The 41544-nt window shown below is 73.0% G+C and carries 25 protein-coding genes (1 of these 25 cut by a window edge); 15 read left to right on the top strand and 10 right to left on the bottom strand.

What is annotated here, in order from left to right; genetic code table 11:
- The 7 genes from NYZ98_RS21265 to NYZ98_RS21235 all read right to left on the bottom strand — a co-directional run.
- On the bottom strand, positions 1 to 17566 hold a 17566-nt coding region (locus tag NYZ98_RS21265), incomplete at its 3' end, for a non-ribosomal peptide synthase/polyketide synthase (RefSeq protein WP_262844593.1).
- 20 nt (positions 17567 to 17586) lie between these two features.
- Positions 17587 to 19098 carry a tryptophan halogenase family protein gene (locus tag NYZ98_RS21260; protein WP_262844592.1) on the bottom strand — a complete coding sequence of 504 codons (1512 nt, stop codon included), beginning with the start codon at positions 19096 to 19098 and terminating at the stop codon, positions 17587 to 17589.
- Positions 19095 to 19634 carry a flavin reductase family protein gene (locus NYZ98_RS21255; protein WP_262844591.1) on the bottom strand — a complete coding sequence of 180 codons (540 nt, stop codon included), beginning with the start codon at positions 19632 to 19634 and terminating at the stop codon, positions 19095 to 19097. The genes NYZ98_RS21260 and NYZ98_RS21255 overlap by 4 nt, the downstream gene beginning before the upstream one ends.
- A 34-nt stretch (positions 19635 to 19668) precedes the next feature.
- Positions 19669 to 20913 (bottom strand): glutamate synthase-related protein, encoded by a 1245-nt coding sequence (locus NYZ98_RS21250; protein WP_262844590.1) that lies wholly within the window; start codon positions 20911 to 20913, stop codon positions 19669 to 19671.
- Positions 20910 to 21923 carry an asparagine synthetase A gene (locus NYZ98_RS21245; RefSeq protein WP_262844589.1) on the bottom strand — a complete coding sequence of 338 codons (1014 nt, stop codon included), beginning with the start codon at positions 21921 to 21923 and terminating at the stop codon, positions 20910 to 20912. Before NYZ98_RS21245 ends, NYZ98_RS21250 begins: the two co-directional genes overlap by 4 nt.
- Positions 21920 to 23203, bottom strand: a complete 1284-nt coding sequence (locus NYZ98_RS21240) for a methylaspartate mutase (protein WP_262844588.1) — start codon at positions 23201 to 23203, stop codon at positions 21920 to 21922. The genes NYZ98_RS21245 and NYZ98_RS21240 overlap by 4 nt, the downstream gene beginning before the upstream one ends.
- Entirely contained in the window at positions 23200 to 23622 is a 423-nt protein-coding gene (locus NYZ98_RS21235; RefSeq protein WP_262844587.1) for a cobalamin B12-binding domain-containing protein, read from the bottom strand. The genes NYZ98_RS21240 and NYZ98_RS21235 overlap by 4 nt, the downstream gene beginning before the upstream one ends.
- 198 nt (positions 23623 to 23820) lie before the next feature.
- On the opposite strand from NYZ98_RS21235, the gene NYZ98_RS21230 reads away from it, so the two are divergent.
- Positions 23821 to 25074 carry an MFS transporter gene (locus NYZ98_RS21230; protein ID WP_262844586.1) on the top strand — a complete coding sequence of 418 codons (1254 nt, stop codon included), beginning with the start codon at positions 23821 to 23823 and terminating at the stop codon, positions 25072 to 25074.
- A 46-nt stretch (positions 25075 to 25120) separates the two neighbouring features.
- On the opposite strand, the gene NYZ98_RS21225 is transcribed toward NYZ98_RS21230, so the two are convergent.
- Positions 25121 to 25798: a GntR family transcriptional regulator gene (locus NYZ98_RS21225; protein WP_262844585.1), complete on the bottom strand. Its 678-nt coding sequence runs from the start codon at positions 25796 to 25798 to the stop codon at positions 25121 to 25123.
- Positions 25799 to 25935: 137 nt separating this feature from the next.
- Here NYZ98_RS21225 and NYZ98_RS21220 point away from each other — a divergent pair, with 137 nt between their 5' ends.
- The 12 genes from NYZ98_RS21220 (at position 25936) to NYZ98_RS21170 (ending at position 37145) form a co-directional block, all read left to right on the top strand.
- Positions 25936 to 26739 carry an FAD binding domain-containing protein gene (locus tag NYZ98_RS21220; RefSeq protein WP_262844584.1) on the top strand — a complete coding sequence of 268 codons (804 nt, stop codon included), beginning with the start codon at positions 25936 to 25938 and terminating at the stop codon, positions 26737 to 26739.
- A gap of 39 nt (positions 26740 to 26778) precedes the next feature.
- A complete protein-coding gene (locus NYZ98_RS21215) occupies positions 26779 to 27267 on the top strand; it encodes a (2Fe-2S)-binding protein (RefSeq protein WP_262844583.1) in 489 nt (162 codons plus the stop codon).
- The gene (locus NYZ98_RS41395; RefSeq protein WP_316249586.1) at positions 27264 to 28649 is read left to right on the top strand and encodes a xanthine dehydrogenase family protein molybdopterin-binding subunit; all 1386 of its coding nucleotides are present in this window, start codon (positions 27264 to 27266) and stop codon (positions 28647 to 28649) included. Before NYZ98_RS21215 ends, NYZ98_RS41395 begins: the two co-directional genes overlap by 4 nt.
- A gap of 3 nt (positions 28650 to 28652) precedes the next feature.
- Positions 28653 to 29684, top strand: a complete 1032-nt coding sequence (locus tag NYZ98_RS41390; RefSeq protein ID WP_316249585.1) for a xanthine dehydrogenase family protein molybdopterin-binding subunit — start codon at positions 28653 to 28655, stop codon at positions 29682 to 29684.
- Between the two features lie 40 nt (positions 29685 to 29724).
- Positions 29725 to 30027 carry an EthD family reductase gene (locus NYZ98_RS21205; RefSeq protein WP_262844582.1) on the top strand — a complete coding sequence of 101 codons (303 nt, stop codon included), beginning with the start codon at positions 29725 to 29727 and terminating at the stop codon, positions 30025 to 30027.
- Complete coding sequence (locus NYZ98_RS21200; RefSeq protein WP_262844581.1) at positions 30024 to 30905, top strand: AAA family ATPase; 882 nt, start codon at positions 30024 to 30026, stop codon at positions 30903 to 30905. The genes NYZ98_RS21205 and NYZ98_RS21200 overlap by 4 nt, the downstream gene beginning before the upstream one ends.
- Positions 30906 to 31023: 118 nt before the next feature.
- Entirely contained in the window at positions 31024 to 32199 is a 1176-nt protein-coding gene (locus NYZ98_RS21195; protein ID WP_262844580.1) for a vWA domain-containing protein, read from the top strand.
- The gene (locus NYZ98_RS21190; RefSeq protein ID WP_262844579.1) at positions 32196 to 33143 is read left to right on the top strand and encodes an amidohydrolase family protein; all 948 of its coding nucleotides are present in this window, start codon (positions 32196 to 32198) and stop codon (positions 33141 to 33143) included. The genes NYZ98_RS21195 and NYZ98_RS21190 overlap by 4 nt, the downstream gene beginning before the upstream one ends.
- A 94-nt stretch (positions 33144 to 33237) precedes the next feature.
- Positions 33238 to 33867, top strand: coding sequence for a DUF899 domain-containing protein (locus NYZ98_RS21185; protein WP_262844578.1), 630 nt, complete (start codon positions 33238 to 33240; stop codon positions 33865 to 33867).
- Positions 33868 to 33962: 95 nt separating this feature from the next.
- Positions 33963 to 35033 carry a DUF418 domain-containing protein gene (locus tag NYZ98_RS21180; protein WP_262844577.1) on the top strand — a complete coding sequence of 357 codons (1071 nt, stop codon included), beginning with the start codon at positions 33963 to 33965 and terminating at the stop codon, positions 35031 to 35033.
- Between the two features lie 163 nt (positions 35034 to 35196).
- Positions 35197 to 36414, top strand: coding sequence for a class I SAM-dependent methyltransferase (locus tag NYZ98_RS21175; RefSeq protein ID WP_262844576.1), 1218 nt, complete (start codon positions 35197 to 35199; stop codon positions 36412 to 36414).
- A 2-nt stretch (positions 36415 to 36416) separates the two neighbouring features.
- On the top strand, positions 36417 to 37145 hold the full coding sequence (locus NYZ98_RS21170) for a class I SAM-dependent methyltransferase (protein WP_262844575.1): 729 nt from the start codon (positions 36417 to 36419) through the stop codon (positions 37143 to 37145).
- A gap of 165 nt (positions 37146 to 37310) precedes the next feature.
- Here the strand turns inward: NYZ98_RS21170 and NYZ98_RS21165 are convergent, their stop codons facing one another.
- Entirely contained in the window at positions 37311 to 38420 is a 1110-nt protein-coding gene (locus tag NYZ98_RS21165; protein WP_262844574.1) for a DegT/DnrJ/EryC1/StrS family aminotransferase, read from the bottom strand.
- Between the two features lie 34 nt (positions 38421 to 38454).
- Positions 38455 to 39858 (bottom strand): NDP-hexose 2,3-dehydratase family protein, encoded by a 1404-nt coding sequence (locus NYZ98_RS21160; RefSeq protein ID WP_262844573.1) that lies wholly within the window; start codon positions 39856 to 39858, stop codon positions 38455 to 38457.
- Positions 39859 to 40082: 224 nt separating this feature from the next.
- Between NYZ98_RS21160 and NYZ98_RS21155 the strand changes: the two genes are divergently transcribed.
- Positions 40083 to 41432, top strand: a complete 1350-nt coding sequence (locus NYZ98_RS21155) for a nucleotide sugar dehydrogenase (RefSeq protein ID WP_262844572.1) — start codon at positions 40083 to 40085, stop codon at positions 41430 to 41432.
- Between the two features lie 5 nt (positions 41433 to 41437).
- On the top strand, positions 41438 to 41544 hold the 5' end (the start) of the coding sequence (locus NYZ98_RS21150) for an NAD-dependent epimerase/dehydratase family protein (RefSeq protein ID WP_262844571.1). It continues 907 nt past the right edge of the window; the window shows 107 of its 1014 coding nt (coding positions 1-107); the start codon lies at positions 41438 to 41440; its stop codon lies beyond the right edge, outside the window.

Genomic DNA, 41544 nt, shown 5'->3' with positions numbered 1-41544 from the left:
CGGCGACCCCCGCCACCGTCGGCGCGCCGAACAACTCACGCACCCCCAGCTCCACACCCAGCGACGAACGAATACGCGAGATCAACCGCGTCGCCAGCAACGAATGCCCACCCAGATCGAAGAACCCGTCATCGATCCCGACCGACCCCACCCCCAGCACCTCGGCGAACAACCCGCACAAGATCTCCTCCGCCGGGGTACGCGGCCCCCGGCCGCCGGTCGTGCCCTCCGTCGAGGGTGCGGGCAGGGCGCGGCGGTCGAGCTTGCCGTTGGGCGTCAGCGGCAGCCCGGGAAGGACCACGAACGCCGAGGGGACCATGTACTCCGGCAGGACGGCGGCGGCGTGGGCGCGCAGCGCACGCGTGCCGGGGACGTCGTCCCCGTCGGCGGGCACCACGTAGGCGACCAGGCGCGGGTCCCCGGGCCGGTCCTCCCGCACGGTCACCACGGCCTGCCCGACCCGCGGGTGGGCCGCGACGGCCGCCTGAACCTCGCCGGGCTCGACGCGGAACCCGCGGATCTTCACCTGGTCGTCGGCGCGCCCGGCGAACTCCACGGCACCGTCCCTGGTCCACCGGACCAGGTCGCCGGTGCGGTACATCCGCTGCCCCGGCTCCCCGAACGGGCACGCGACGAACCGCTCGGCGGTCAGCCCCGGCCGGTCCCGGTAGCCCCTGGCCAGACCCGTCCCGGCCAGGTACAGCTCGGCGACCACGCCGGGCGGCACCGGCCGCAGCGCCGCGTCCAGGACGTACAGCCCGGTGTTGGCGATGGGCCGGCCGATGGGGACGTTCGTGGCGTCGCGGGCGGGGTCGTAGCGGTGGTGGGTGACGTCGACGGCGGCCTCGGTGGGACCGTAGAGGTTGTGCAGGTCCACCGGCCCGAACGTCGCGGCGAACCGCCTGGCCACCTCGATCGGCAGCGCCTCGCCGCTGCAGAACACCATGCGCAGGCTCCCGCCGCCGGCCGCCTCGGGCCGCGCCAGGTAGGCGGCCAGCATCGAGGGCACGAAGTGCGCGACCGTCACCCTCTCGCCGTCGATCAGCTCGGCCAGGTAGGCGGGGTCGCGGTGCCCGCCGGGCCTGGCCATCACGACGGTGGCGCCCGCGACCAGCGGCCAGAAGAACTCCCACACCGACACGTCGAAGGTGGCGGGGGTCTTCTGCACGACCCGGTCGCCCGCGCCCAGCCCGTACTGGTCCTGCATCCAGCGCAGCCGGTTCACGATCGCCCGGTGGGAGACCAGCACGCCCTTGGGCCGCCCGGTGGACCCGGAGGTGTAGATCAGGTACGCCGGGTTGCCCGCCGAAACCGGCACGTCCCCCGCACCATCGGCCCCCGCACCGTCAGGGCCCGCCGGGTGATCGCCGGCCTGCTCGGAGGTGACGTCCAGCGCCGGCCAGGCGTTCTCCGCGAGATCGCCCTGCCCGGCGGTCAGGACCAGCGCCGGGCGGGCGTCCTCCATGAGGTACGCCACCCGTGAGGCGGGAAGGTCCAGGTCGATCGGCAGGTACGCCGCCCCGGCCTTGAGCACCGCCAGCAGCGCGACCATCAGGTGCTCGGAGCGCGGCAGGGCCACCCCCACCACCGACTCCGCTCCCACGCCGCGCGCCGCCAGACGGCGGGCCAGCCGGCCGGCGCGGGCGTCCAGCTCCGCGTAGGTCAGCGACACCTCGCCCGACACCACCGCGACCGCGTCCGGCGTGGCCGCGACCTGCCGGCCCACCAGATCCGCCAGGGTCGCCTCCGGCACCGGGGCCGAGGTGGCGTTCCAGCCGGTCAGCACCAGTTCCCGCTCCTCGGCCGGCAGCAGGTCGACGTCGCCGATCCGCCCGCCGGGGTCGGCGGCCACGGCCTCGAGCAGGCGCCGGAACCTGACGGCCATCCCCTGGATCGTCTCGGCGTCGAACAGGTCGGTGCTGAACTCGATGGCGCCGGTCACGCCCTGGGGCGAGCCGTCCTCGGCCTGCCGCTCCCCGAGGTTGACCAGCAGGTCGAACTTCGCGGTGAGGGTGCCCGCCGGCTCGGGGGCCGCCGCCAGGCCGGGGAGGTCGAGGTGGGCGTCGGGGGTGTTCTGCAGGACCAGCATCACCTGGAACAGCGGGTGCCTGGCCGTGGAGCGCGCGGTGCCGGCCAGCTCGACCAGCCGCTCGAACGGGAGGTCCTGGTGCTCGTAGGCGGCCAGGTCGGTGGCGCGGACCCGGTCGACCAGCTCGGTGAAGGTGGGGTCGCCGCCGGTGCCGGTGCGCAGGACCAGGGTGTTCACGAACAGGCCGACCAGGTCGTCCAGCGCCTCGTCGGTGCGCCCGGCGATCGGGGTGCCGATCGGGATGTCGGTGCCCGCGCCGAGCCGGGTCAGCAGCGCCGCGAGTCCGGCCTGCATCACCATGAACAGGCTGACGTGCCGGGCGCGGGCGAAGGCCAGCAGCCGGGCGTGCAGGCCGGGCCCGATCTCGAAGGGCACCTCGTCGCCCCGGTAGGTGGCGACGGCGGGCCGTGGCCGGTCGGCCGGCAGCGCGAGCTGGTCGGGGATCCCTTCGAGGGCGCCCGTCCAGTACCGCACCTGCCGGGCCAGCTCGTCGGCGAGCAGGTCGCGCTGCCACAGGGTGTAGTCGGCGTACTGCACCGGCGGCGCCGCCCATCCCGGTGCCGCGCCGGCGCGCCGGGCGGCGTAGGCCTGCGACAGGTCGCGGGCCAGCGGGGCCATGGACCAGCCGTCGGCGGCGATGTGGTGCACGACCAGCACCAGCACGTGCTCGGCCGGGCCGAGGCGGAACACCCGGGCCCGGATCGGCACCTCGGCCGCCAGGTCGAACGGCCGGTGCGCGGCCTCGGCCACCGCCCCGGGCAGCTCCTCCTCGGTGACGTCCACCACGTCCACGACGGGGGCGGTGTCCGTCACCCGCTGGTAGGGCAGGCCGTCCAGCGTCGGGAACACCGTGCGCAGGGTCTCGTGCCTGGCCGTCACGTCGCCGATCGCGGCGGTCAGCGCCTGGTGGTCCAGCTCGCCGGTCAGGCGGACGGCCACCGGGATGTTGTAGGTGGCGCTCGGCCCCTCCCACTCGCCCAGGAACCACAACCGCCGCTGGGCGAACGACAGCGGGACACGCTCGGGCCTGGCGAGCGAGGTCAGCGCCGGCCGGGTGGTCAGAACGCTCTCGCGGCGGGCGATCCCGGCCACGGTCGGCGAGGCGAACAGGTCCCGCACACTCAGCTCGACGCCGAGCGCCGAACGGATCCGCGAGATCAGCCGGGTGGCCAGCAGGGAGTGCCCGCCCAGGTCGAAGAACCCGTCGTCGACACCGACGGACGCCACCCCGAGCACCTCGGCGAACAACCCGCACAGGATCTCCTCGCGGGGGCCGCGCGGCGTACGGCCGCCAGCCGTGCCCTCGGGTGACGGGGCGGGCAGCGCCCGGCGGTCCAGTTTCCCGTTGGGCGTGAGCGGCAGCGCGTCCATCGGCACGAACACCGAGGGGACCATGTACTCGGGCAGGACGGTGGCGACCTCCGCCCGGACGGCGTCGATCGCCACCTCGCCGGCGAGGTAGCCCACCAGGCGCGGGCCGCCGGAGGCGTCGGGGTGGAAGCCGGCGGCGGCGTTCCGCACGCCGGGGACGGCGCGCAGCGCGGCCTCGACCTCGCCGAGTTCGACGCGGAACCCGCGGATCTTCACCTGGTCGTCGGTGCGCCCGACGAACTCCGCGACCCCGTCCCTGGTCCACCGGACCAGGTCGCCGGTGCGGTACATCCGCTCCCCCGGCTCCCCGAACGGGCAGGCCACGAACCGTCCGGCGGTCAGCCCCGGCCGGTCGAGGTAGCCCCGGGCCAGGCCCAGCCCGGCCAGGTACAGCTCGGCGACCACGCCCGGCGGCACCGGCCGCAGTTCCTCGTCCAGGACGTACATCGCGTCGCCGCTGATCGCGGTGCCGACGGGCGCCGTGAACCGGTCGAGTACGGTGCCGGCGGTGATGGTGGCGTGGGAGACGTCGTCGGAGATCTCGGTGGCGCCGAAGGCGTTGACCAGGGGAACGCCGGGGAAGACGGCGAACCAGCGGGCGCACAGGTCGGCGGGCAGCGCCTCCCCGGTGACCACCAGCCGGCGCAGCGACGGCAGGGCCGGCGGAGCGGCGTCCTCGGCCCAGGCGTCCATGGCCGCGCGCAGCAGCGACGGCACGACCTGCAACACCGTCACCCCCTGCTCGGCCACGGCCTGGAACAGCCGCACGGGGTCACCGGCGACGTCCTTGCCGATGATCGTCAGCGTGGCACCGGCCGACAGGGGTGCCAGCGCCTGCCACATGGAGATCACGAACGAGAGCGGGGCGGTGAACGCCACCAGGTCCGACGAGGTCATCTCCACGACGGCCACCTGGGCGCGCAGGTGGTTGCGCACGCCCCGGTGGTCGGCCAGCACGCCCTTGGGCCGTCCGGTGGACCCGGAGGTGTAGATCAGGGAGGCCGGGTTGCGCACGGACATCGGTATGTCCAGGTCGTCGCCGGGACCGGAGAGTTCCTCGCCGACCTGTTCGGCGGTGAGGACCAGGGCCGGGCGGGCGTCCTCCATGAGGTAGGCGATCCGTGAGGCGGGGAGGTCCAGGTCGATCGGCAGGTACACCCCGCCGGCCTTGAGCACGGCCAGGAGCGCGATCATCAGGTGCTCGGAGCGCGGCAGGGCGACCCCCACGACGGACTCCGGCCCCACGCCCTGCGCCACCAGACGCCGGGCCAGCCGGTTGGCGCGGGCGTTCAGCTCGGCGTAGGTGAGCGAGATCTCGCCGGAGATCACCGCGACCGCGTCCGGGGTGGCCGCCACCCGTGCCTGGACCATCTCGGCGAGCGTCTCCGGCCCGGCCGCGTCGTCCCAGCCGGGCAGCAGCGCCGCCCGCTCCCCCGCCGACAGCAGCTCCGCCGCGCCGATGCGCCGGTCGGGGTCGGCGGCCATGGCCGCCAGCAGGCGCAGCAGCCTGACGCCCACCCGCTCGACCGTCTCGGCGTCGAACAGGTCGGTGCTGTACTCGATCGCGCCGGCCATGCCGGCGGGCGAGCCGTCCTCGGCCCGCCGCTCCTCGAAGGTGAACAGCAGGTCGAACTTCGCGGTCAGGGTGCCGGCCGGCTCGGGGGTCGCGGTGACCCCGGGCATGGGCAGGTCGAACGCGCCGTCGTTGTTGAGCACGAGCATGGTCTGGAACAGCGGGTGGTGGGTGGCGCTTCGTACCGGGTTGAGCGCCTCGACCAGCCGTTCGAACGGCAGGTCCTGGTGCTCGAAGGCCGCCAGGTCGGTGGCGCGCACCCGGCCGACCAGCTCACGGAACGTGGGACGCCCGCCGGTGTCGGTGCGCAGGACCAGCGTGTTCAGGAAGAACCCGACCAGGTCGTCCAGCGCGTCGTCGGTACGACCCGCGATCGGGGTGCCGATCGGGATGTCGGTGCCCGCGCCCAGCCGGGTGAGCAGGGCCGCCAGACCGGCCTGGACCACCATGAACAGGGTGGCGTGCGACTCGCGGGCCAGCCGCGCGAGCCCGGCGTGCAGGTCGGCCGGGACCGTCAACGGCACCTGGCCGCCCTGGTAGGACGACACCGCCGGACGCGGCCGGTCGGCGGGCAGCGCGAGCTGGTCGGGGATCCCCTCAAGGGCCGCCGACCAGAAACCGAGCTGGCCGGCGGCCAGGCTCGTGGCGTCCCGCTCGTCGCCGAGCAGCTCGTGCTGCCACAGCGTGTAGTCGGCGTACTGCACCGGCGGCGGCGGCCACGCCGGAGCCTCTCCCGCGCATCGCGCGGTGTAGGCACGGGACAGGTCGCGGGCCAGCGGGGCCATCGACCAGCCGTCGGCGGCGATGTGGTGCATCACCAGCACCAGCACGTGATCGCGCGGGCCGGCCCGCAGGATCCGGCCCCGGATCGGCACCTCGCCCGCCAGGTCGAACGCCTGGTGCGCGACCGCCGAGAGCGCGCCGGGCAGCTCCTCCCCGGTCACCTCAACCAGGTCCACGACCGGGCCGGCGTCCACGACCCGCTGGTACGGCAGGCCGTCCACCGTCGAGAACACCGTGCGCAGGCTCTCGTGGCGGTCCACCACGTCGCCGATCGCCGCGCGCAGGGCCTCGACGTCGAGGTCACCGCGCAGCCGGACGCTCATCGGCACATTCCAGGTGGCGCTCGGCCCCTCCCACTCGTGCAGGAACCACAGCCGCCGCTGGGCGAACGACAGCGGCACCCGCTCGGGACGGGCGACCGGCACCGGCGCGGGGCGGACGGCGCGCACGCTCTCGCGGCGGGCGATCCCGGCCACGGTCGGCGAGGCGAACAGGTCCCGCACGCTCAGCTCCATGCCGAGCGACGTCCGGATGCGTGAGATCAGCCGGGTGGCCAGCAACGAATGCCCGCCCAGGTCGAAGAACCCGTCGTCGACACCGACCGACGCCACCCCGAGCACCTCGGCGAACAACCCGCACAGGATCTCCTCGCGGGAGCCGCGCGGCGCCCGGCCGCCGGCCGTGCCCTCGAACGACGGGGCGGGCAGCGCCCGCCGGTCCAGCTTGCCGTTCGCCGTCAGCGGCAGCGCGTCCAGCACCACGAACGCCGACGGCACCATGTACTCGGGCAGCGTCGCGGCGACGTGGCCACGCAGTGCGGGCACGTCGACCACACCGCCGTCGCGCGGCACCACGTAGGCGGCGAGGCGCCGCTCGCCCGCGTCGTCCTCGCGCACCACGACCACCACGTGGCCGACCGACGGGTGGGTGCCCACCGCCCCCTCGACCTCGCCGAGCTCGATGCGGAAGCCGCGCACCTTCACCTGGTCGTCGGCCCGGCCGACGAACTCCAGCACCCCGTCGGCCCGCCACCGCACCAGGTCCCCGGTCCGGTACATCCGCGCGCCGCCGGGGCCGAAGGGGCAGGCCACGAACCGTCCCGAGGTCAGGCCGGGACGGCCCACGTACCCGCGCGCCAGCCCGCCGCCGCCGAGGTACAGCTCGCCCACCACGCCCGCCGGCACGGCGCCGAGGGCCTCGTCCAGGACGAACGGCCGGACGCCGGGCAGCGGGCGGCCGATGGGGAGCGCCCCCTCGTCGTCGGCGGTGAGCTCGTGCACGGTCGAGGTGACGGTCGCCTCGGTCAGGCCGTACACGTTGATCAGCCGGGTGCCGCCCAGCAGGCGCCACCGGGCGACGTGGTCGGGTGAGACCCGCTCGCCGCCGATGATGACGAAGCGGAGCGTCTCGGGAAGCCGCCGCCCCTCGTCGGTGAGCGCGTCGACCCACGCGTGCCAGTACGGCGTGGTCACCTCCATGCCGGTGACGCCGTGCTCCTCGATGTGGCCGGTGAGGTCGGCGACGGAGGTGAGCACCGAGGAGCCGGGGAGCACCACGCACGCCCCGGCCAGCAGCGCCGGCAGCACCTCCTCCAGGATCACGTCGAACGACACCCGGGCGACCTGAAGGAACCGGTCACCCTCGGACAGGTCAAGGACGCGGGCGACGTCGAGGGCGTACCGCGCCAGCTCGCCGTGCGCGAACGCCGAGCCCTTGGGCCTGTTGGTGGTGCCCGAGGTGAAGAACACGCAGGCCAGCCGGGCCGGGTCCACGGCGGGGAACCCGCCGTCGGGGACCGGCCCGCCGATGGAGCCGTCGTCGGCGCACAGCACGGTACGGCCGCCGCCCTCCCACGCGCGGGCCCGCGCCCGGGTGGTGAGCACGACCCGGGCGCCCGCGTCGGCGAGGATCGACTCCAGCCGCGCCTCGGGGGTCGCCGGGTCGAGCAGCAGGAACGCCTTGCCCGCCGTGAGGATCCCGAGCATCGCGATCACCAGGTCGGCGGCCGGGTCCAGCAGGACCGCGACCACCTGTTCCGGTTCCGCCGACAGCGCCAGCAGGTGGCCGGCCAGCCGGTCGGCGCCGGCGACCAGGCCGGCGTAGCTGACGGTGCCGTCCCCGCCGGCCAGCGCGGTCGCGTCCGGGGTCAGGGCGGCGCGCCGCCCGATCAGCTCGTGGACGGGCCCGGGGGCCGGTTCGGCGCCGGCGCCGTGCCACTCCGCCAGGACCTGGTGGCGCTCGCCGGGGGTGAGCAGGTCGACGCCGAGTACCGGCTGGTCGGGGTCGGCGGTGACGGCGGCGAGCAGGTGGTGCAGGCGCCGGGCCATGGACCGCGCGGTGCCCTCGTCGAACAGGTCGGTGCTGTACTCCAGCCCGCCGCGCAGGCCGAGGGCGCGGCCGTCGGCGTCGTACCGTTCCGCCAGCCCGAGCGTGAGGTCGAACTTGGCGACCCCGAAGCCGACCGGGAACTCCGCCGAGCGCAGCCCGGGCAGTTCGACGGTGGCCGGGTCGTCGTTGCGCAGCACGAGCATCACCTGGAACAGCGGGTGGTGCGCGGCCGAGCGCACCGGGTTGAGCGCCTCGACCAGGCCCTCGAAGGGCAGGTCCTGGTGGGCGAACGCCTCCAGGTCGGCCTCCCGCACCCTGCCGATCAGCTCGCGGAACGTGGGGCGGCCGGAGGTGTCGGTGCGCAGCACCAGGGTGTTGACGAAGAACCCGACCAGGTCCTCCACCGCGTCGTCGGTGCGCCCGGCGACCGGGGTGCCGATGGGGATGTCGGTGCCCGCGCCGAGCCGGGTCAGCAGCACGGCCAGGGCCACCTGCAGCACCATGAACATCGTGCTGTCGGTCTCCCTGGCCAGCGCGGCGAGCCGCGCGTGCAGCCCGGCGTCCAGCTCCATCTCGACCAGGCCGCCCTGGTGGCTCGGCGTGGCGGGACGCGGCCGGTCGGCCGGGAGCTCCAGCCGGTCGGGGACGCCGGCCAGCCGGGCGGACCAGAAGCCGAGCTGGGTGGCGAACACGCTGCCGGGGTCGCCGGCCTCGCCGAGCAGTTCGCGCTGCCACAGCGTGTAGTCGGCGTACTGGACGGGCAGCGCCGGCCACCGCGGCGCGCCGCCGGAGCGGCGCGCGGTGTAGGCGGCGGCCAGGTCGCGGCAGAGCACGTCGGTCGACAGGCCGTCGCCGGCGATGTGGTGCATGACCAGCACGAGCACCTGGTCGGCGGGGCCCAGGGTGAACAGCCACGCCCGCAGCGGAAGCTCGGCGGCCAGGTCGAAGACGTGGCCCATCGCCCGGTCGACGGCCTCGGGCAGGTCGGCCTCGGCGCAGGGGCGTACCGAGAAGAAGGGCCTGGCCAGCTCGGCGTCCACGATCCGCTGGCGGGGGACGCCGCCCACGGCGGGGAACAGGGTCCGCAGGCTCTCGTGCCGGGCGAAGACGTCGCCGAGGGCGGCGATCAGCGCCTCGGCGTCCAGCCGTCCCGTCAGCCGTACGGCGACCGGGATGTTGTAGTTCGCACTGGGTCCCTCCCATTCGCGCAGGAACCACAGCCGTTGCTGGGCGAACGACAGCGGCAGCACGGCGGGCCGCCGCACCGGGGCCAGGGCCGGGCGGACCGTGCCGCCGTCGATCGATCCCGCGACGAGCCCGGCCACGGTCGGCGTGGTGAACAGGTCCCTGATGTTCACCTCGGCGCCGAGGGTGGACCTGATCCGCGAGATCAGCCGGGTGGCCAGCAGCGAGTACCCGCCCAGGGCGAAGAAGTTGTCGTCGATGCCGACGGACGGCACCCCGAGCACCTCGGCGAACAGCCGGCAGAGGATCTCCTCGCGCAGGTCGCGCGGGCCCCGCCCTGCCGGTGCGGTCTCCGGCTCGGGTGCGGGCGCGCCGGCCGGGGGGACGAACTCCAGCGTCCCGTCCGGGCGGCGGCGCACCAGGTCGCCGGTGCGGCACATCCGGCCGCCGGCCTGGTCGAACGGGTCGGCGACGAACCGTTGCGCGGTGGTGCCCGGCCAGTCGGTGTCGTCGGGCGCGAGGTAGGAGCCCGAGACGTACAGCTCGCCCACCGCGCCGGCCGGGACCGGGCTCAGCTCGCCGTTCAACACGTAGATGCCGGTCCCGGCCAGTTCCCGCTCGCCGGGCGTCAGGACGTCGGCCCGGCCGGGCCGCGACCCGGGGTCATCGGCCATCGCCTGGAGCAGGCGCACGAAGCGGCCGGCGGTGGCGGCGACGGTGGCGCGGTCGAACAGGTCGGTGGCGTATTCGATGACGCCGTCGATGCCGGTGGGGCGGCCGTGCTCGTCGTGGCGCTCGGTGAGGGCCACGGTGAGGTCGAACTTGGCGATGTCGAAGCCGATCGGCGCCTCGCCTGACCGCAGGCCGGGCAGGTCGAGCGCGTGGGCGGGGGCGGTGGTGTCCAGCACGAGCATGGTCTGGAACAGCGGGTGGTGGGTGGCGCTGCGTACGGGGTTGAGCGCCTCGACGAGCCGTTCGAAGGGCAGGTCCTGGTGTTCGTAGGCGGCCAGGTCGGCGGCGCGTACCCGGTCGATCAGCTCGCGGAAGGTGGGACGGCCGCCGGTGCCGGTGCGCAGCACCAGCGTGTTGACGAAGAACCCGACCAGGTCGTCCAGCGCGTCGTCGGTGCGCCCGGCGATGGGGGTGCCGATCGGGATGTCGGTCCCCGCCCCGAGCCGGGTCAGCAATGCTGCGAGACCGGCCTGGACCACCATGAACAGGGTGGCGTGCGACTCGCGGGCCAGGCCCGTCAGGGCCGCGTGCAGTTCCGCCGGGATCGTGAACGGCAGGCGGGCGCCCCGATAGGACGACACGGCCGGGCGCGGCCGGTCGGCGGGCAGGTCGAGCCGCTCGGGGAGGCCCGCCAGCTCGGCCGACCAGAAGCCGAGCTGCCCGGCCGCCAGGCTCGCGGGGTCCCGCTCGTCGCCGAGCAGGTCACGCTGCCACAGCGTGTAGTCGGCGTACTGCACCGGCAGCGGCGGCCACTCTGGCGGGCCGCCCGCGCAGCGCGCGGTGTAGGCCGCCGACAGGTCGCGGGCCAGCGGGGTCATCGACCAGCCGTCGGCGGCGATGTGGTGCATCACCAGCACCAGCACGTGGTCGCGCGGGCCGATCCGCAGGATCAGTCCCCGGACGGGCACCTCGGCCGCCAGGTCGAACGGCCGGTGCGCGGCCGCCGACAGGGCGCGATCCAGCTCCTTCTCGGTGACCTCCGCCAGCTCGACCTGCGGTCCCGCGTCCACGACCTGCTGGTACGGGTGGCCGTCCACCGTCAGGAACACCGTGCGCAGGCTCTCGTGCCTGGCCACCACGTCGCCGATCGCCGCGCGCAGCGCCTCCACGTCGAGGTCACCGGTCAGCCGGACGCTCATCGGCACGTTGTAGGTGGCGCTGGGACCCTCCCACTCGTGCAGGAACCACAGCCGCTGCTGGGCGAACGACAGCGGCACCCGTTCGGGACGCGCGACCGGAGCGGGCGCGGCACGACGTGCCCGATCAGAACCCAGCAACCCGGCGACCCCCGCCACCGTCGGCGCGCCGAACAACTCACGCACCCCCAGCTCCACACCCAGCGACGAACGAATACGCGAGATCAACCGCGTCGCCAGCAACGAATGCCCACCCAGATCGAAGAACCCGTCATCGATCCCGACCGACCCCACCCCCAGCACCTCGGCGAACAACCCGCACAAGATCTCCTCCGCCGGGGTACGCGGCCCCCGGCCGGCCCCGAGCCCGTCGAACACGGGCTCCGGCAGCGCACGCCGGTCCAGCTTGCCGTTCGGTGTCAGCGGCAGCGCGTCCATCAGGACGAACGCGGCGGGGACCATGTACTCCGGCAGGATCGCGGCCACCGCCGCGCGCACCGCCGCCACCTCGGTCTCGCCCGCGACGTACCCGACCAGGCGCCGGTCGCCCGACGCGGCGGTGTGCACGACGACGGCGGCGGCCCGCACCCCGGGGGCCTCGCGCAGGGCGGTCTCCACCTCGCCCAGCTCGATGCGGAACCCGCGCACCTTCACCTGGTCGTCGGCCCGGCCGGCGAACTCCAGCACGCCGTCGGGCCGCCACCGCGCGAGGTCGCCCGTGCGGTACATGCGCGCCCCCGTCTCCCCGAACGGGCACGCGACGAACCGTTCCGAGGTCAGGCCGGGGCGGCCCGCGTACCCGCGCGCCAGCCCCCCGCCGCCGAGGTACAGCTCGCCCACCACGCCCGCGGGCACCGGGCCGAGGTTCGCGTCCAGGACGTAGACCCGCTTGCCGATCAGCGGGGTGCCGATGGGGACGGGGTTCGGGGCTCGGCCCGGCTCGCACTCCCACATGGTCGCGCCGATGGTCGCCTCGGTGGGGCCGTAGCCGTTGAACAGCCGGCGCCCGGCCGACCAGGTGGCGGCCAGCCGAGGGGGGCACGCCTCGCCGCTGACGGTCACCGCGACGCCCGGCGGCAGGCCGGGCAGGTCGGCGACCACGGCCGGCGGCAGCGCCACGTGGGTGACGCCGTGCCGGGCCACGTAGTCGACCAGGTCGCGGCCGAGGGGGCGTTCGCCGGCGGGCAGCACGAGGGTCGCGCCGGACAGCACCGCGCCGAACAGGTCCCACAGGGCGGCGTCGAAGCTCGTGGAGACGAGCTGAAGGATCTTGCTGCCCGGACCGACCTCCTGGCGGTGGATCTGGCCCGCCACGATGGCCCCGATCCCGGCGTGCGAGACGATGACGCCCTTGGGCCGGCCGCTCGACCCCGAGGTGTAGATGACGTAGGCGGCGTTGGCGAGCATCGGGGCGGGCCGGTCCCGGGGCGCGTCCCGCGCAGGGTCGAAGGTCGCGGGATCGAACGCGGCGGGGCCGAAGGTCGCGGGGTCGTCGAGCAGCAGCACGGGGGTGGTGGTCTCGGGCAGTCCCCCGGCCCATTCGGACGTGCTCAGCAGGAGCACGGGGGCGGCGTCGCCGAGCATGTAGCGGACGCGCTCGGCGGGGTAGCCGGGGTCGATGGGCACGAACGCGGCACCGGCCTTGAGCACGGCGAGGATCGCGGTGACCCACAGGTCCGAGCTCGGCATCGCCAGGGCGACGCGGTGTTCCAGCGTCACCCCGCGCGCGGTCAGGACGGCGGCGAGCCGGTCGGCGCGCGCGTCCAGCTCGGCGTAGGTGAACCGGCGGTCGCCGTGCACGACCGCGACCGCTTCGGGGTCGACGCGGGCGCGCCATTCGAACAGCTCGTGGGCGCACGCGCCGGTCGGGTACTCGGTGGCGGCCGTGGCGTTCCAGCCGACCAGGACGCGTTCCCGCTCGCCGGGGGTGAGCACGTCGGGCGCGCTGATGGGCTGGGCGGAGTCCGCCACCATCGCCCCGAGCAGGCGCAGGAAGCGGTCGGCGGTGGCGGCGACGGTGGCCTGGTCGAACAGGTCGGTGGCGTATTCGATGACGCCGTCGATGCCGGTGGGGCGGCCGTGGTCGTCGTGGTGTTCGGTGAGGGCCACGGTGAGGTCGAACTTGGCGACCTGGAAGTCGGCCGGCAGCTCCTCGGCCCGCAGGCCGGGCAGGTCGAGCTCGTGGAGGGTGGTGGTGTTCAGGACGAGCATGGTCTGGAACAGCGGGTGGTGGGTGGCGCTGCGCACCGGGTTGAGCGCCTCGACCAGTCGTTCGAAGGGCAGGTCCTGGTGTTCGTAGGCGGCCAGGTCGGTGGCGCGTACCCGGTCGATCAGCTCGCGGAAGGTGGGACGGCCGCCGGTGTCGGTCCGCAGGACCAGGGTGTTGACGAAGAACCCGACGAGCTCGTTCAGCGCGTCGTCGGTGCGGCCGGCGATGGGGGTGCCGATCGGGATGTCGGTGCCCGCGCCGAGCCGGGTCAGCAATGCCGCAAGACCGGCCTGGACCACCATGAACAGGGTGGCGTGCGACTCGCGGGCCAGCCGCGCCAGCCCGGCGTGCAGCTCCGCCGGGACGGTGAACGGCAGGTGGGCGCCGTCGTACCCGGCGCGCGCCGGGCGGGGCCGGTCGGTGGGCAGGGTGAGCCGCTCGGGCAGGTCCGCCAGCTCGGCGGACCAGAAGGCGAGCTGCCCGGCGGCCAGGCTCGCGGGGTCCCGCTCGTCGCCCAGCAGCTCGTGCTGCCACAACGTGTAGTCGGCGTACTGCACCGGCAGCGGCGACCACACCGGCGACCGCCCGGCGCACCGGGCGGTGTAGGCGTGGGACAGGTCGCGGCACAGCACCCCGGTGGACCAGCCGTCGGAGGTGATGTGGTGCATGACCAGCGTCAGCACGTGCTCCCGCGGGCCCGTGCTGAAGATCCGCGCCCGGATCGGCGCCTCGGCCGCCAGGTCGAACGGCCGCCGCGCCTCACGCGACAGCGCCTCCGCCAGATCCGGCCCGGCGACGGCGGCCACCTCGACGACCGGGCCCGCGTCCACCACCTTCTGGTACGGCAGGCCGTCCACGGCGGGGAAGACCGTGCGCAGGCTCTCGTGCCTGGCCACCACGTCGCCGATCGCCGCGCGCAGCGCCTCGACGTCGAGGTCACCGGTCAGCCGCACGCTCATGGGCACGTTGTAGGTGGCGCTGGGGCCCTCCCACTCGTGCAGGAACCAGAGCCGCTGCTGCGCCGACGACAGCGGCACCAGCTCGGGCCGCGCGCCCGAAACCGGACGCGCGTGCCGGGCCCGGCCGGGGGCGACGGCCGCCGCGATGCCGGCCACGGTCGGCGCGTCGAACAGGTCGCGCACGCCCAGCTCGATGTTCAGGGCCGAGCGGATCCGCGAGATCAGCCGGGTGGCCAGCAGCGAGTGCCCGCCAAGGTCGAAGAAGCTGTCATGGACACCGACCGACGCCAGCCCGAGCACCTCGGCGAACAGCCCGCACAGGATCTCCTCGCGGGGGTCGCGCGGCCCCTGGCCCGAGGCGGTCCCCTCGAACGTGGGGGCGGGCAGGGCCCGCCGGTCCAGCTTGCCGTTGGGGGTCAGCGGCAGCGCGTCCATCGGCACGAACACCGACGGGACCAGGTACTCCGGCAGGGCCGAGGCCAGCGCGGCCCGCACCGTACCCGCGTCGGCCTCGCCGACCAGGTAGCCCACGAGCCGCTGGCCGCCCGAGGCGTCGGCGTTCACCGTGACGGCGGCGTCGGCGACCCCGGGGACCTCGCGCAGCGCGGTCTCGACCTCGCCGGGTTCGACCCGGAAGCCGCGCACCTTCACCTGGTCGTCGGCCCGGCCGACGAACTCCAGCACGCCATCGGCCCGCCACCGCGCCAGGTCGCCGGTGCGGTACATGCGCGCGCCGGCCGCGTCGTGCGGGTGGGCCACGAACCGGGCCGAGGTCAGCCCTGGACGGCCCGCGTACCCGCGCGCCAGGCCGCCGCCGGCGACGTACAGCTCGCCGACCACGCCGACGGGGACCACGCCGAGGTTCGCGTCCAGCACCAGGGCGCTCTTGCCGGCGAGCGGGTGGCCGACGGGGATGGACGGGCGGTCCGCGTCCGCCTCGGTGATGCGGTGGCAGGTGGTGAACCCCATGCTCTCCACCGGCCCGTAGCCATTGAGCAGCACCAGGCCGGGGAAGTCCCGCAGCGCCCTGCGGACGTGCGCGACCGACGCGACGTCGCCGGCGGTCATCGCCACGCGCAGCGAGCCGAACACCTCGGGCCGCTCGTCCAGCAGCGCGTTGAACAGGCCCGCCGACAGTTGCAGCACGGTCACCCCGTGCCCGGCGACCAGGGCCGCGATCTCCGACAGGTCGGTCCGCCGCCCCTGCGGCAGGACGCAGGTGCCGCCGTGCAGCAGCGCGCCGAACACCTCCAGCGCGAACGCGTCCCACGACACCGGGGAGGACTGCAGCCACACCTGGCCGGGGCCGAAGCCCGCGTACTCCTGGCCGAGGAAGGTGGTCACCAGCGCCCTGTGCGGCGCGGCCACCCCCTTCGGCCTGCCGGTGGACCCGGAGGTGAACATGACGCACGCCAGGTCCCCGGGGCGGACGGTGACGCCGGGGCCGGCGACCGGCGAGGCGTCCGCGTGGTCCTCCACCAGCAGCGGGGTGGCGTCCAGGGCGGTGGCGTCCCGCAGCGCGCGGGTGGTGACCACGATCCGGGCGCCGGCGTCGCGGAGCACGAGCGACAGCCGGTCCGCGGGGAAGGCGGGGTCGAGCAGGGTGTAGGCGGCGCCCGCCTTCAGCACGCCGAGCAGGGCGGCGATCAGGTCGGGGCCGCGTTCCAGGTGGACGCCGACCACCGACCCCGGCCGTACGCCCGCCCGGGTCAGGGCCGAGGCCAGGCGGTCGGCCGAGACGTCCAGGCGCGCGTAGCTGATCCGCCGGTCGCCCGACACCAGCGCGACGGCGTCGGGGCAGGCCGCCGCCTGCCGTTCGAACAGCGTGTGGACGCCCGCCTGGGCGCGCGTCCCGAGCGCGCCCTGGCTCAGGCCGATCATGCGCTCCCGGCCGGCGGGGGTGAGCAGGGCGATGTCGCCGACCAGGCGGTCGGCGGGCGAGTCCAGCAGGGAGCGCAGGAAGGTCAGGAAGTTGCGTTCCTGCACGGCGAACTCGTCGGCGTCGCACGCCTCGGGGCTGGCGTCGAAATCGACGCGCAGGCCGCCGTCGCCGGCCCGGCCGTCCATCACGATCTGCACGTCCTCGACGCGCCCGCTCATGAAGTGGTGCAGGGTGGTCTCCCGGTCCCCGAACCGCGCGTTCTGCCGGAACCGCATGATGTTGATCAGGGCGCCGAAGAACATGGTCCTGCCGCCGGGCAGTGACAGGTTCCTGCGCAGGTCCTCCACGCGGTACCGCTGGTGTTCCAGCACGTCGCGGACCTCGTCGCCCACCCGCGCCACCAGCTCACGCAGCGTCAGGTCCGGGCGCACGGTCACCCGGAAGGGCACGACCTTGGACATCATGCACGGCACGGTGAGCGCGGTGGCGGTCGCGCGGCCGGTCACCGGCAGGCTCATCACCACGTCCCGCGACCCGGTGACGCGGTGCAGGTAGGCGGCCATGGCGGCGACCAGCAGCCGCGACCACTTCACGCCCAGTTCTTCCGCCAGGGCGCGCATCCGGCCGAGGTCGGCCGCCGGCAGGTGGTGGGTGGTGCGCAGGATCCTGGTCGTGCCCTCCATCGCGGGCCGCCCGAGCGTGACGGGGACGGGGTTCCCGGCCAGCCGCTCGCGCCAGAAGTCCCGGTCCGCGGCGATCTCGCCGGACCCGAGGTAGCCGAGCTCCTCGGCCAGCAGCTCGGTCAGCGACCCGAACGGGGTGCCGGCGGCCGGCTCGTCCCGTTCCAGGGCCGTGTACAGCGCGGCGACCCGCTGGACGAACAGCGAGTGGCCGAACCCGTCCATGATCAGGTGGTGCAGGCGCCAGTACCACAGGAAGCGATCCTCGGCGATCTTGAAGAGCACCTCGTTGAACAGGACGTCCCTGCCGATGTCGACCGCGCACTCCATGTCGGCGCGCATCCACGCCTCGGCCTGGGCGACCGCGTCCGGCCGGCCGCTCAGGTCGACGACCGCGAAGGGCACGGGGCGATCGGGCACGACCACCTGGTACGGGTCGCCGTCCTGGTCCACGGCGAACCGCACGTTCAGCGCGTCGGTCTCCCGCACCGCGCGCCGCAGCGCGGACTCGAACAGCGCGGGGTCGATCCGCCCGTGGATCTCCAGGTACTCGCCCCAGTTCATCAGCTCGTTCGACGAGCCCAGCTGGCCGGCGAACCAGATCCCCCATTGCGCGGTCGACAGCGGGAGTCTCGTCATGTCGTGCTCCATCCGTACGGTCAGCCGTTGAGCTGGTCGAGGTAGGCGTGGCAACCGGGAAGTTCCTCGATCAGGCGCTCGACCCGCCGGGGGACGGCGTCCATGGCCGCGAGGGCGGCGCTCGCGTCGGCGTGCGCGAGTGCGGGCAGCGGCCGGTCCGGCTGGGCGCCGAGGCCGATCAGCATGATGCGCCACGAGTACGGCTCGAACCCGTGGAAGTGCGGGTAGATGGTGGTGGCGTCGGGCAGCATCGACCGCCACAGCTCCAGCCGCCGGTCCATGCCCGGCGGCAGCGCCCGCGTCTTGGTGGCCTTCCAGTAGGGCGTGTCGTCCCTGGCGGCGGCCCGGTAGTGCAGCACCAGGAACTCCTTGACGCCGTCCATCACCGCCGCGACCTTGTCGTTGTAGGCGCCGATGACGCGCTCGTCCCAGTTCTCGTCGGGGAAGCTCCGCACGAGCTGCTCCACGCCGTGCTGGATGAAGAAGATGCCCGTCGACTCCAGCGGCTCGACGAACCCGCTGGACAGCCCGATGGCCACGCAGTTGCGCACCCACGACCTGCGGTTGCGGCCGATCCGCATCCGGATGTGGTTGGCCTGAAGCTCCGGCCGGCCGGGCGCGGCGAACGCGCGCAGGGTCGCCTCGGCGGTCTCCGGCGAGCAGAACTGATCGGAGTACACGTAGCCGGTGCCCACGCGGCCGAACAGCGGGATCGTCCAGATCCACCCCGCGTCCACGGCGGTCGCCGTGGTGTAGGGGTCGATCCCGCGCGCGGCCATGTCGTGCGGCACCCGCAGCGCGACCGCGCGGTTGTTCGGCAGCACGTCCTCGAAGGACAGGAACTCCTCGCCGAGCACGCCGTTGATCAGCATGCCGCGGAACCCGGTGCAGTCCACGAACAGGTCGCCGCGCACCTCGCCGTGCTCCTTGGTGACCAGGTGGCTGATCCAGCCCCGCTCGTCCTGCCCGACCTCCACGACGTCGTCGCGCACGTGGTGCACGCCCCTGGCGGTCCCGAGGCCGGTCAGGTACGTGGCCAGCAGGGCGGCGTCGAAGTGGTAGGCGTAGGGGAACTGGGGGGCCTCGCCCATCGTGCCGGTGAGCAGCGAACCGTCCAGGCGGCGCGGCGAGCGCTGGGCGTCGCAGACCCCCGGGATCACCAGGCACCGCCGGTCGAACTCCTCGACCTTGCCGTCAAGGTGCAGCCACCAGTCGGCGAGGTCGAAGTCGCCGCAGACGGGCAGCCGCTCGAACGGGTGGTAGAAGTGCGTGCCGGGGGCCCGCCAGTTCTCGAATCTGATGCCCAGCTTGTAGCTGGCCGAGCAGTGCGGCATCCATTCGCGCTCCTCGACCCCGATGTAGGAGAAGAAGTGGCGGATCGTGCTGAACGTCGCCTCCCCCACCCCGATCGTGGAGATCCTCGGCGACTCGACCACCGTCACCGACACCGAATCCCCGAACGCCCGGTTGAGGTAGGTGGCCGTCATCCAGCCAGCCGTGCCGCCACCGACGATGACAACCTTGCGGATCATTGCGGATCTCCGAATCCCGACGAGGGTGGGTGTTGGTCGGGCCAGGGCGCGTAACGGCGCCGGCCGTACAGCAGGGGGGTGATCTCCAGGGTGCGGGTGACGTGGGACACCTCGCCGAACACCACGATGTGGTCGCCGACCACCTGGCTGCCGGCCAGCTCGCAGTCGGCGACCATGTGCGTGGCCAGCGGCAGGTGCGGCCCGCCGCACCCGGCGGGCAGGGTCCAGTCCACCTTGGCGAACCGGTCGGGCTCGCCCGAGGCGAACAGCTCGGCGGTCGGCCGGGCGTCGCGGTGCAGCAGGTTGACGGCGAACGTCCCCATGCCGAGGACGGCGGCCAGCGTCGGGCTGCCGTCCCGCAGGCAGACGATCAGCATGGGCGGGGACAGGGTGACGCTGCACAGGGACGTGCACGTCATGCCCCAGGGCCGCCCGTGGGCGGCGAGCGCGGTGACGACCGCGACGCCGGTCGGGAACTCGGTCATGAAGGGACGCAGGTCGACGACGTCGGCGCCGCCCCCGGGCGCGTGCGTCACGGCCGCACCGCCCGGCCGCGGTGGGCGAGGGGCGTCACCGGGTCCCCGATCCGGTGGCCGCCCACACGTCCTCAGGCCCGAGGCGGTCAGGCGCGTACTTGCCCAGGGCGCTGATCAGCATCCGCATCTCGAACGCCAGGCACGCGACCAGGTTGACCAGGCCGTCCCGCGGCGCCTCGTCGGCCGCGACCAGCGCGGCCCTGCCGAGGCCGACCGCGGTGGCGCCGAGTGCCAGGCTCTTGACCGCCCTGGCACCCTCCCACATGCGGCCCGAGACCAGCACGCACGACGACGGAGATCCCAGCCGGGCCAGGCACTCCCCGAGCGGCAGGCCGACGTGTTCGAGGAACGCGACCGGGGCCCACCCGGTGCCGGCCTCGGCCCCGTCCACGGTCACCGCGTCGGCGCCCGCCGACCATGCCGCCACCGCCGCGTGCCGCACGTCCCGCACCGGGGGCAGCTTCACCCACACCCGCGCCCGGGGGTAGTTGTTGCGCATCAGGCGGATCTGCTGGCGCAGGATCTCTTCGGTGAACGTGCCGGGGGTGCCGCTGCGCAGCAGCAGGGCGGTGCCCCCGCCCGCGGCGGCGTCGACGACGTAGCGTCCGGCCACGCGGGCCGCGCCGTCCGCGTCCAGCATGGTCATGCCGCCGAGCCCCGGCTTGGCGCCCTGGCCGCACTTCAGCTCGAACGCCATCCGGCCCGAGTCGAGCAGGTCCCGCACGGCGGGGTCGCTGTAGAGCAGGTTCCAGATCTCGGAGTCGGCGTCCTCGGTGCTCTGCTGGACGACCACCCCGCCGTGCGGGCCGCGCAGCTCCGCGGCGTAGGCCTCGATCCTGGCCAGCAGCGTCGTCGCGGCCGGTCCTGAGGAGCGGTATCCGCCGACCGAGCCGACGTTCTCGCCGACGACCAGCGGCAGGCCGAGACGGCCCGCCTGCCTGACCACGGCCAGCCCGAGGTCGGAGCCGGCCACCTCGGTCGAGCCGAGCGCCGACACGTACACCGGCAGCGGCGAGGACAGCCCGCCGATCACGGTGTCCAGCACGACGTCGCCGTAGGTGGGCTCCCTGCCGAGCTCGATCAGCTTCTCCAGGCGCTCGGGCATGAAGATCGGGGGTGCCAGGCGGGCGCGGTCGAGCGGGTCCGGCGAGGCGGCGGGCGTGGCGCCGAAGACCGTGTGCCCGTAGCCGGCGCCGGGCGGGAAGGCGCCCGCGACGCCGTCCCTGGCCCTGGCCCTGATCGGCCCCTCGGGGAGGCCGGGGGCGCTCAGCCCGCTCACGGCGAGATCACCCCGGCGAGCTTGGGGTAGGCGGTGGTCTGCCAGACGTGCGCCAGCCCGGTGACGTAGCGGGTGAGGCGTTCGAGGCCGAGGCCGAAGCCCGCGCTCGGCCTGATCCCCTCCCTGGCCAGGTCCAGGTACCAGCCGTACTTGGCCGGGTTCTCGCCGGTCTCGCGCATGCGGGTCACCAGCGTGGCGTACTCCGACTCCCGCTCGCTGCCGCTGCACAGCTCGCCGTACCCCTCGGGGGCGATGAGGTCGAAGTTGCGCAGCACCCCGGGCCGGGTGCGGCTCTCCCGGTCGTAGAACCCCCGCGACCCCTTGGGGTAGTCGACGACGAGGAACGGGCGGCTGGCCTTGAGCGACAGCACCCGCTCGCCGGCCCAGGTGATCTCGGAGTCGCGGCTCTGCCCGTGCCCCAGGGCGGCGAGCCCTTCGGTCGCCTCGGCGTGGGTGATCCGGTCGAACGGCCCCGCCAGCGTCTCGGTGAACGCGCCGGTGTCGCGTCCCAGCGCCTCCAGCTCGGCCGCCATGGTCGTGATGACGGTCCTGATGACGTGCTGGACCAGGGCCTGCGCCAGCTCCATCGCGTCCTCGCGCGAGGCGCCGGCCACCTCGACGTCGATCTGGTGGAACTCCACCAGGTGCCGCCCGGTGGACGCCGTCTCCGGCGGCTCCAGCCGGATGTTCGGCGCGAGGCAGAAGATGCGGTCGAAGGTGAGCAGTGACGCCTGCTTGTACAGGATGGCGCTGGACATCAGCTTGTACCGCTGACCGTAGTAGTCGATGTCGACCTGCTTGGCGCCGCGCACCCCGGGGTCGGTCACCGGGCCGATGATGGGCGCCTGCAGTTCGGCGAAGTCGCGTGCGGTGAGGTACTCGCGGGCCGCCGCCATGATGCCCTGCCGCACCCGCAGCGCCGCGCGCGTGGTGGCGGACGTCAGGTGCTCGCGCAGGGGGCCTGGTGGCCGGGCCTCGCCCTGGTCTCCGCCGGATCGCTCGGTGGTCACCGCCGCGCCTCCCATCGGGTCCGCGCCTCGGGCGCCTCCATCGGTTCGTGGTCGAACCTCCTGCGCACCCGGCCCAGGCACTCCAGCAGCTCGGCCGCCCCGAGAGGCCTGCCGGTGTCGCGGCGCGGCTCGGGCACGGGCAGGCGGCCGGTGTCGCGCCACCGCAGCCGGTCGTCGGTGTCGAGGTAGCTGGTGGCCCGGCCCGCGTTGTCGGGGTGCAGGCAGTAGGGGATGTCGAGGTACCCCCGCCGGAAGGCCTTCTCCAGGGCCCCGCCGATGTCGTCGTCGAGGTCGAGGACGGCCTCCACGATGGCCAGGGCCTCGGCGTGGATCCCGGTGTCGGCGGCCTGCCCCGGGTCCTCCCGTTCGCCGGCCGCCTCCCTGGCCGCGTGCTCGATGGCCGTGACGTTCTCCTTGATCGTCGGGATCCGCGCCGACTCGGCGGCGGTCTTCACGATCAGCCGGTCGGCGCCCGCGCGGACGGCGAGCCTCGCCGCGCCGGCGAGCAGCGCGTCGGCCCCCGCCCTGGTCCTGGGGTACAGGCCCATGTAGGCGTAGAGCACGACGTGCCAGTCCACGCCGGGCAGGAAGCGGGCGCCGAGCCGGCGCAGGGCGCGCAGCGCCTCCTCGTCCTGCGCCCGGCTGATCTGCTGGGCGTAGCTCAGCGAGATGCTGCGCAGGCCGTTCTGCCGGAAGAACATGCCCTCCAGCACGCTGGTCGCGACGAGCAGCCCCGGCGGGCACAGTTGCCCGAGCATGCATCCGCCGAACGTCTCCAGGTGCGGCTCGGGGCCGGACCCCCGGGCGTTCACCAGGATCTCGCAGCAGCGCCGCCAGCTCCGCCGGGATTCCGCAAGCGGCACCCGGCTGTAGGGCAGGCAGTACGACACCGGCCCGCCCTCCGAGACCGTCAGGCCGAGTTCGCACAACCGCTGGAAGATCAGCTCGGGGGTGGGCGAGCCGTGCCTGACCTGGACGGGGAAGGTCTCGTCGCGGATCCCGGCGAGCATCGCCTCGGTCGTTCCCGCGTCGTGGGCCACGATCGGGTACCCGTTGAGCTCCGCGCCGGAGGTGAGCGCGCGCCGGGCGGCGTCGTGGGCGCCGAGCCTGGTGTAGCTGTCCAGCGTGATCGTGCCGACCGTGGTGGCCGAGGCCCGCTTGGTCGCGGCCAGCCCGGTCCGCATGCGCGTGGCGCTGCCGAACCCCATCCGGGGCTGCACCACCAGCCGGCCCGCCGCCCTGGCGTCGGCGATGTACCGTCCGAACGCCGGGGCGCTCATCGGCTCACCCGCGCCGCGACGGAGTCGAGGTAGGACCCGAACAGCGCCGTGTCGACCTCGTCGTCGCCGAAGACGGCGGTGAACCCGGCGTCGAGCAGCGACTGGACCTCCTCGGGGCGGCTGGTGCCCGCGACGCCGAGCTTGCCGCCGATGACGATGGGGGTGTCGCGCAGCGCGGGCTCGGCCCGGAGCCGCCGCACCGCCCTTTCGCCGTCGACCAGGCCGTGCCCGTTGACGGTGCTCATGACGATCAGGTCGCAGGGCGCGCCCGCCGCCGCCCGCACCATCTGCTCGTCGGGGACGCAGGGCCCCAGATTGCGGACCTCGTGGCCCAACTCCGTGATGAGAAGCTGCATATAAACCAAGTTCCAGGTATGCGAATCAGATGATGTTCCGGTCAGTAGGACAATGAGCCGCAATGAACCGCTCGCCCGGTCGATGTGAGCCTCCCCTGGGAAATTCGGGATCCACTCTGAGCAGATTCAGACGCTACGGCCGGGCGGTTGCCGTGGCAGGCAGTTCCAGGCGGCAGAATGCAGGCAGTTGCCCGCCGGAACCGGGAAGTCCCCGGCTTTATGCCACGATGAACGAAATCGACGGCGCCACGGGACGGGGCAATGGATTCCGATCAGGCACACGCCACGCGTCACTTTCCGCTCCTGTGGTTCGGCCAGGGCGCCAGCAGGTTCGGCACCGCCATCACCACCGTCGTCATGCCGCTGGCCGCCGTCACCGTGCTCGGCACCGGCACCTTCCTGGTCACCGCCATCCAGGCGGCCGTGTGGCTGCCGTGGCTGGTCATCGGCTTGCCGGCGGGGGCGTGGGTGGACCGCCTGCCCCGGCGGGCGACCATGCTCGTGTGCGACCTCACCTCGGCGCTCACGCTCGCCACGGTGCCGCTCGCCGCCTGGACGGGCACGCTGACGGTCGCCCATCTGGTCGCCGTCGCCCTGGTCCTCGGCACCGTCGCCGTGTTCTTCTCCACCGCGGGGCGGGCCTTCCTGCCCGACATCGTGCCCGCGGAACGGCTGCCCGGCGCGAACGCCAGACTGCAGGGAACCGACGCGGGGGCGCAAATACTCGGCCCGGCCGCCGGCGGTCTTGTCGCGCAGTTCTCCGGCGCGGTGACCGGCCTGCTCATCGACGCGCTGACCTTTCTGGTCTCCGCGTCATGCCTGCGCGCGATTCGCGTTCCAGAACCCCGTTTCGCGGCCCGGGAGAAACGCACGACCACATTTCGCGCCGAAATAGCGGACGGCCTGCGTTTCGTGTTCCGCGACCCTTATTTACGCGTGTTCACCGTCCACGCGGGGGCGTCGAATCTGGCCGCAAGCGCCCTGCAGGCCATCCTCATCGTGTTCCTGGTCCGCACCGTCGGGCTGTCCGAAAGCGTGGTGGGCGTGGTGGTCGGCGCGGCGGGCATCGGCGGGGTCGCCGGCGCGCTCGTCGTCACCGGGCTCGCCGGCCGGATCGGCTCGGCTCGGACCATCCTGATCCTCGAACTGGGCGCCACCCCGTTCGCGCTCCTCATCCCGCTCACCACCACGGGCTTCGGCCTGGTCTACCTGATGGCCGGCGGCCTGACGGTGAGCGTCGCCATCGTCGCCAGCAACGTGCTCATCGGCAGCTTCACCCAGTCGTACTGCCCGCCCCACCTGCTCGGACGGGTCTCGGCGAGCCTGCACTTCGTGAACTTCAGCACGCTTCCGCTGGGGGCGCTGATGGGCGGCTTCCTCGCGGAGGTGGCCGGGCTGCGGGCGACCATGTGGGTGGTGGCCTCGCTCGCCGTGGCCAGCAGCCTCATCCTGCTGGCGGGACCGATCCGCAAGACCAGGTCACTGCCGTCCCGGGCGACGGACGCCGTCCACTGATCTACTCTGCCAGGCCGGGCGGCGGCGGGACCTGGGGCGGCGCGGGTCAGCCGGCGGCGGAGTCGCGGGCGCGGCCGTGGGCGTCGTGCGGGAGGTCGGCGTAGTGCCACTGGTGGTCGCGGGCGTGCCGGCAGGCCGTCTCCAGGTCGCCGGCCTCGATCGTGGCCAGCAGCTCGGCGTGGTCGCGGGTGATGTCGGCCAGGTCGACCGCGGTGGCGACCATGGTGACCGAGGTGCGCGCCTCGATCTGCAGCCCCTCCCACGACAGCCGGAGCAGTTCGTTGCGCGCGGCCTCGACAATGTGCCGGTGGAAGGACACGCTCGCGCGCACCGACGCCTCGCGGTCGCCGGCCGCCGCCGCGGCCCGCATCGCCGCCACGTCCTCCCGCAGCGCCTCCACCGGGACCCCGCCCGCCAGCAGGGCGAGCCGGGTGGCGGTCTCCTCCAGCGCGGCCCGCACGACGTAGCTCTCCCGGAGCGTCTCCTGGACGAAGGGGCGGACGAAGGTCCCCCGGCGCGGCCGGGTCTCCACCAGCCGCATGATCTCCAGCTCGCGCAACGCCTCGCGGACGGGCGCCTGGCTGGTCCCGTACGTCGCCGCGAGCCGGGTCTCCACCAGCCGCTCGCCGGGACGCAACCGCAGGGAGACGATCCGGCTGACCAGCGAGTCGCGGATCTGCCGCGACAGCGTGAGTCGCGGCAGCTTGGCGGGCTCTTCGGTCATGGCGGGGATCCTATCGAGTATCGATTCCCGCCCGGCCGGTCCCTCTTGACGCCGGGCAGCACGGAACCTACGTTGTCGATAATCAATTATCGATATTTAACCCGACCGTAACGACCGAGTCCAGGAGAGGCCGGACAATGGCGATCCACGCGGTGCACGTGCCGGAGTCGGCCGAGGCGGCGGTCGCCCTCGCCGGCCGGGGCGCCTGGGTCATGGGCGGCGGCACCGTCGTGATGCCGCTGGTCACCAGCGGCGCGGCGACCGCGACCGAGCTGGTCAGCCTGAGCAAGGCGGGCCTTTCCGGCATCGAGGTGCGCGACGGGACCGTCAGGATCGGCGCGGCGGCCACCCTCACCGCCGTCGGCGAGCATCCCCGGCTCGCGTTCCTGCGCCCGGCCCTGCGCACCATCGCCTCCCCCACCATCCGCAACCAGGCCACCCTGGGGGGCAACCTGTTCGTCGCCCAGCCGTACGGCGACCTGGCCGTCTGCCTGCTCGCCCTCGGCGCCACCTGCGAGATCGCCGGGCCGGGCGGCCGGCGGGACGCGCCGGTGGCCGAGGTGCTCGCCTCGGGCGTCACCGGGGGCGAGGTCGTCGTCGCCGTGCTGGCGCCGCTGCCGGAACCGGGCACCTGGTACTACCGCAAGGCCATGCGCCGCAGGCTGAACTCGGCGTCGATCGTGACCGTGGCCTCGGTGACCCGCACCGCCGGCGGCGTGGTCACCTCGTCCGGTATAGCGCTCGGCGGCGTGGCCCCGCGCCCGGTGCGCGCGGTGTCGGCCGAACGGCTGCTCCTGGGCCGCCCGCTGACCCCCGAGGTCCTCACCGAGGCCGGCGAGGCCGCCCGCGCCGACACCGCCCCCGCCGACGACGCCTACGCCAGCGCCTGGTACCGGACGCGGGTCCTGCCCGTGCACCTGCGCCGGGCCTTCCTCGGCTAGTGGCTCCCCCGCGCGCCCCCCACCAGAAAGGGCTGGACCATGCCGTCACAGATCGTCTCGCTCGTCGTCAACGGCGAGCCACGGGAGTTCATCGCCGCGCCGGGGATGACGCTCCTGGCCGGCCTGCGCGAGTCGCTGGGGCTCACGGCCGCCAAGCGCGGCTGCGGGCAGGGCACCTGCGGAAGCTGCACCGTGCTGGTCGAGGGCCAGGCGCGGGCCGCGTGCCTGGTCGCGGTGGAGACCGTCGCGGGACTGTCGGTCAGCACCCTGGAAGGGGTCGCCACCGGCGGTGAGCTGGACGCGGTGCAGAGCTCCTTCGTCGACAACTTCGCCACCCAGTGCGGCTTCTGCACCGCCGGGATGATCATGGTCACCGAGGCGCTGCTCGACCGCGACCCCGACCCGAGCGAGGAGGACGTCGCCGAGGCCATCTCGGGCAACGTCTGCCGCTGCACCGGCTACCAGCCCATCGTGATCGCCATCCTGGACGCGGCCAGGCGCCGGCGCGAGGAGAGGGCGTCCCGATGACCTACCGCCTCGCCGCCATCGACAAGAGCTCCTTCGCCGCCGAGCGGGAGGACGACTTCACCGTCATCGGCTCGGTGGTCCGGCGCTCCGACGCCCTCGGGCACGTCACCGGACGCACGGAGTTCTTCGAGGACGTCGCCCCGCCCGGCCTCGCCCACCTGAAGATGCACCGCTCGGCCCGGCACCACGCCAGGATCGCCGGCGTCGACCTGACCGAGGCCCTGGCGGTGCCCGGCGTCCTGAAGATCCTCACCCACGCCGACATCCCGAACAACCTCTACACCCCGCTGAAACTGATCGGCGTCGGGCCGGACGACGAGCCCATCCTGGCCGTGGACAAGGTGCGCTACCTCGGCGAGCCGATCTGCGCGGTGGTCGCCGTCACCGAGGCGGCGGCGCTGGAGGGCGCGGCCAGGGTCAAGGTCACCTACGAGGACCTGCCGGCGGTGTTCGACGTCGAGGAGGCGCTGGCCGAGGGGGCGCCGCTGGTCAACGAGTACCACGGCCAGAACCACTTCATCTACGAGGGGCACCACTGCCGGCGCATCCGGTTCGGCGACGTGGAGAAGGCGTTCGCCGAGGCCGACCACGTCTTCGAGTGGCGCTACCAGTCCGCGCCGATCGAGCAGGCCCCCGTGGAGACCACCGGCTGCGTGGTGATCCCCCAGGCGGACGGCCGGCTGCGCATCCACTCCGACACCCAGGCGTGCTTCTTCACCCTGGACAACACCGCGCTGATCCTGGAGACCCCGTTCAACAAGCTGCGCATCGTCGGCGGGACGGTCGGCGGCGGGTTCGGCGGCAAGGTGGACGTCGTGGTCGAACCGGTGGCCTGCGTGGCCGCCATGATGACCGACCGCCCGGTCAAGTTCGTCTACAACCGGTACGAGGAGATGCAGGTCTCCTCCCCGCGCGCGGCCGAGCGCATCTACATCAAGGACGCCGTGATGGACGACGGCCGGATCATCGGGCGCAAGGTCACGCTGTACGTCGACTCCGGCGCCTACGCCCGGCACACCCCGTACGGCACGACCAAGGCGGCGGCCCACCTGCCGGGACCGTACTCGATCCCCAACGTGTGGGCGGACTGCCACTGCGTGTTCACCAACCGCACCCCCTCCAGCGCCATGCGCGGGTTCGGCGTCACCATCGGGGATTTCGCCCTGGAGTCGCAGATGGACCGGATCGCCAGGGCCCTGGACATGGACCCGCTGCGGCTGCGCCTCCTCAACGCCTACCGCGACGGGGACCTCAAGGCCCACCGCAAGGTCGCCGAGGGCACCGCCCTGGTGGAGGTCATCCAGAAGGCCGCCGAGATGTCCGGGCACGAACTGCCCGAGGCCTACCGCCGCATGTCGTCCCTGACACGAGAAGGGCTGTAGCCGATGGCCATGCTCCGCGGGCGCGGGTACGCGTCGGTCAACTACCCGACCGGGATGAACCTCGGCGGCGACCCCTCGCAGGCGCTGATCCACGCCACGACCACGGGCACGTTCGTGATCTCGCTGTCCTCGGTGGACCTCGGCCAGGGCATCAAGACGATCACCGCGCAGTGCGCGGCCGAGACGCTCGGCCTGCCGATCGAGAACGTCCTGGTCGACACCGCCGACACCGACACCGGCCCGCACTGCATGGGCACCTTCGCCAGCCGGGGCACCCACCGCGTCGGCAACGCGGTCATCATGGCCGCCGCCGAGGCGCGCGGCGTGATGCTGGAGGTCGCCGCCGAGGAACTGGAGGTCGACGCCGGGGACCTGGAGACCGACGGCACCGGCTACATCCGGCTGAAGGGGTCCAAGGAGAAGAGCATCCACATCACCGACCTGGCGCTGGCCGCGCACTTCAAGCACGGCCGCACGATCTCCGGCCGGGGGATCTTCCTCAAGGAGCCCAGCGCGCCGGTGCCCGAGACCGGGGAGATGGACCCCGACTCCTGCCAGGCGCACGCGTGCACCGCCGCCGTCGTCGAGGTCGACGACGAGACCGGGGTGGTCGAGGTGCTGGAGCTGTACAACGCCTACGAGATCGGCAGGGCGCTCAACCCGGCCATGGCCACCCAGCAGGTCGAGGGCGGCGCGTGGATGGGCCTGTCGCACGCCCTGTTCGAGACCGTCGAGCCCTACTACCCGTCGCGCGACCACGGGCCCCGCGACTTCGGCGAGTACCTGATGCCCGGCCCGGCCGACATCCCCGTCCAGCACAGCCTGATCCTGGAGCGCCCGGCGGCCAGCGGCCCGTACGGCGCCAAGGGGATCGGCGAGATGACGGCGAACGCCCCGATCCCGGCCATCGCCAACGCCATCTTCGACGCCTGCGGCGTCCGGCTGGAGGCGATGCCGTTCACCCCCGAACGCGTCCTGCGCGGGCTGGACGCCCTGCGCGCGGACACCGCGACACAGGACGCCGGTCCCGCCTGAACGGCGTCCTTCCCCCCCTGAAAAACACGGAGGAACCACCATGCTGAAGGTCATCTCGCTGCTCAAGCGCGCCGAGAACCTGTCCCACGAGGAGTTCACCAAGTGGGTCCTGCAGGACCACGTGGAGTTCGCCAGGAAACTGCCCGGCCTGCGCAAGTACACCGTGAGCGTCACCAACGAGGACGGCGCCGCGTACGACTCGGTCAACGAGCTCTACTTCGACGACGACGACGCCCGCGTCGCCGCGTTCGGCTCCGAGCACGGCAAGGCCGCCGCCGCCGACGCCGCCGCGCACACCACCCAGCGGGTCCACCTGCTGACCACCGAGCACGCGCAGTCGTGACCCCGGACGGGCCCCCCGTCCCGCTGAGCGAGCACGAACTGGCCGCGGCGCTCGAACGAGAGGGCTACTTCGCCGACGAGGGACTGTGCACGGCCGTCCACCTGGCGCTGCGGCTGAGCCGGCCGCTGCTGCTGGAGGGCGAGCCGGGCGTCGGCAAGACCGAGGTGGCCGCCGTGCTCTCCCGCGTCACCGGCCTGGACCTCATCCGGCTGCAGTGCTTCGAAGGGCTGGACTCCGGCCAGGCGCTGTACGAATGGGACTACCCCAAGCAGCTCCTCCAGGTCCGGGTGGCCGAGAGCCGGGGGCAGGACGTCGGCGAGCTGTACCGCGAGGAGTTCCTGCTGCGCCGGCCGCTGCTGCGCGCCGTGCAGGACGAGCGGGGCGTGGTGCTGCTGATCGACGAGATCGACCGGGCCGACAGCGAGTTCGAGGCGTTCCTGCTGGAGTTCCTGGGCGACTTCCAGATCACCATCCCCGAGCTGGGCACCATCCGGGCGCGCACCCCGCCCATCGTGGTGCTGACGTCCAACCGCACGCGCGAGCTGCACGACGCGCTCAAGCGGCGGTGCCTTTACCACTGGATCGCCTTCCCCGAGGCCGGGCGCGAGCGGGCCATCCTGCGCGCGGCCGTGCCCGGCCTGGAGGAACGGGCGGCCGAAGGGCTCGTACGGTCGGTGCAGCGGGTACGCGGGCTGCCGCTGCTCAAGCGGCCCGGGATCGCCGAGACGGTGGAATGGGCCCGGGGCGCGCTGGCGCTCACCGACGGCGGCAGCCCCTGGCCCACGGCGCTGCGCCGGGCGCTCGGCCTGCTCATCAAGGACGAGGAGGACACCCGCCTCGTCCTCACCCACGCCCCCGAACTCTTCGACAATGCCTGACCCCACCCCCCGGGACCCCCCACCGGGGACACCCGACGCCGGGACGAACCACCCGGAAACACCCGACCCTGGGGCGAAAAGTCCAGGGACACCCGGAGCCGGGACGAACAGTCCGGGGATGCCCGGACCCGTGGGGCTCGCGGCGGGGCATCTGTGGGCATTCCTGGCCGCGTTGCGCGGCGCGGGGGTGGCCACCGCGCCGCCCAAGCAGGCCGACCTGCTGCGGGTGATCGCATCCTCCCCGCCGCCCGGCCCGACCAAGTTGTACTGGTACGCCCGGATCACCCTGCTCCAGGACATCGGCGACCTGCCCGCGTTCGACCGCGTCTTCGACACGTGGTTCCGGTACGGCGGCCAGGAGCCCGTCCCGCCCGCCGCGGGCGACGACGGCGAGGCCCCCTCCCCCAACGGAGCCGGCCAGGACGACCCCCCGGCCCTGGACGCCCTGCCCGGCGACGGCGTCGAGGCCAGCGCCCTGAGCACCTACGGCAGGCGCGAGTTCGGCCCGGCCGGCGACGAACGGCGACCGGTCATGGCCGCCCTGCGCGCCACCTGGCCCGCCGTCCTCCCGGCGACGCCGTCGCGGCGGCGGCGCCCGTCCCGGTCGGGCGACCGGCTGGACATCCGGCACGCGTGGCGGCGCGCCCACCGGCACGACGGGGAGTTCATCGAACTGCGGCGCCTCGCCCGGCCCGCCCGCCCGCGCCGCCTGCTGATCATGGTCGACGTCTCCGGCTCCCTGCGGCTGCACACCCCCGACCTGCTCAGGCTCGCGCACACCGCCCTGCGCGCGGCGCCCGCCCGTACCGAGGTCTTCACCTTCGGCACCCGGCTGACCAGGATCACCGCCGCCCTGGCGCACCCGCACGCCGACCGGGCGCTGCGGGCGGTGTCCGGGCAGGTCACCGACGCCGACGGCGGCACCGCGATCGGCACGGCCCTCGCGCACTTCCTCGCCAACCCCCGGTTCGTGGCGCTCGCCCGGGGCGCCCTGGTGATCGTGCTGTCCGACGGGCTGGAACGCGGCGACTGCGCGCCGATGGTCCGCGCCACCGCACGCCTCGCACGCCTGAGCCACCGGCTCGTCTGGTGGTCGCCGCTGGCCTGCTCCCCCGGCTACCGCCCGGTCACCCGCGCCATGGCCGCCCAGCTCCCGCTCCTCGACCACCTCGGCGGCGTACGCGACCTGCCCACCGGCCTCACCGAGGTCCGCCGCCTCCCCGCCGTCCTCACCGCCCCCCGCCACACGGCCGCACGACGCTGGCCCACCCCTGACCCACGGGACCCCCAATGACCGACACCCCACCCGGCGCCTCACCCGACGTACCGGAAGACGCCGTACCCTCTCGCCCCGCCGGGATCGTGGACGCGCACCACCACATCTGGCGTGCCGCGGACCTGCCCTGGCTCCAAGGAGAGATGATCCCGCGCATCTTCGGCCCCTACGAGCCGATCCGGCGCGACTACCCGGTCGCGGAGTACGCCGAAGAGGCGACGGCCTGCGGCATCACCGCGGCCGTCTACGTGCAGGCCAACTGGCCGCTCGACCGTTCCCTGGACGAGGTCCACTGGCTGCGCGACGTGCACGCCGAGACCGGCTGGCCCACGGCCGTGGTCGGCTCGGCCGACCTGTTCGACGAGGGCGCGGCGGCCGTCATGCGCCGGCAGGCCGCGATCACCCCGCTCATGCGCGGCACCCGGCTGCAGCTGCACTGGCACGAGCGGCCGGAGTTCCGCTTCGCCTCGGCCCCCGACCGCATGAAGGACCCCGTCTTCCGGCGCAACATCGCCTCGCTCGCCGACCTCGGCTGGCTGTTCGAGCTCCAGGTGTTCGCCGGCCAGATGCCCGACGCCGCCGCGTTCGTGGACGAGTTCCCCGAGGTGACGTTCGTGCTGGTCCACGCCGGGATGCTCGACGGGTCAGGCCCGTCCACGGTCGCGGAGTGGACCCACGGCATGCGCCTGCTGGCCGAACGCCCCAACGTCGTGGTCAAGCTCACCGGCCAGGGCACGTTCGTGCACCGCGTGGACCGGGCGCTGATCGAGACGGTCGCGAACACGTGCCTGTCCCTCTTCGGCCCGGACCGCTGCATGTGGGGAAGCAACTTCCCCATCGAGAAGATCTGGACCGACCTCCCCACCCTCCTCACCACCTGGCGGTCCGCCCTCTCCCCCCACCCCCCAGAAACCCTCCACGCCGTCTTCACCACGACCGCCCAACGCGTCTACCGCCTGTGACCCATAACCCCCGACCAGTGCCACTGCCAGGGGCTTCGCAGACGGGCGAGGAGGGGCGCGGGTTTTTGTCGGTGGCGGGGGGCAGAATCGGCTGATGGACAGACCAAAGATCGTTTCGCCGGAGGAGTGGCGGCAGGAGCGCGACGAACTGCTCAAGGCCGAGAAGGAGGCGACCCGCGTCCAGGACGCGCTCGCCGCGCGGCGCCGTCGCCTGCCGATGGTCGAGTTCTCCGGCACGTACGCGTTCGACACCCCGGACGGCGAGAAGAGCCTGCCCGACCTGTTCGAGGGCCGGGACCAGCTCGTCATCTACCAGTTCATGGACATCGGGCCGGGCCGCTTCTGCCCGGGCTGCACGGCGTTCACGAAGAACATCCCCGAGGCCGCGCCGGCCACCCTGGCCGAGAGCGGGGTCACGTGGCTGAACGTGTCCAACATGCCGCTCGCCCAGATCGAGGAGTACAAGGCGCGCATGGGCTGGACGATGCCGTTCGTGTCGTCGCACGGCACCTCGTTCACGCGGGACTGCGGCATGGACGGCGGCTTCATGCTGAACGTGTTCCTGCGCGACGGCGACGCCGTCTACCGCACCTACAACACCACCTCACGCGGCGTGGACCGCCTCATGTTCGTGAGTAACATCCTCGATCTCACCCCCTACGGCCGCCAGCAGGAGTGGGAGGACTCCCCGCCCGGCTGGCCCCAGCACCCCACCTACGGCTGACCGATTGGGCCACCGGTCAAAAGTACGATCATGGGCGGTGGAAACCGCTCCTTCGGCCGATGGGCGGCGGCGGGCCGGATGAGCAGCATGGGCGCATGCCACACGAAGACACCCCCCAGGCCCCGGCGGCCGGGGGCCTCACCAAGCGTCACACCGGCCGGCCCCGGATCGCCGCGCTCGACGTGCTGCGCGGGTTCGCGCTGTGCGGGATCCTGCTGGCCAACATCCGGCCGATCGTCAACACCGGCGGGGTCGTCCTGCCCCCGGGCGGGCCGGGCAGCCCGGCGGAGAGATGGCTCGGGCTGCTGGTCGAGCAGCGCTTCTTCCCGATCTTCTCCCTGCTGTTCGGCATCGGGTTCTCCCTGCTGCTGAGCTCCGCCGCCGAACGCGTCCCCCACCCGAGGCTGATCCTGCTGCGCCGCCTCCTGGTGCTGCTCGCGGCCGGCCTGGTCCACCTGCTGCTGCTGTGGCGGGGCGACATCCTGACCACCTACGCCGTCGTCGGCCTGGTGGTGCTGCTGCCCTCCACCTGGCTGCCGCGCTGGGCCGTGGCCGGCCTCTCCGCCGCCCTCCTCACCGCGTCGATGGTCACCGGCGGCGGGAACACCCTGGTCCCCGGGCTGTTCCTGCTGGGCTCGGCGCTGACCCGGTACGGGGTGGCCGCCCGGATCGACCGCTCCACCCGGGTTCCGGCCCTTGTGGGGCTGGCCCTCGCCGCGGCGGCGGCGCCCGCCCTGTGGTGGCAGGCGGGCCTGGACACGCGCGACGCCGCTTTCAGCGGCGCCTTCGCCCTGGCGGGCTCGCTGGTCGCGGGCGTGTACGTGTGCGCCCTGCTGGTCCTGCTCCGAACGCCGCTCGCCCCCGCGCTGCGGGTCCTGTTCGCACCGCTGGGCCGGATGGCGCTGACGAACTACCTGACCGCCACGGTCCTGGTCCTGGCGACCGCCCGCGTCCTCGGCTCCCCGAAGGACTGGTCCTGGACGACGGTCTTCCTCCTCGCCGCCGCCGTCCTGTCCGCCCAGTGGCTGTTCTCCACCCTCTGGCTGCGCCGCTACCGCTACGGCCCCCTCGAATGGCTCTGGCGCTGGACCACCTGGACCCACCGCCCACCCCTCCGCCTCCACCCGCCCGCCACCCGCGAGGAGCGGGTCGTCGAGGGGGTGTGACAGGCGTGGCCGGATCGGCGGCGCCCGCGACCCCAGAGGGCGGGTCCCGGCGCACGTTGGGAGATGCGCCGTCGCCCGCGCGGAGACATGCTGGGCCATGGGCCCCAGGACATGCGTTTCACGAGCGGCCGACTGCGGCCGGTGATGAAAGGTGGAGGCACCGGTGACCGAATGCCGAATCTGCGGCGGCGAGGTCGAGGAGTTCCTGGACCTCGGACGCCAGCCGCTGTCCGACGCGTTCCCCCGCCCCGGCGACGTCGAGGGGGAGTTCTTCTACCGGCTCGCCGTCGGACGCTGCCTGGCGTGCACGATGGTCCAGCTCATGGAAGAGGTCCCGCGCGAGCGGATGTTCCACGAGGACTACCCGTACTACTCGTCCGGCTCGTCGGTGATGCGGGAGCACTTCACCCAGACCGCGCTGAGCTTCATCGACACCGAGCTCACCGGCGAGAACCCGTTCTTCGTCGAGATCGGCTGCAACGACGGCGTCCTGCTGCGGACCATCGCCGAGTCCGGGATCCGGCACCTGGGATTCGAGCCCTCCGTCGGGGTCGCGAACGTCGCCCGTGAGCGGGGCGTGACCGTCCGCACCGACTTCTTCGAGGAGTCGACCGCCATCGCCGTCCGCGAGGCCAACGGGCCCGCCGACGCGATCTTCTCGGCGAACACCATCTGCCACATCCCGTACCTGGACTCGCTGCTCCGCGGTGTGGACGCGCTGCTCACCCCCGGCGGCGTCTTCGTCTTCGAGGACCCCTACCTCGGGGACATCGTGAAGAAGACCTCCTTCGACCAGATCTACGACGAGCACTTCTACCTGTTCACGGTGCGTTCGGTGCAGGCGATGGCCGCGCGGTTCGGGTTCGAGCTGGTCAACGTGGAGCGCAAGCCGGTACACGGCGGCGAGGTCCGCTACACCATCGCCCGCGCCGGCGCCCGGCGGCCGACCCCTGCGGTGGCCCGGATGCTGGCCGAGGAGGACGCCCAGGGACTGGCCGAGCCCGAGGTGCTCAACGGCTTCGCCTCCGCGGTGGCCCGCATCCGCGAGGACCTGGTCCGCCTGCTGAGCTCCCTGCGCGAGGACGGCAAGACCGTCGCCGGCTACGGCGCGACGGCCAAGAGCGCGACCGTCACCAACTTCTGCGGCATCGGGCCCGACCTGGTCGACTACGTGTGCGACACGACCCCGGCCAAGCAGCATCGGCTGTCCCCCGGCGTGCACATCCCGGTCAGCCCGACGGAGACCTTCGCCGCCTCCTACCCCGACTACGCGCTGCTGTTCGCCTGGAACCACGCCGAGGAGATCATGGCGAAGGAAGAGCGGTTCCGCGAGTCCGGCGGCCAGTGGATCCTGTACGTGCCAGAAGTGCGGGTGGTCTGACCATGGACGAGCTGTCGCCGATCTACCAGAACGCCGAGGTGTACGACGCCCTCTACCAGGGACGCGACCGGACGTACGAGGCCGACTCGCAGTTGATGATCAAGTACATCCGGGCGCGCAACCCCTCCGCCTCCGCGCTGCTGGACGTGGCCTGCGGCACCGGGAGGAACCTGCGCTCCTTCGCCGACGCGTTCGACCACATCGAGGGCGTCGACCTGGCCGAGGACATGCTCCGGGTCGCCCAGAAGCGGCTGCCGGGGGTGCCCCTGCACCAGGGCGACATGAAGGACTTCCGCCTCGGCCGCACGTTCGACGCGGTCACCTGCCTGTTCAGCGCGATCGGCTACCTGGGCGACGCCGAGCAGCTGTACACCGCGCTGCGCTGCTTCGGCCGGCATCTCAACCCCGGCGGGGTCCTCGTCGTCGAGCCCTGGTACTCCCCGGACAACGCGCAGTCCGGGCGCGTCATGGGTGACGTCGTCACGGTCGACGGGCAGACGATCGCCCGGCTGTCCCACACGGTGGTGGAGGGCAAGGCCCACCGCATGACGGCGCACTACCTGGTGGCCAGCCCCGAGTCGGGAATCCGGCACTTCACCGACCTGCACATGCTGTCGCTGTTCACCCGGCAGGAGTACGAGACGGCCTTCGCCGAGGCGGGCGTCGCGTCCGTCGAGTACCTGGAGACCGGGCCCGGCCGTCCCGGCCTGCTCATCGGCGTCAAGTCCTGACGCCTCGGCGACAGCCCCCGTACGACCCGAAAGTGCCCTCCCGTCCAGGACGGGAGGGCACTTTTCCGTCTTCCACCAGGACGTGGCGACCGGGACCGTCAGGCACCGGGACGGCACCGCGCGCCGGCCCGGGATCAGGGGGCCGGCGCGCGGGGGCGGCGTCCGTCAGCCGCGGTCGAGGATCTTGCGGAGGGTGGTGATGACCTTGTCCTGGAGGTCCTCCGGCAGCGCCGGGTACATCGGGAGCGAGAAGATCTCGTGGGCGGCGACCTCGGTCTCCGGCAGGTCGCCGGTGGAGTAGCCCAGGTGCGCGAACCCGGTCATGGTGTGCACCGGCCACGGGTAACTGACGCGGAAGTTGAAGTCGAACTCCCGCAGCGCCTTGAGGATCTCGTCCCGCGCGGGGTGCCGCACGACGTAGAGGTAGTAGACGTGGTCGTTGCCGGGGGCGATCTTCGGCAGGATCAGGTCGGTGTCGGCGAGCGCCTCGGCGTACCGCCCGGCGATCGCGCGGCGGGCCGCGATGTAGTCGTCCAGCCGGCGGAGCTTGCGGCGCAGGATCTCGGCGTGCACCTCGTCCAGGCGCGCGTTGTGCCCCGGCGTGCGCACGACGTAGTAGCGGTCCTCCATCCCGTAGTACCGCAGCCTGCGCAGGTTCGCCTCGGCCTCGTCGTCGGAGGTGATCACACCGCCGGCGTCGCCGTAGGCGCCGAGGACCTTGGTGGGGTAGAAGGAGAAGGCGCCCGCCTCCCCGGTCGTCCCGGCCAGCCGGCCGTTCTGGCGCGCGCCGTGCGACTGGGCGCAGTCCTCAAGGATCTTCAGGCCGTGGGCCGCCGCCAGCTCCTGGAGCGGGGCGAGGTCCACCATCTGGCCGTAGAGGTGCACCGGGACCAGGGCCTTGGTCCGCTCGGTGATGGCGGCGGCCACCTTGCCGGTGTCCATGAGGTAGGTGTCGGGGTGCACGTCGACGAACACGGGCGTGGCGCCCGCCCCGTCGATGGCCAGCACGGTCGGCGCCGCGGTGTTGGACACCGTGATGACCTCGTCGCCGGGGCCGACGCCCAGGGCCTGCAGGCCGAGCTTGACCGCGTTGGTGCCGTTGTCGACCCCGACGCAGTGCGCCACTCCGTGGTAGGCGGCGAACTCCGCCTCGAAGCCTCGCACGCTGTCGCCGAGAATGAGCTGGTCGGAGCGGAAGACGGTGTCGACCGCGTCGAGGATGTCCTCGCGCTCGTTCTCGTACTCCAGCCGGTGGTCCCATACGTGAATGGCCATCGGTGCACGCACTCCTTTGGGATCGATCTCTCTGTCACAGGTTGTTCAGGCACAGGAGCAGGGTCCTGGCCTCGATGCCGAGGTAGTAGCTGTGCCGTTGCAAGGCCATCAGCTGCTCGACGGTGATCCACGCGAAGTCCTCCGGCACCCGCAGCGGGAAGTCGTCGTCCTCCACCACCAGGTAGCGGGTCTCGGCGTGCAGGAAACGCCCCCCCTCCTCCGACAGCACGACGTCGAAGCGGACGCCCGAGCGCGCCGACAGCATGTGGTCGAGGAACTCGGGGCGGCGGCCGGCGGGGGTGGTGGGGTAGTCGTCCATCATGAACCGCACGGTGGGGCCGAGCTCGACGGTGTCGCGGTGGCCCGGCAGGACCTCGGCGCGCACCAGGGCGTGCAGGCGCCCGCCGATGCGCCGGACCACCAGCCCCGCCAGCCCGAGGCCGTGCGGCGCCAGCAGCGGCTGCTTCCAGCTGTGCACCTCGCGGGTCCTGGCGTGCACCCGGACGCCGACGATGCTGAAGTTCCCGCCCTCGGCCGGGACGATGCCCCTGGCCTCCCGGCGCCACCCCGTGACGGAGTCCAGCGGCACCAGGGCGGCCGACAGCTCGTACTCGCTCTTGCGGCCGGTGATCCAGCTAAGGATCTCCGTCATCGTGCGCACGCCGCCTGGCTCACCGGAGCGCCGGCCGTCGCCGTCGAACGCGTCCCCGTCCGGGGCCGCGACGGGCAGGCACCCGAGGACCGTCCGGGCGTCCATGTTCATGACGTTGCGCCGCCGGAGCAGCCGGCCGATCTGCCCGAGGGTCAGCCAGCAGAAGTCCTCGTGGAGCGGCACGTCGCCGGTGACCTCGATGACGATGTTCCGGTTGCGCTTCAGGTGGAACCAGGCGCCCTGCTCGGACTGGAGGATGTCGACCAGGACCCGGCCGCGCCCCGGCTCGGTGAAGTACTCGACGTAGGCGGCGCGCTTGCCCTGGTGCACCTGGGTGTAGTTGCTGGACGTCGCCTGGACCGTCGGCGACAACTGCACCATGTCCATGTTCCCGGGTTCCATCTTGGCCTGCAGCAGAAAGTGCAGTACGCCGTCGAACTCCTTGGCGATGATTCCGAGGATGGCGATGTCCCGTTGTACGAGAATGGGCTGGCGCCACTCCCTGACCGGGCCGTGGTTCGTCCTTACGTGTAATCCCTCCACGCTGAAGAACCGGCCGCTGTGGTGTTCCAGATTCCCGGTGCCGGGCGCGATACCCCAGCCATTCGGCTCGTTCAGTTCGGCCAGCGGGATTATGGTGCTCTCGAACGGCTGCTTTCTCTTGTTCTCGACCCAGTCGTCGATGTCGGGGCTCACCCGCGAGGCGGTGGTCCTGGCGGATGCGGTGATACGGGTGGCGAGGTCGACGGGCATGCTGGTCTCGAGCTGATCAAGTCTCGCAGGCACCGGAAGCTCCCATGAGGTCGTATGACTGCCTGCATCGTCGTACGACCGGGCTTTGCGCTGCATCTTCTGGATTGCGGAGATCGTGCGGCCCGGCCCCCGGAAGCCGGAGAAAACCCTGGCCGGAGGAAAAGGGGCACCGAACGGCATCACAGGAGATGCGTCGCCGACGGGCCGGTTGGCACGCTGATATATGCCAACCGGCACATCCTGAGAGCGGGTGACCTATGAAATTCTTGTCTGATCAGGGAAACACCTCCGCCGCGGTAATCGGAATGGGTTATGTGGGATCGACCGTCGCGGCGGTCCTGGCCGGCGAAGGCGTGGACGTCGTGGGAATCGACGTCGATCCGGCGCTGGTCGCCCAGCTCGAGGGACGCAGGAGCTGGTTCAGCGAGCCGGGTCTGCCCGAGTTGCTCTACAGCGGCCTGGACTCGGGCCACCTGCGGGTCACCACCGAATACGACCTGGTCTCCGGCGTGGACGTGGTCATCATCGCCGTCGGCACCCCGGTCCACGACACCGAGCTCGTCGACACCTACCTGCGGAGCGCGTGCACGGAGCTGGCCAAGCACCTGCGCGAGGGCCAGCTCGTCATCCTCAAGAGCACGGTCCCCCCCGGCCTGACCAGGAACGTCGTCGCCCCCCTGCTGGAGGCCGGCGGGCTGCGGGCCGGCGTCGACTTCGGACTGGTCTTCTGCCCCGAGCGGCTCTCGGAGGGGCAGGCCCTGCGGGAGATGCGGATGTTCCCGATCGCCATCGGCGGCTGGTGCGCCGACAGCGCCGCCGCGGCCGCCGCCTTCTGGTCGCGGACGATCGGCAACGAGATCATCACCTGCGCCTCGATGGAGAGCGCCGAGGTGGTGAAGCTGGCGAGCAACTGGTGGATCGACCACAACATCGCGATGGCCAACGAGCTGGCCAAGCTGTGCGGGGTGCTGGACGTCGACGTGCTGGACGTGGTGGCCGCGGCGAACACGATGAAGAAGGGCACCGGGAACGTCAACATCCTGCTGCCGAGCGTGGGCGTCGGCGGGTCGTGCCTGACCAAGGACCCGTGGATGGTGTGGCGGGCCGCCCGTGACCGCGACATCGAGCTGAACACGATCCCGGTCGCGCGCGAGGTCAACGACACCATGCCCGGGTACACCGTCGACCTGATCGCCGAGGAGCTGGCCGGGACGGGCAAGCGGCTGGACGAGGCGAAGATCGCGGTGCTCGGCGTGGCGTTCAAGAACAACACCGGCGACCTGCGCGCGACGCCGACGCTGCCGATCGTCGCCCAGTTGCAGCGCAGCGGGGCCGAGGTCGTCATCTACGACCCGCTGGCCGACGCCGGCGAGGTCAAGAGGATCTTCGGGCTCGCGCCGGTGGAGACCGTACGTGAGGCGCTGTCCGGCGCCGACTGCATCGCCGTGCTGGCGGGGCACGACGCGTTCGCCGGCATCGACTTCGTGGCGTTCCGCGAGTCGGTGGCGCCCTCGTGCGTCATCCTCGACGGCCGCGCCTACTACTCGCGCGAGACCATCGACCGGTACCGCCGGCATGGCTTCGCCTACCGGGGAATCGGAAGGTAACGCTCATGGCGCGGGTCGTGGTAACAGGAGGATGCGGGTTCCTGGGCAGTCATCTGGTCGACGAACTGGTCCGGCGGGGCAACGAGGTCACCGTGTTCGACGCCGGCGGTCC

The sequence above is a fragment of the Sphaerisporangium corydalis genome (genome assembly GCF_025506355.1).
Classification (GTDB): domain Bacteria; phylum Actinomycetota; class Actinomycetes; order Streptosporangiales; family Streptosporangiaceae; genus Sphaerisporangium; species Sphaerisporangium corydalis.
The sequence above is the reverse complement of the archived record's forward strand: the minus strand, read 5'-3'. Positions and strand labels throughout refer to the sequence as shown.

Bases quoted from the DNA above. Each gene is read 5' to 3' on its own strand.
- NYZ98_RS21155 (WP_262844572.1), top strand. From the start codon at position 40,083: ATGAAATTCTTGTCTGATCAGGGAAACACCTCCGCCGCGGTAATCGGA.
- NYZ98_RS41395 (WP_316249586.1), top strand. From the start codon at position 27,264: ATGACCTACCGCCTCGCCGCCATCGACAAGAGCTCCTTCGCCGCCGAG.
- NYZ98_RS21205 (WP_262844582.1), top strand. From the start codon at position 29,725: ATGCTGAAGGTCATCTCGCTGCTCAAGCGCGCCGAGAACCTGTCCCAC.
- NYZ98_RS21180 (WP_262844577.1), top strand. From the start codon at position 33,963: ATGCCACACGAAGACACCCCCCAGGCCCCGGCGGCCGGGGGCCTCACC.
- NYZ98_RS21225 (WP_262844585.1), bottom strand. From the start codon at position 25,798: ATGACCGAAGAGCCCGCCAAGCTGCCGCGACTCACGCTGTCGCGGCAG.
- NYZ98_RS21230 (WP_262844586.1), top strand. From the start codon at position 23,821: ATGGATTCCGATCAGGCACACGCCACGCGTCACTTTCCGCTCCTGTGG.
- NYZ98_RS41390 (WP_316249585.1), top strand. From the start codon at position 28,653: ATGGCCATGCTCCGCGGGCGCGGGTACGCGTCGGTCAACTACCCGACC.
- NYZ98_RS21190 (WP_262844579.1), top strand. From the start codon at position 32,196: ATGACCGACACCCCACCCGGCGCCTCACCCGACGTACCGGAAGACGCC.
- NYZ98_RS21240 (WP_262844588.1), bottom strand. From the start codon at position 23,203: ATGAGCGCCCCGGCGTTCGGACGGTACATCGCCGACGCCAGGGCGGCG.
- NYZ98_RS21260 (WP_262844592.1), bottom strand. From the start codon at position 19,098: ATGATCCGCAAGGTTGTCATCGTCGGTGGCGGCACGGCTGGCTGGATG.
- NYZ98_RS21170 (WP_262844575.1), top strand. From the start codon at position 36,417: ATGGACGAGCTGTCGCCGATCTACCAGAACGCCGAGGTGTACGACGCC.
- NYZ98_RS21185 (WP_262844578.1), top strand. From the start codon at position 33,238: ATGGACAGACCAAAGATCGTTTCGCCGGAGGAGTGGCGGCAGGAGCGC.
- NYZ98_RS21215 (WP_262844583.1), top strand. From the start codon at position 26,779: ATGCCGTCACAGATCGTCTCGCTCGTCGTCAACGGCGAGCCACGGGAG.
- NYZ98_RS21195 (WP_262844580.1), top strand. From the start codon at position 31,024: ATGCCCGGACCCGTGGGGCTCGCGGCGGGGCATCTGTGGGCATTCCTG.
- NYZ98_RS21165 (WP_262844574.1), bottom strand. From the start codon at position 38,420: ATGGCCATTCACGTATGGGACCACCGGCTGGAGTACGAGAACGAGCGC.
- NYZ98_RS21220 (WP_262844584.1), top strand. From the start codon at position 25,936: ATGGCGATCCACGCGGTGCACGTGCCGGAGTCGGCCGAGGCGGCGGTC.